This is a genomic window from Kitasatospora sp. NPDC086009 (genome assembly GCF_044540385.1).
Lineage (GTDB): Bacteria > Actinomycetota > Actinomycetes > Streptomycetales > Streptomycetaceae > Kitasatospora.
The window spans coordinates 492,926-549,615 of the sequence record NZ_JBITSA010000004.1 but is presented as its reverse complement, the minus strand read 5'-3'; the positions used below and the strand labels follow the sequence as shown (position 1 = coordinate 549,615).

The window sequence follows — 56,690 nt, the reverse complement described above, 5'->3', positions numbered from 1 at the left end:
GGCTGCGACTGGAGGGCCTGACCGGCCCCGGTGCGCTGGTCACCGATGCCGACGCCGCCGCCGCCCGGGAACTGAGGGATGCCCTGGTCCTCGTCCTTCTCGCGCACGCGGGCGAGGAGGACGACGAGGGCCGGGCGAGAGCCGAGGAGTACCTGCGCCGCAGTGCACGGCTGTATCCCCTGGCGCCCGTCGTCACCGCTTCCGGCGTCCAGCTCCTGCCCACCGGGGACGGCGTCCCGGGCGCACTCGCACATGTGCTTGCCGCGGCGTCCGACGTCGCTCTGCGAGGCGCCTGGATGAGGCTCAAGGCCTGCCGGAACCCCCCGTGTCACCTCGGGTTCTATGACCGCTCGCGCAACTCCTCGGCGGCGTACTGCAGCCCGAACCGCTGCGGGGCGCAGGTCGCCATGCGTACCTACCGCACCCGCAAGGCGCAGGAGGAGTGACCTTCCCCCGCTGAACTCGACAAAACAGCCGAGGCCGAGGCCGCGAACCTGTTCTTCCAACGGCGGGTAGGGCCCATGGAGTTCGACCAGCTCGTACGGCGAGTTCTCAGAAGGACCGGAAGATGCCGGAGGGGTCGCACCGAGCGGCTTCGACGACGTCCGCGAAGGCGAGATTGGCGATCGACAGGTTCGCGTGGATGTCACCGATGCCAGCAGGTACGGTCCGGACCGTACCGCCGTCCGCGTCGCTCGCGCACTCCTCGCGGATCAGCACAGACACCACCAGCAAGGGGTGCTCGGGGTCTTCCATGGCGACACGGTCTGCCAGGTAGAGGACGCTCAGTTCCGGATCGTCTGAGAGCGCGGCGGTCACGGCATCGGGCGCTGCCTCCGACCAGGCCGGATCGTCCACCACGTGAATGTAGGGGTCGACGTCGTCACTGCCTTCGAACTCCCACGGCTTCACCAGCTCTGCCAGCACGGACCGTCAGGCTCGGTCATCACTGAAGTCGACTCTGATGATCAGTGCGGCAAACTCATCGCGGTCGGCAATGGCGGGCAGCATTGTCGAGCTCCGATCTTCACGTGACGGTACGGGTCGCACACACCGTGCCAGCCACCGCTGACAGCCGATCGATGTCCCCTCTCATCGAACTTTGACGGCGGCTTGCCGAGAATTGACGGTGCGTCGGCACTGTCAGTGCAGGCCTTGCACCGTGTAGAGGATGCCGACCGCGATGGCTAGGGCACCCAGCAGGAGACGCAGCGCGGTCTCGGGCAGTTGTGGTTGGAGGTGGGCGCCGAGGTAGCCGCCCAGCAGGCCGCCGAGTCCGCAGGACAGGCCGAGCAGCCAGTCGGGGGCGATGTCGCCGGTGGTGGTCAGCGCCAGCAGCGCGTAGGTGCCGGCACCCACCAGCGAGGTGACGAACGTCGAGGCCAGTGCGGCGGGTGCCACCGTGGCCACGGGGATGCCGCGACCGACCAGGATCGGGCCGAGGATGGAGCCGCCACCGATGCCGTAGATTCCGCCGATGACGCCGACGGCCAGGGCGAGCGCGGTAGTGATGCGGGCCGTCGGCGCAGCGGCGGTGCGGGGGCCGGCCGGGTGCAGGGTGCGGGCGCACAGCCACACACCGAGCGGCAGGAGCAGGGCGGCGACCAGGAGCTTGAAGACGCGGGGGCCGGGGACGGCGAAGACCCGGATGAGGGCGCCGGTGACGACGCCGGGCACGGTGCCCGCGATCAGCAGCCGGGTGAGCGGCCCGTTCAGGGCTCCAGCCCGGCGGTAGCGCAGCAAGGCACCAGGCCCGGCCACCACGTTGAACAGCAGGTTCGTGGGCGTCACCGCCGGACTCGGCACACTGAGCACGCTGACCTGGACCGGGAGCAGGAAGACTGCCCCGGACACTCCCACCGGCGCGGTCACCGTCGATATCAGCAGCCCGGCCGAGAAGCCGAGCAGACCCGCCAACCAGTCCACCCCAGGCCCCCTCGAAGCTTCGTCGGGCCAGTATCCGGCGAGCCCCCCGAGACCCCGGTCAGCGTCCACGGACCGGACGGTCGAACCCGGCGAGAGACCCGAGCCCCCCGGCTACTCGTCATACTCCGGCTGACCGGCCAGGTGGGAGGCCAGACCTGGCCCCCAGACCCCGCGTCCTCGGGAATGGATCACGCCATTCCGCTGCTGTTCTGCATGGATCGCCATCGAGCAAGGGGTCCTACACCATCCGGCTGCACACAGCAGTTTTGAAGGAGCATCATGACTCTGTCTGTCACACCGGCCGCCGCCGAGCGGGTACGCGTCTCCGCGGAACCCGACTGGTACGAGTCGGCCGGAATATCTCTCGGCATCCGCGTCGGGAATCTGGTCTTCACCTCGGGCCAGGCCCCGATCGACGCCCAGGGGAACACAGTCGGCGCCGGGGACTTCGAGGCTCAGGCCCGCCAAGCGCTCGCGAACCTGTCGACGGTGTTGACGAACGCGGGTTCCAGCCTCGCCGACGTGGTCAAGGCTACCGTGTTCGTCACCGACATCGCACGCCAGGACATCTTCGCCAAGCTGCGCGCGGAACACTTCTCCAGCGAGCCCCACCTCGCGGAGTCATTCGTAGAGGTCTCCTCACTCGCCGACCCCGAGTGGATGATCGAGATCGAAGCCATCGGGCTCGTTCGCCTCCCCCGAGACGATCGACACGCGTAGCCACACACCTCCCCACCATGCGGCCAGTCCCTGTCCCTCCAGGCAGAGCCTTCTGACGCGAGCGAGCTGCCGTCAGGTCGAAGGGATCCGCGAACTCGGTCCCTACGGTCCCTCCCCACCCGGTCCCTCGGCAAGGCGACACAATGACCGGCCAGTCCCTGCCGGCCCCTGGTCGGCCATCAGTCACTTCCGTCACTGAGGTGGTCCGCCCGGCCGGGCCCTCCCTCTCCCCCACCGGGAGGAAGCTGAGATTGGAGACGCAGCGCATGCCCTGCCGAGGACTCACCGCCCCGTCGGCCGCTTCCAGGTACCACTCCAGGGCCTGCTCGGGCCTCCCGGCTTCCCGAAGGAGACCGGCCAGCTCCCGCACGGCCCTCCGGCCGTACGCCTTCACGCGCTGCCGAAGCCAGTCGACGGCAGCCTCCAGGCCCCGGTACTTCCACAGCAGCCACGCCGCCTCCCAGTGCGCGTGCCGTTCCCCCACACCGGCAGCCTGCGTGAACGCGGCGACGGCGCTGTCCACCAGCTCCGATTCGGCGCGCTGCGCACGCGCGTCGTACTGCCCCGCAGGATCAGCCCGATCTGCATGAACGCCGTGCTGGAGCGCCGCGAGCGGCGCGCTCCAACTGCTCCCCAACTGCCCCAGCCCGCCGCCGACCGACCGACCCGCGAGCTGACCGGTTGCCGTCAGAAGCCGAGGTCAGCGCGGCCTGGACAGGCTTTGCCAGTTCTTCCGCCAGTCCCTTCGCCACCTGCGCCGACGCATGCAGTTCCTGCGGTACGACGTTGACGTCAGCCACCGTGATCTCCCCCAGAGTCCACACCGATGCGGTATCGGTGTGTCGCCCCGTCCTGGTGCCGGTGAGGGGATGCGGTCGGCGACGATCGGCCGGTCGGCGTCGAGCCGTTGGTCCTCCCCGCGCAGGCAGGGGGTCAGCCGGGCACCGCGGCGCCCAGGGCGGCCCGGTGCGCTGTGTTCGGCACGCAGCGTCGATAGCGCAGTCCAGGCGGCAGCAGGATGGTCCAGCGCATCCGTTCGCCGGCTACGGGGTACGGGGGCGGAGTACGCCGTGACCAACCAGGCCCGGACCGGCGGGCCGCGACGCCTGCCCGGTTTCCGCCCGTACCCGGCCCTCCGGCAGGGCAGGTCCCGCCACCCGACCTCGCTGTGGTGGCGTAAGCCTAGGTGGCCTGGCCTGCATCGTCGGTCAGAGCAGCCGCGGTCAGGGTGAGGTGCTGGACCAGGACCGCGGCTGCGGTGTCGGCGTCGCGGGCCAGTACCGCCGCCTCCAGCCTGCGGTGTTCTTTGGCGCCGTCCCGGTCGGGGTTGCGGTGCGCCGACCAACGGCGGGCCAGCTCACTGGCGGTCCACAACCGGTCGAAGGTCTCCAGCAGCGCGCGGTTGCCACACCCCTCCAGCAACGTGCGGTGAAAGACGCGGTGAGCCTCGGCCCAGGTGCCGGTGTAGTACTCGCCCTCCTCCGGCACGTACGCCGGAGTGCGCACCAGACGATGGTGGGCGGCCCGCACGCGGGCCTCCCAGTCGAGGTCGCCGCGCTCGATGGACATGCGCAGGACGACCGGTTCGACGGTTCGACGGGCTTCCGCGATCTCCTGCCAGCGCTGGTCGGAGAAGGACGGGACCGCGAAACCGCGGTTGGGCAGCCGGTCGGCGAGCCCCTCGCCGACCACCCGCACGAGCGCCTCGCGCACCACGGCCAGGCTCACGCCCTGCTCCCTGGCAAGATCCTGCGGCTTGAGAGGGGTGCCTGGGGAGTAGTCCCCGCGCATGATCGCGTCCCGCAGGTGTGCGTAGACCTGCTCGGAAAGCATCTGTTTCACCGGCGGGGTCGAGGAGTGCACTGTCTGCGTCATGAGCCCATCCTAGACTGATCCCCTAGATAATCGATTATCCGTGTTACTGTCGATTCATTAGCCGATGAGGACGCCCGTCCGGTAAGGAACGACCACTGTGTTTGCCAACGATCCCTTCGCCCGCCTCCCTGAGGCGGCCTCGTTCACCGTCACCAGCACCACCGTCGCCGACGGCGCCGCGTGGCCGCCCGAGCAGCACTCCTCCGGCTTGCCCGGCGGGAAGGACACCTCCCCGCAGCTGTCCTGGAGCGGTGCCCCGAACGGCACGAAGAGCTATGCCGTCACCGTCTACGACCCCGACGCCCCCACCGGGTCCGGGTTCTGGCACTGGGCGGTCGCCGACATCCCCGCCACGGTCACCGACCTGCCCGAGGGCGCCGGCGACGACACCGGCTCGGGCCTGCCCGAGGGCGCCTACCAGGTGCCCAACGACACCCGCGCGGCCCGCTACATCGGCGCCGCCCCGCCGGCCGGCCACGGCCCGCACCGCTACTTCGTCGTGGTGCACGCCCTCGACATCCCCACGGCAGGCGTCCCGGCCGACGCCACCCCGGCCGTCCTCGGCTTCACCATCGCCGGCCACACCCTCGGACGCGCAGTGCTGATCGCCACTGCCGAAACACCCGCCTGACAGCGCTACCCGACTCCCGGAGACACCACCGCCATGCACCTCGACGCCTTTCCCCACTCCGCCCGTACCGGCGCCGGCCCGATGGACCTGAACGCCGTCCGCGACGTCAGCCGCGCCGTCAGCGCCGCCCACCTGTTCATCTACCTTGCCCCCGAGACCGCCGAGGAGGCGGCCGAGCTCGGCGTGACCGACCGCGGGCCGGCGTATCTGGCCTTCCGATCGGCCGCGATGGGCGCAGTTCCGTGGCAAGTCACGCTCGCGGCCTTCTACAACTTCAGCCCGCGGTCAGTGCGGGCCATGGCGGGCGTGTGGGACGCCGCGCCGCCGGAGCGGTGGCAGGCCGCCCGGCTCCTGGCCGCCAGCCGGGCGATGCGGCGCGCCAACGTACATCTCACGGACGACCACCTTGCCGAGGCACGCCTGCTGATCGACGCGGTCGTCACCCGTGCCGACTATGCCGGCAAGGTACTGGCCGCCGCGAACGCGTCGGTCCCGCTTCCATCCGATTCCCTTGTCGCACTGTGGCAGCGGATCACGGTGGCACGCGAGTGGCGCGGCGACGCCCATCTCGTCGTACTCGCCGACAACGGCCTCGGACCGTGCGACTGCCTCGTCCTGCACACCGCAACCGGCGGCCTCCCCGCAGCTCTCGCCCGAGCGACCCGCCAGTGGGACGACGAGGAGTGGAGCGCGGCGACGGCCCGCCTCGTCGCGCGCGGCTGGCTCGACTCCCACGGCGTTGTCACCGACACCGGCACTGCGGCACGCGAGCGCATCGAAGTGGAGACAGACGAGCACTGCGCCGCGCTATGGGCACCGATCGGCAACACAGGCGCCCGCCGCTTCGCCTCCCTCATCGCGCCGATCACCAACGCGTTCACCGCAGCCGGGACATTCCAGACCGTTCCCGGCCAGTCTGATCTCGCATAAACGGTCCTTCGCACGAGCAACGCGAATCACGATCCGCCGGACCCCGCCGATTCCGGACTCACTCACGGTGTAACTCCCGACCGAGGAAGTAGCACCTGATGACAGACGTGACCGTCTCGGCCGAGGCCGTGGAGGCTATGCGGCCGTCGGCGTTGCGGCCGGATGCTTTGGACGGCCAGTTGATCGTGCAGTTGGTCGCCCGTGCCCGCGCGAGCGGGCTGCAGCTCACCGGCGTCGGCGGCCTGTTCCAGCAGCTCACACCGCGCGGGAGGCCCTGACGCGAACGCGTACGACGACCGAATTCCTCGGCGCTCTTTGCGCCGCCCTCGTCCTCGCCGCCGGCTCCGCCACCTCACCTGGTCGTCGGTCTGCGCGACAGGGGCCGGGGGTGAGCAGGACGGTGCCGTTGCGGCGCAGCCGGGGCGGCGAGTCGGTCGAGGGCCCGCGGCGCCAGGCCGGTGGGGGCCGCGGCGAGGACGACGGGGCAGGCGGCGGCACCGAGGTCCGGTTCGTACGCCCCGAACTGCGCGCTGAGGTCGAGTTCCTCGAACTCACCCCGGCCGTCCGACTACGCCACTCCGTTTGGCGAGGCCTGCGCGAGTAGCACCCGACGCGCCTCCAGTAGGCGGGGGCGGCCCCGTCCGCGTCGACGGGGAACACCCGGTCCACGCCGGTGATCTCCAGGACCCGGGCGGCCGAACGCGAAGGGCGGGCGAGTCGGACCGCGATGCCCCGGCGGTCGGCCTCCGTGCGGGCGAGCAGCGTGTTGAGGCCGGCGGAGTCCGTGAACGTGACAGCACCGAGGTCGACCACGAGCGTCGACGGAGCCGGCTGGACCACGATGGCCCGGTTCAACGCGTGTGCGGCAGGGAGACCTGGTCGACATCGAGCTGCCGCGCGCCCACATCGCCACCGAGGAAGCCGGCCTCGCCCCGTGGCGGATTCGACCGGTGTGCCGTGCTACTTGTCGAGGACGCCGACCGCGTGGGCGATGACGAGCAGCGAGGTCATGAGTGCGGCGATACTCTCGATGGCCATCAGCGCCTTGGCCCGGGGGGACAGCGGCATGGTGTCGGTGGGGCTGAAGGCGGTGGAGTTGGTGACCGAGACGTACAGGTAGTCCATCAGGGTGGGGACCCAGTCGCTGGTCCGGGACGAGCCGTCGGCGACCTCCTCGACGGCGTCGTCGTTCTCGTCCTGGGAGAAGCGGAAGTCCGCCAGCGGCAGTTCGGAGCGCTCGGCCTGAGTGCGCGCCACCGGGCCGCCGCAGTCGAGTTCCCAGAACGCCAGGCCGAAGACGATGATGCCGGTGGCCCAGACCTGGAGCGCGGCGAGCAGTAGGGGGCCGCCCTCCTGGGCCTTGTCGGTGACCATGGCGTGCACGAGCAGGCCGAGCGAGATCAGGTTGCTGATGCCGATCAGTGCGACCAGGGTCAGCGACACGATCCGGGAGAGGCGGTTCTGCCGGGTCATCCGGCGCGGGTTGACCGCGATCAGCGGTATCAAGAGCAGCAGTTCCAGGCCCGGCAGGACGAAGCGCGGGACGAACAGCAGCTGCTCCGGCAGGACGAGGTAGAGCAGCACGGCCGCCAGGGTGGCGAGCACCGCGGGCAGCCGGGCCTCGCCGCGGCGGTCGTGGCGCGGGAAGCGCTGCAGCGCCTTCGCCCGGTGGCCGGGCGTCTTCCTACCTGAGTCCATGGAACGTCTCCCGTGTGCGGCGTGGCTGTCACCAGCGGGTTCCCCGCCGTACGGGGTTCACGCTCCCGGGGGCCGGTAAGGCACAGCGAACCGGTACATCCCGGAGGAACGCCGAGGTGGACGCCGCCCAGGTGGATGGCGGAGCGTCAGCGGATCTCGTGCAGGAGCGCTCGGACAGCTTCCTTCGGCTGAGCCAGTCCCTCTCGCGTACCGGGCCACGCAGGCGCCGACTCGCGGACCGGGCCACGCAGGCGCCGAGGTGAGGTGCCCCCGCTTGCGGCCCGTCAACTCCGGCGCAGCGCGCGACGCGGTGCTTCACCGGCGACGCGACGTCGGCCGGGTTCGCTCCCGCTCGCACATGACCCCGCCCCCGCCACATCCGTGGACGTGACGGGGGCGGCTGAAGGCGTGGTCCGGGTCAGAGGGTGTCGCGGTAACCACCAGAGGCGGTCCCGCGCTTCTCGATGAAGTGCTTGAACCGCTTGAGGTCGCCCTTGACCTGCCGGTCGAGCATGCCGGTCACGTCGGCGGCCTTCTCGGCCACACCGCCGGGCTGGAAGTCCATCTCCATCATCACCCGGGTATGGGTCGCGTCGATCGGCTCGAACCGCACCATCCCCGTCTGCCGCACGTCACCACTGGTGGTACGCCACGCCACGTGGTCGTCCGGGACCTGGTCGACGATCTCGGTGTCGAACTCCCGGGACACACCGGCGATCTTCGTCTTCCAGTGGTTGTGCCGCTCGTCGAGCTGGGTGATCTCCTCGACGCCCTCCATGAACATCGGGAACTGCTCGAACTGCGTCCACTGGTTGTACGCCGTGCTGACCGGCACATCGACGTCGATCTGCTCCTGCACCTTGCTCATCGCTGCTCACTCGCCTTCGCATCGCTTTCACGGTCGGGCAAGCACCTGCCCCGACCGTCGGCCGGTATGCCCGGCCCCTACCGATTCCGTCCCATCCCGGGCGAACCGGTAACAGCCGCCACCCATCCGAGTACGAACGCCTACGGCCGCGGTGCGCCTTACGGCGGTGCCGCGGCCCGGGGCGCCGGATGACGCGCCGCCGGCCTGGAGCCCGGTCGACCCTACGGTTGGGCGGGTCCGCTCTTCTCGCCCTCACCCGCAGGTTCTCACCGCGCGGCGCAGGCGTGGGTGGGCCGTGCTCAGGTTCTCGGCGCCCTGGCCTTCCTGGTGGCCGAAGCCACCACCGCTCCCGCAGGATCCGGTCAGCCAACGATCGACCTGGCCCCCACGAGATCGGCCACCTGGTGAACGCACTAATCCTCGATCAGCGGCGCTCTCCACTGGTCGATCGGGCGGCCGGACGCACCACGGACGAGCCCGCCACAGCCACTACCGGCGCAGACTCGCCACCTGATCACGAAGTGCGGCCGGAGTACCTGCAGCGGTGGTTCCCCGCCGCCCCTGTGCCCCGGGAGGGCCCGCCGCCGTGCGAAGGAGCGGGCCCAGAGGCTGGTCAGCCCTTGCGCGGGTAGGCGACCAGGCCGCCCTCCGAGACCGACGGGACCTTGAAGACGCCCACCCCGGCCAGGTCGGCCACCGGGACGCCGTCCACACCGTCCAGCGCCTGCGCGGTCCCGGTGGCCAGCGACAGCTGGACGGGCGCCTTGGAGCCGTCGATGCCGCCGTCCTTGGTGAGCGAGGTGCCATAGGCCGTTCCGTCGTCGGTGACGGCGGTGAAGGTCAGCGGCTTGCTGCTCTTCGTCTCCTCGAAGCAGTAGCCCTTCTTCGCGGTGAGGTCGAAGGCCAGGTGCTCGGAGACCAGGTAGCGGCCGTTCGGCGAGAGCGCCGAGGCGGGGGCCCCTCCGGTGCCGATCAGCGGCTTGTCACACAGCACCGACGCCTTGACCTGGCCGCTCTCGCCGTCCAGGACGGCCCACACGTTGTGGCTGCCCTGGTCCTTCTCCTGCCAGCGGGCCAGCAGTTGGCCGCCGGCCACCGGCCAGACCGCCGCCTGGGCCGGATCCGCCTCGGGCGGTGCCACCGTGGTGTTGTCCCAGCCCGCCGGCGACCAGAACCTGGTCGCGTCCAGGCTGTTGCTGACCACCGGGCCCTTGCCGGTCATCGCCACGACCGGGCCGTTGCACTGAAGGCAACCCGTGGGCGCGGTGAGCGATTTGGGCTCGACGGTCTGCTGCGCGCCGGTGGCCGCGTCGACCACCGTGACCTTGTCGGTCACCGAGTCCAGCAGCAGCTTGCCGCCACCGCCGTCGAGCACCTCGTGCCGGCCGCCGCTCGGCATCGGGATCTCCAGGTGCTGGGCGGGGACGGCGTCCTGGCCCGAGCCATCGGCGGCGAAGACGTCGATCGAGTAGATCTGCTGGGCCTTGGTCAGCGCGTCCCCGCCGGACTTGCCGGTGGACCAGAGCACCACGAACTCCTTGCCCCCGGCGGACACCACCATCAGCCTGGGCGCGTACGCCTCGCCGAGGCCCTTGACCGGCTTGCTCACCCACCGGACCTTCCCGGCGCCGGCCTCCCGCGCGGTCAGCAGATACGTCTGGTCCGTGCCGGACAGCGTGACCACCAGCCCGGCCTTCGGCAACACCCCGTAGCTCACAGCCTGCTGGGCCGACAGCTGCCAGCGCGCGGTGGTCCCGTACGCCGCCGGGACCTTCATCGCGAGGGTGGGGGCATCCGACGGAGCCGACGGAGCACCGCTCCCGGCCGGCGTCGTCGAGGCCGTTCCCGCAGCCGCCCCCGCACTCGCGCCGTCACCAGTCCCACCACTTCCGCCGCTCCCGCACGCCGTGAGCACCCCCGCCGCCAGTAGGACGCCCGCCACCCTGGTGATCCGCACCCGAAAACCTCCTCCCCCGAAGGGGAACGCGGACCAGCGCGCTCCCCCGGTCAAGCCGTTCTGGTCGCGACACGGTACCAACGCGGCGGACCTTCGGGCCCGGTTTTCCCGCCGCTCCTGTGACAGTCCGTCAACAAAGCGGCCCCGTACTCCGCGGCCGTCCCGGGGCCCGGCGGGTCGCCGCCGCGCCGCACCAGGGTCGCAGCCCGGAGGCTGCGCGGGAGGGGTGCGGTGCGGGGTCGGGTGCGGTGCCGCCGGGGCAGCACCGCACTGGCTATCCGGACGAGGGGAACGGGAGCCGAGGGTGGTTCTCACCGCGGACCCGGCCCCGGGACAGCGACCGCGGTGATGTGGCGATCACCTCGCAGACGCACACCATCCGGTCGACGGCCGGGCAGGTGCCACGTCCGGATCCGGGCCGCCGCCCCGCTCTCCTCGTCAAGGCGGGGGCCAATCCCCCGGGAGTCGGTACGAAGGGGACCGCGCTGCCCGCCGGTCTACCGGCAGAGGGCCGCGTCCACGTCGGCGGCGATGCGCGGCTTGGCCTCGACGGCGGGCACGGTGGTGACCGCGATGTTGGCGGCGCGGCCGTCCTCGGTGACGCCGCCGCGGGTCACATAGCCGGGGAGGGTGCCGCCGTGGCCCCAGTAGACGCCGCCGCACGTCAGCGGGAAGCTGGCCAGACCCAGCCCGTAGCGGGCCCCCTGGCCGAAGGAGTCGTCCACCGGGACGGTCGTGCGCATCTGCGCGAGCAGCTCCGGGGCGAGCAGGCCGCCGCCGATCAGCGTCGTGTAGAACCGGTTCAGATCGGTGTTCGTGGAGACCAGCGCCCCCGCGGCCCATCCCCAGGACATGTCCTGCCGCGTCACGTCGGTGAGCGGGCCGTCGGGTGTCAGCCGGTCGTAGCCCTCGGGGTGCGCCTCGTGGACGGTGGTGTCCCCCGGGACGGGGAAGTAGGTGTGCCGCAGACCGATCCGGTCGATGACGCGGTGGGTGATCTCCTCACCCACCGGCCGGCCTGTGATCCTCTGGATGATCATCCCGGCGACCAGGTACCCGGTGTTGCTGTACTTCCAGCCGTCGCCAGGGGTGAAGTCGGACGGGTGGGCGAGCGCGAGGTCGAGGAGGTCGCGGGGCTCGTGGTAGCGGTCCAGCCGGTCGCCCTCCAGGTATTCCGTGTAGTTGGGCAGGCCAGAGGTGTGCTGGAGGAGCTGACGGACGGTGATGTTCCGTCCGTCGATGCCGTCCCCGCGCAGCAGGCCGGGCAGGTAGGTGTCGACGAAGGCGTCGAGCCCCACCTTGCCCTCGCCGACCAGTTGCAGCACGACCACCGAGGTGAAGGCCTTGGTGTTGCTGCCGACCCGCACCTGGCCGTCCACCGGCACCTTCGCCCCGGTGGTCAGGTCACCGACTCCGGCTGTGTACCGGCGGGTCCGGCCGTCCCGGCCGGTGACGGTGGCCAGCGCGGCCGGAGCCTTGAAGTCCCTCACCAGGGCCTCCAACCCCTGCTGGACTCCGTCCGGCCGACGCGAGCCGGACGCGGCGTCACCGACGGTCGCCGAGTCGGCGGCGAAGGCCGCGGACGCCCCGGAGCCCGGGGACGCCGTGGCGGCCGTGGAAGCCCCGGAGCCCGGAGACGCCGTGGCGGCCGGGGACGCCGTGGCGGAGGTCGGCACGCCGATCGCCAGCGTGCCGAGCGTCAGTGCGCCGGCGATGACGGCCACCGCTGTGCGGGCCCGCCCGCCGGGTCGGAGACGGAGGCGGGACCGGGGCGACACACGCTCGTTCACGAAGGAACTCCTGTCGATGGAGGGGTTCCCGGGGCCTCCCGGGTGGTTTCCAGCGAACCACCCACCGCCCCCGAGGGTCGTCCGCGCACAGGACGAGACCGGCCCCTCGCCGCTGCGCCCCCGGGATGACACCTCCGGGACCCCGGTCCCACCCGCCCGTCCTCCCGGAGCCCGACGCCCCGCCCCGAGCGGCACCCCCCTTCCCTCTGCGTCCGCACCGTTGCGGTGGACCGCTTCGTCGCAGCGCCAGTGCTGTGACCGGGATGGTCCACCGTGATCGGAAGGCGGCTCGCGGGATGAGCGCACGCGCCATGGCTGGTATTACTGGGGGATGCAGGAAGAGACGGCACGCTCCGCGATCGACACGTTCATCTCCGCGTTCAACACCTCGGACGACAGCTATGTGACTGCCCTGCTCTCCCGGGCCCTGACCTCAGACGTGGTCTTCTGGGGACCGTTGGGTCGCAGCGAAGGAATCGCGGCAGTCGAGCGGTTCGTGCTGGACATCCGACGCCACCCGGCGGGGAGCGGCACGATGGTGCGCTGCTCAGCGGTGGACATGCCTGACGAGTGGGCCCGGTACCAGTGGGTCTTCACCACGCCGGATGGAGGCCCCCGTCTGGCGGGAACGGACGTCGTCCATCTACGGCGGGGCCTCATCGACCAGTTCATCGTCTTTGCGGGGGAGATCGAGCCGTCCGCCTCCTGAGTCGTCCTTCTGTCGCTGTCACCCCGGGACGCCGGGGGCTGCGGTTCGCGGTCGCTCAGGCCGCGGTGCTGAGGGGGCGTCCGCCCCGGCGGATGCCCTTCTCAGTGCGGACACGCGCACGCTCGCGGCGCTGGGCGTCAGGGTGCTCGCGGCGCCCTTCCTGCGGCGGTTGACGCCCCAGAGGGTGTCGTCGCCGACGGAGTAGCAGCCGTGGAAGTACCGGACGCCGTGGTGCCCCGAACCCCTGGCCGTCGGCCGCGCGCCGTGAGATCGTCCGCAGGTGACCGACACCGCTGCTGGGGCAATGACCTCGGAAGGCCCGGACGACCGCGTTGCGTCCGCGCTCCGCTTCTCGACGGAACTCGTCGCATGGGTGGCCACCCCCTGGGCGCTGGCCGACTACTCGTGGCTGCTTGCCACCCTCTCCGTCCTGGCCCTGATCGGCCTTCCGACGTTGTTCTCCACCCCGGGGGACAAAGCCAACGTGGTCGTCGCGGTGCCGGGTTGGGCCACGATCCTGCTGGTACTGCTCCAGCTCGCGGCGGCGGTGGTCTCCTCGTGGCTGGCCTGGCCCGCCTGGGTGGCGGCCCTCGTGACCGCACTGGCCGCCGCCACCCTCTTCACGGAGCGTCGACGCTGGCGGTGGCTGGTCTCCGCGCACCGACGCGCAGGCTGAGGCCGCCCTTTGCCCGCTGCGGAGTTGACCCGGCCCGGGGCCGCCGCGGGGTCCGCGACATCCGCGCCGACGCCCCGCTCCCCCGGCCAGCGTGCCGAAACCCTCCGGCCCGGCCCCGGGCGCTCCCAGGTGCGAAGAACGGCAAGCCAGCTCCCCGCCATGACGTCGGCGAGACCAATGAGAGCGAACCCACGCCCAAGCGCGCCTGGCCCGCTCGAGGTCGAAGGTCAAGCTGGGATCGCCTCTCAGCACTGCCCATGGTCCGGTCCAGAACGGCGGTCGGGCTGCCGCCCCCGCGCCGCCGGCGGCACACTCCACGTCACGTCAACGCCACAGCCAGGCTGACCAGTTCGCGGTTCGACCGCTGACCTCCCCCTGATGGCCGCACTCGACCTGTTCGGGCGGCGGTGGAGCCTGCGCATCCTCTGGGAGCTGAGCGGCGGCCCCGTGCGGGCACTGCGCAAGGCGGTGGAGAGGCAGGGCGTTGTCGCGGGGCAGCCACGGCGCGGCGGCGAAACCGTCCGCTCCGCACATACCTCGCCACCGATACCCCGTCATCCCACGACCCCGTTTCCACCCGGCCGGGATCACCTGGGCCGCCCGCGCCGAACAAAGGCGGATGCGCGGCGCGTTCGGGGGTAGCCGGGGTTGTACCGGCCCAACCGCACCTGCGGAGGACTCGGCCGTACATCGGACGCCGACGGGCGGGCCACGCACCCTGCCCTCGCAGACGAAAGGGGACAGCTGTGAAGAACCCGGCACAGGAGACCGTCGCACACGCCGCCGAGGCGGTTCGCGACACGGTCACCAAAACCGCCCGGACCATGCGTGACCACGCCCCGAAGGATGTCCTGGACCGCGCCGGAAACCTGGCGGCCCAGGCCCGTGGTACGGCGGCGCATGCCGGGCGTGTCGCGGCGGACCACACCCCGGCGCAGGTCCGCTCGAAGGCGGGCCGGGCCGTGGGCGCCGCCCGCGCCAACCGGTCGCCGCTGCTGGCAGCCGCCGCGGCAGCCGTCCTCGCGGTGGTCCTGCTCCGCAGCCTGCTCGGACGGCGCCGGTGAAGGCCGCCAAGATCGCCTACAGGCCGGTCGGCCTGCTGCTCGGCGCATCCGCCGGCCTCCTGGCCGGCGCCCTCTTCAAGCAGACCTGGAAGGTCCTGGGCCACGACGACGACGCGCCGAACGCGACCGACGAGCACCGTACCTGGCTGGAGATACTCGTCGCGGCCGCCCTCCAGGGCGCGATCTTCGGCACCGTGAAGGCCGCCGTCGAACGGGGAGGCGCGGCCGCCACCCACCGCCTGACGGGCACCTGGCCCGCCTGAACCACGGCATTTTCGAGCTGGAACAGCGCCCCCGGCTCCGGTTCGCGCCGAGCCCTACGACCCCCGGCGGTCGCCCCGTTCATGCCCGCGCCGGGGGCCGGGCGTGAACGGGGCCTCGACCCCACCGGCCGCACACCGGGCTAACCCGATTCCACTGGTTCCACTGGTTCCACCAGGGAGGGAAGCTCAAGCGGGGTCGTCGAGCACGAGCTGGCACCGGCCGTCCTGCGCTTGCATGCCCGCGGGACGGCACGCGGCGTGTTGTCCCGCGGGGTCGGAAGCCCTCGCCCACCTGACGGTTCACCGCCGACGCCCGGGCCTGGCCCTCCGGCCCGCCCCTGAGCCTGCTGTCCGTCCTGGGCGATGGCCCCGAGGACGGCGCAGGCGTGGGCGCGTGGCCCTGGGTGTCCAGCCAGGGGAGGCGGCGGTCGGAGCAGTCGAGGCCGGCCTTGCTCGGTCATCTCCAGTAGCCGAACCTCAGCCGCCCGCCCGGCTCCCGGCGCCACGGCACCCCGATCGCCGGTCGAACCAGGGTTGGTCCACCCGGTGGTGGGAAGGTGCTCGGTGGTCGGCCGGTACGGTCGGCCACGAGGTGCAGGCAGGTGAACGATGATGACCTATCCCACCAACCCGACGGGCAGCGGTGCGGTGCAGAAACCCGCGACGACGGCCCCCACGCCCCCCGGCGACTACGCGGCCGCAGCAGCCGAGCCCTCGTCGGCGCCCGGTACCGGGCCCGGACGCCCCGGGCCGAAGCGCCCCGGTCCCGTGGCCGCGGTCCGGCAGCAGGACGCCTCGGGGCCGCCCGCCGGCAGAACGACCGTTCTGAAGGGCGCGGTGGCAAGGATCGTGGCCACCGCCGCCTGCGAGGTACCGGGTGTCCACCGGCTGGGCGGCGGACCTTCGCTCACACATGGCAATCACGGGGGCGCTGATCGGAACGACCCCGCTCGCGGGGTGGAGGTGGAGGTCGGCGAACGGCAGGCCGCCGTCGACCTCGATGTCGTGACGGAGTACGGGTTCTCCATCCCGCGCACGGTCGACGCTCTCCGGGCCGCCGTGGTCACCGCAGTGGAGCAGATGACCGGCCTGGAGGTGGTCGAGGTGAACGTCCGCGTCACCGATGTCCACCTGCCGCAGGACGACCTCCCGGCGGCGGGCGAGACACCACGGGTCATCTGACCCGGACCCTCGGGGCCGTCCGGGGGACCCACCCATACGACCTGCCCTGGTGCCCGGTCGACCGGTCCCGGTCGGCCGGATCACCGCAGGTCCGCTCCCGCACTCCACGGGCCGGCTTCGAGCACCGGGTAGCAGGAACGACCGGCCGCCCGCGCAGGCACGGACGGCCCCTGAGCCTCCTCTCCAGCGGCAGGGCACGCGCATGGCCAGGAGGGCGACATCGTGTGGTTGTGCGGCGGGGACGTGGTCGGGGAGGCGTTCGCCGAACGTCCCCAGCGGGTGGCGGGTCAGAGCCGTGGCGCGAGGGCGCGGTCGGGCCAGCCCGCCGGTGCAGAGCAGGAGGGTGGAGCCGGGTCGGCAGCTGGACGGTGACGTCGGCGCGGGTGGCGCCCTCAGCGCAACCTCGGCTGCACCAAGGAGTCGATCACCCGCCGCACGCCCGCTGATCACCCAGCCACGCGCCGCCCCCGCCGGTGTGGCGCAGGGGCGGTTCGGGAGGAACTCAGACCGCCGCCCGCGCGGGGTCGTCGGCCGGGAAGCCGAGTGCCGGGTCGATCCGGTTGTCCGCGCTCAGGAAATCGCCGGTCAGAGGTGATCCGGATGCGCGTCGCAGCGCGCCGACGGCGGGGTCGGAGATGGAGACCGTGAGCCGGTAGGGCGGGTCGCCGATGGTGCTGTTCGACGAGTCGATCGGTGCCACGAGCACCCGCTGGAGCGCGATGCCGTCATACCCCGGGCGCAGCGCCTGCGCGGGGAGCGTGACCCCGCCGATCCGCCGCTGCCCGGCGTGATGCGGCCCGCCCGGCCGGCCCACGGCGACAGGTGGGGGCCGCAGGGCTGCCGGGCGGGCCCGCGGAGGCCGCCCGGAGCGGGGCGCGACCGCGTCGCGCAACCCGGGCGGCCGGTGCCGGGCGGCCGGTGCCGGGCGGTCCTTCAGGGGCGCGCGTCAGGCCCGGCGGCGGGAGAGCGCCACGACAGCGGCGGCGACGAGCATGGCGGCACCGGCGGCGGCCAGTACCGGCCCGGCGTACCGTGCGGACTGGAGCACCACGTCCCGGGCCGGGCCCTCCCCGTCGCGCGCGACCGCCGACCCGGCCGTGTCGGTGAAACCCGCGAAACCCGCCTTCGCCCGCACCGCCCCGGCGCGCAGGCTGTCGGTGGCCCCGCCGAGTCCCTCCTCCACGGCGTGCCGGGCCTGATCCGCGCCGTGGCCGACGAGTTCCCGGGCGTGCTCGGCGGTGTGGCTGACGCGCTCCCGTGCGTCGGCCACCCCGTGGCTGACCCGTTCCCGGGCCTGCTCGGTGCTTCGGAGCACGCGTTCCCGGGCCTGGTCGGCTGCATCGCGCGCCCGGGCTGCGACGTCGCTGCCAGCGTCGCGCTCCGCGCCCGTGTCGGCGAGACGGTCGCGGGCCTCCTCGGCCTGCGAACTCAGCTCCGCCATGGTGCGGGCAGACTCATTGGTGCTGTGGTCGGCGTCCATCGGGGGCACACTCCTCGGTCACGTCGATGTGTCAGTCTCGTCGATGTCGGTCAGGTGGGTGGGGCGGTCAGCTGGACAGGAGTAGGGGCGGCCGTGCGGTTGACGTCAGCGCAGGGCCGGCGGGCAGGCTCTCCCAGACGGACGCGGCCCGGTGGGGCCCGGGCGTGGGAGGTGAACCGCGTCACAGCTCACGCAGGGCGGGGAGCAGGGTGCGCTCGGACCAGTCGAGGAAGACCTCCCTGTGGTCACCGCCGCCTGGACCAGCGCCACCTCGTCGAACCCCGCGTCGGCGTACGCCCGGACCGCTTCGACGAAGCCCTCGACGCGGTCGCCGCAAGGAGCCGCGAGGACTCGACTCGGCGACGTGTCCAGCCACGGAGAGTAGTCGTCGGAGATGGCAGCGAAGTCGTAGCCCGCCTGCTCGGCGTGGACGACGTCCCGCACCAGGTGCCGGGGGCCGGCCCGCCCGCTCATCACCGTGTAGCCGAATCTCACCATGCCCGGACGCCTGCCCGGGTCCCGCAGAACCACACTTCCTTGCCGGTCGATCGGCCCGAGACGGGGCGGCGGGCGCCGCTTCGAGCGACGCCCGCCCGCCTCACGACCGACCGCCTCACGACCGACCGCCGCGCTGGGGCAGCGGACGGCTGGAGCTCCACGCTCCCCGTAGGGGCCCGCGAGATTCGCTTCGGCCGGGGATGGGCACACGCCCGGTCGGACCCACGACGCGGTCGGAGCCGGGAGGACGCACCATGACGACCAAGTCCCACGCCACGGGGAACGGGCGGAAGCGGCTGCGGCGAGGCGACCACGTCTCCTGGCGCAGTCACGGAACCACCGTGACCGGCCGGGTCGAGCGGGAGATCACCTCGCAGGTCGAGGCCGCGGGCCGGACGGTCGACGCCTCACCCGAGGAGCCGCAGTACGAGGTGCGCAGTTCCGCCTCCGGGCGGACGGCCGTACACCGGCCGTCCGCCCTGCGCCGACGGAAGGACTGACCGGACACGGCGGCGCCGGCACGCACCGCTCGCCCTGACGGCGCGTCAGCAAGAGCGGCTTCAGCCGAAGCGGCGTCAGCAAGAGCGTCGGCGGGTCGCCCTCCGAGAGGAACACGAGAACGTCATCAGCCTTGCAGCGTGAGTCGGCGAGGTCGAAGAGGGACCCGAGCGCGGGCCGGCAGGACCGCTCGAAGGCCTCGCGCCCGGCCCAGGTCCGGTATCGGCCCGAGCGGGCCGCCGCCCGGCCGCTCATGGTGGAGCACTGGCCCGCCTACGAGGAGTACCAGGCGAAGAGCGACCGGGAGATCCCGGTGGTCCTGATCGAGCCGACGGCGTTCGGTCGGCCGCCGGGCGGCCCGGCCGGGCGGCCCGGCTCGACGCCGTCGTCCGGCGGGGACTGTCCCCTCCCGGCGGTAGGGTCGTGCCGCCGACGCACCGACCGAGGGGGACCCTGATGACCGACCGCACGACCGACGGCGCCGCGAGCACGCCCAGCGCGGCCCAGGGCGCCGGCAGCGCCGCCGGCGACGACGCCGTACGGACCGCGGGGCGGCTGCGGCGGGTGGCGGAGTCCTCCGAGGGGCTGGTGGTCCTGGACCCGGGGATCAGCGACGAGGAGATGGACGGCTGGCCGGCGCCGGTGCCCGAGGAGATCCGCGCGCTGCTGCGGGTCGTCGGGGGCGTGCGGATCACGGTCTCGCGGTCCGCGGTCAACGGCCACCTGTCGATCGAGCACGTCGACCTGGGTCACCCCTTCAACCGGGGCTGCTACCCGGCCGGTGACAGCAGCTGGTACGTGGAGCACGCCGGCGGCGCCGGCACCCACTGGTTCGTCTACCTCGACCACGGCGACGGCCACACCTACGTGGACGTCGACCGGGTCACGGGGGCGTGGGGCCCGGTCTTCCGTTTCTGGGACGCCACCGACTCCGTGCGCGTGGCGCCGTCGCTGACCGCCTGGCTGGAGCGCCTCGCCGACTGCCTGGAGGAGGCACTCGCCTCGGCCCGGGCCGAGGCCGGACCCGGCACCGCCATCGAGGTCAGGACGTTCGGCCGACACTTCGGCGATCGGTGGCCGGACCCGGAGCGGGAGGCGACGACGGTGGAGCCGGTCACCGCCGCGGCGGCCCGGTTGAGCGGTGACCCCCTGCTGCGCGAGGCCGCAACGGCCCTGCCCGACGACGCCCTGCTCGCCGATCTGCGGTCCGTCACCGGCCCCGCCGCCGTCGACTTCCCGCTGCCGGTGAGCTGCCGCTACGCCCGCTGGTCGGCCGGGGCCCTGCTGTCCGCCACCGCGTGGGACGGCGAATAGCTCCGAGGGGCGGGGCCGTCGGCCCACTTGGCTGAATCTCGCCCCCGGTCGGCGGGCCGACGCCCGTGTGGTCCCGGCCGCGCGGGGAACGCGGGCTCCCGGACGGCGCGGGACACGAGGTCCGGCGCCGCACGGCTGGACGAGAGAGGGCGATCCTCATGATGGCGACAGTGGCGGTGCTGGCTCTGACGATCCTGCTCTTCAGTGCCGGACTCGGTCTCACCGTGGCGGTGGCGGGCCTGGCGAATCGGTTCGGGCGGTCGGCCGCGCGCCGCCGGCGATGACCGGTGGGCGACCGACCCCGCCGGCAGAGGCCGCCAGTGCAGGAGGGAGGAGAGCGCCGCACCGCACCCCGCCAGGAACCAGGCCAGGCGGCCGTGGGTGCGGGCCAGGCCGGTCACCAGAACGGCGAGCGCCTCGCGCCGCCGTTCCAAGCGCCGGGGCTCCACCGCACCCTCCCGGCCGGCCACCCCCGGCAGGCGGCCACCTCGCGGGCCAGCGCCCGGTCCTTCGGTGTCCAGTCCTTCGGTGTGAGGTCCCCACCCTGCTGTCCCGAGCTCCTGACGTCGCTGTGCACCCCTTCCCCCGGTCAGGGCGGGGGTCGCCGATGGCCGCCCGGCTGCGGGCCGCGGACGGGCTCCGGACACCGCGCTTCCTGGCGCTCCCGGTACGGCGCCTGGCGCAGGAGGAGTTCACGGAACCCGGCGCCGGTCTGGTCCTGGCCGTGATCGGCGTCGTCCTCCGGGCGGCGGCCGGCGCCACTACTGGAGGACGCCGGGTGTCCACCCCCTCGGGGCACCGAGGTCCTGGTCAGAGGTCCTGGTCAGGGGTCCTGGTCAGGTCGGGACGCCCGGGTCCACCCGCCGACCCGCCTCGCCCACCCCGGGCGGGCGGGTCATCGCCCACCTGATCCCCCTGGTCACGCCGGCCGCGCCCAGCCGGACCGCCGGCCCCTCCACCACCGGCAGGTAGGGCAGGCGGAGTTCCCGCCGCGCCCACCCCGGCAGCAGCGAGACCGCGCCGGCCGCGAGCAGCCCGTACGGCGGGCGGACCACCCACGGCAGGGGCGGCCGGAGGAGGATGAACCGCGCCGCGTCGAGGGCTGCCCTGGTCCGGTGCAACTCGGCGCGGTACGCCGCGAGGACGCCGGCGAGCTGCCGCTGGTCGCGCGGCGGGTCGACGACACCCAGCGCGGCGGCCACGACGGCGGCGTCGGCCACGTAGCCGTCATAGGCCTCGTCGTCCAACGGCCTTTCCCCGTAAGCCCGGTGGGCGCGGAGGAAGCTGTCGACCTCGGCGGCGTGCACCCAGCCGAGCAGGTGTGGATCACCGGCCCGGTACGCCTCCCCCGAGGCACTGGTGCCGCGGACCCGCTCGTGCACCGCCCGCACGTGGTCGACCGCCCGCTGCGCGTCGGCCGCCGTCCCGAACGTGGTGACCGCGAGGAACGTGCTGGTGCGCTGGAGCCGGCCCCACGGATCGCCCCGGTAGCCGGAGTGCGCCTCGACGGCAGCCATCGCCAGCGGGTGCAGCGACTGCAGCAGGAGCGCCCGGAGTCCGCCGACGAACATCGAGGCGTCCCCGTGGACGACCCGGATGGGCCGGTCCGGGCCGAACCACCGGGGGCCCGGCGTCTCGTGGATCCGGCTCCGGGTCGCCGGGCCCTGCGGCCCGGCCACCCGGGCGAACAGTTCCGCGCCGGCGCGCCGCCGGAGCGCGGCGAGGGCCGGGATGCCGGAGATGCCATCGGTCATACCTGCCACTGTAGTTCCGCGCCGCGCCGACGGGCCGCCACCGACGGGCCGCCGCCCACGGGCCGCGCCCCCGGTCGGACCGGCCGCACGGCGATCCCCGCTACCGGCGGCAGGGATCACGGGCGCGAGTGACGGCCCGTGGAGAGCCGGGCGGGGCCGGCTTGCCGGGGACCGTCGGAGCGGGCGCACCGGCGCCCGGAGCGGCGGCGTACGTGCCGTTCCCGTCGTCGTCGGAGCCGGAGAGGGTACGGACTCAGGGGTCCGCGCCGGGCGCCGCACGCGGCCGACCACGCACCTCACCTGGGAAGACGTGGCCCGGCCTTCGGCTCGGGAATCGCTTCTGATTCCTGGCCCGCGCGCGGACGCGGTCGTGGACGCCCGGAGTACGCGTCAGCCGGCCGGAAGACCCACCGCCAGGGTCAGTTCAAGGACCCGGTACGGCGACGCGAGATCCGGGAACAGCTCCCGCAGCTGCGACATCCGGTACCGGACTGTCTGGGGATGGACGAACAACGCCGCCGCCACCTCGTCCCGCCTGCCCTGGTGCAGCAGCCACGCTCGCAACGTCTCCTCCAGCCGCCGCGCGGTCGCGACGGGCAAGGTCCGCAACGGTGCGAGCGCGCGGGCACGCAGGTCTGAGAACGCGTCCATGTCGGCGCTCAGCACCAGCTCGGGCAGGTGGGCCTCGGTGTCGCGGATGCCCGAGGAGAGGGAGCGCGCGCGCACGGCTCGCGCGTACGAGGCGGACGCACGAGTCCACGGCCGGGCCGGGCCGACCACGGCGGTGCGGTCGGCCAGCTGCCGCAAGAGATGCGATCGGTCGACATCGGGAACGAGCAGCACACCGGTGGCGTCCGGCAGATCATCGAGGACGAGGGTGCCCGGGTCGAGCGCGCGGTAGGCAGGCCGGGCCTGGGCGGCGGGCAGCAGGACCGCGGTGAGCGAAGTCGGAGGCTGCCACCCGGCCCGTTGGACAGAGGCCAGCAGCACGTCCGGGCTCGCGTCGGCGAGGAGGTCGCGGGCCAGGTGTTCCAGGTGGCGCTCGCGGGCCCTGCCCCGAGCCGCCAGTTCGTCGGCGTGGCCCGCGGCGCTCGCGGCGGAGAGCTCGTCGATATAGGCGAAGGTCAGCTCCGCGAACTTGGCGACCTCGGCGGCGGGCAGACCTACGGGTACGGCACCCGCTGCCAGACATCGCCAGGCCACGCGGGCGCCGACGCGGTAGGCGCTGAGCAGGGCGTCCATCGAACGGCCGTCGCGCACCTCGCCGCGGCCCAGCTCGTAGGCTGCGTCACCGGCGTCGCCGCCCGTGGCATTCCCGCTCGCGAGGTCCAGGTAGTGGCCCAGGGCGGTGCGGACGGCTCGGCGGATGGTGCCGCCCATGCGGCCCGAAAGGGCGTTCGCGTAAGGAGGGACCTCGTCGATGATCGCCTGGACGACCTCGTCGGCGGTGGCCCTCAGCGCGGCCCGAAGCGCGGTGACCGTCGTCTCATCCAGGACCAGCTCGCTGGCCCTCCGGATTGCTTGACTCACGCTTCTGTTCCCTGCGAACAATTCGGTCGACCAGATTCACGTCCTACGGTCAGGACTTTACACCCTGAGGCGCAGCAAGCTGGAGTCATGACGAGTGCAGCCCTCCGCAAGAGGGCGTGGAAACTGCTGGAGATGGTCACGACGCCGCTGCTGCCGTCGGACTACCTCGACCTGGTCAGCCCGCTGCGTGCGGGCGCCGACCTGCGCGGGCGCATCGAGGCCGTGCACCCCGAGACGGGTGACGCCGCGACCGTCGTGATCAGGCCGGGACGGGACTGGCGCGGCCACGCGGCCGGTCAGTACGTGCGGATCGGGGTCGACGTCGACGGGAGGCGCCTGTGGCGTGCCTACTCCATCACCTCACCGACAGACCGCCAGGACGGCCGGATCACGATCACCGTGAAGGCGATCCCGGACGGCAAGGTCAGCAACCACCTGGTCCGCAGGGCGACACCGGGCACGCTGGTCCAGCTCGACCAGCCGACCGGTGACTTCGTGCTGCCGCCTGCCAAGCCCGCCAAGGTGCTCTACCTGACGGCCGGCAGCGGCATCACGCCCGTGATGGGCATGCTGCGCGACGTCGAGTTGGATGACGTCGTCATGGTCCACTGTGCGCCGCGGCCCCAAGACGTGATCTTCCGCAACGAGCTGCACGGCCTGGTCGCGGACAAGAAGCTGCGCCTCGTCGAGGTGCACAGCGCCACGGACGGCAAGCTCGACATCGCCCGCCTCGGCGAACTCGTGCCCGACTGGGCCGAGCGCGAGACCTGGGCCTGCGGGCCCGCGGGCCTGCTCGACGCCGCGGAGGAGTACTGGACCGAGCACGGCGTCCGGGAGCGCCTGCGCACCGAACGCTTCCGACCCCGCATCGTCGTCGCCGGCGACGGCGGCGGCGGCGGCGAGGTCACGTTCAGCGCCACCGGCACGACAGTCGACGCGGACGGCGCCACGCCGTTGCTGGACATCGGCGAGGAGGCCGGCGTGCTCATGCCCTCCGGGTGCCGCATGGGCATCTGCTTCGGCTGCGTCACGCCGCTCAAGGCGGGCGCCGTCCGCGACCTGCGCACCGGCGAGATCACCGAGGCCGAGCCGGGCGTCCTCATCCAGACCTGCGTGTCCGCCGCGGCGGGCCCCTGCGACATCGAACGGTAGACGCACCTTGACCGCCATCGACCCCACCGCCCACCTGACCGCGCAGCAGATCGATGAGCTCGGCCGCGAGCTGGACGCGATCCGCGACGAGGTGATCGCCGACCGCGGCGAGAAGGACGCCGCCTACATCCGTAAGGTCATCTCGGCGCAGCGCAAGCTCGAGCTGGCCAGCAGGGGCGTGCTGCTGTTCTCGGTCTTCCCGCCCGCGTGGCTGCTCGGCACCGCCGGCCTGTCCGTGGCGAAGATCATGGACAACATGGAGATCGGCCACAACGTCCTGCACGGCCAGTGGGACTGGATGCGGGACCCGAAGATCCACTCCACCACCTGGGAGTGGGATCACGTCTCGCCGGCCGAGCAGTGGAAGCACTCGCACAACGAGTTGCACCATACGTACACCAACGTGATCGGCAAGGACAACGACCTCGGCTACGGCATCATGCGCGTCGACGAGGACCAGGAGTGGCACCCGGCCCACCTCGGCCAGCCGCTGTGGAACTTCCTCAACGCCTGTTTCTTCGAGTACGGCATCGCGGCGTACGACCTGGAGCTCGGCAAGAACCTGCACAAGCGCCGCCGCAAGGACCCGGAGTTCCGCGCGCGGGCCAAGGCCGTGGGCCGCAAGATCCGCAAGCAGGTGCTCAAGGACTACGTGATCCACCCACTGCTGTCAGGCCCGTCGTTCCTCACCACGCTCGCCGCCACGTTCACCGCGAACCTGGTCCGCAACATCTGGTCACACTCGGTCATCATGTGCGGGCACTTCCCCGAGGGCGTACAGGTCTTCGAGCGCCGGTCGATCAAGGGCGAGACACGCGGCCAGTGGTACCTGCGCCAGATGATGGGCTCGGCGAACATCAGCGGCAGCAGGGCCATGCACTTCATGACCGGCAACCTGTCGCACCAGATCGAGCACCACCTGTTCCCGGACCTGCCGAGCAACCGGTACGCCGAGGTCGCGGTGAAGGTGCGCGCGCTCTTCGAGAAGTACGGGCTGGAGTACGTCACCGGGCCGCTGCCCGAGCAGGTGTTCTCCGCGTGGCACAAGGTCTTCCGGCTCTCGCTGCCCACCAAGAAGCCCAAGGTCATGACCCCGGCCGGGCACGCGATGGTCGTGGTCGAGCACGACTGACACGGTGACGGCCCCGGGATGCTCCCCGGGCCGTCAGCCGACGGACAGCAGGGTCGGGTCCGCCATGATCCGGCGGATCGTGGTCTGCGCCGCGCCCACCACGGGTCCGCAACGCCCCAGGGCGGACGAGCGCAGCGCCTCCGGGGCCCAGGGCCGGACGGTGACCCGGTCGGTGAGTTCGGCACGGACGGACGGCAGCAGCCACGCGGCCAGTTCGGCGTAGGTGCCGCCGAGGACGAGGCCGTCCGGGTCGATGAGGTCGACGGCGGAGGTGAGGGCGAGGCCCAGGGCACGGCCGGCGCGGTCCAGGGCCGCCAGGGTCGGCGGGTGCCCGGCACCGGCCCGCTCGGCCAGCAGGGCGACCGGGTCGCCGGCCTCCGCGGGTCCGCCCGGACCCGGGTCGTGCTGCGCGAGACCGGCCTCTCGCAGCACGGCCGCCTGGCCCGCGTACTGCTCCAGGCAGCCGCGCGCGCCGCAGACGCACCGGAGGCCGTCCGGGTGCACGGGGATGTGCCCGAGTTCGCCGGCGAAGCCGCGGGCGCCGCGGAACACCTGCCCGTCGATGACCAGGGCGGCACCGATCCCGGCGTCCGCGGAGACGTGCACGAAGGTCTCCGCGGCCTGGTCGGCGTTCCAGTACTCGGCCAGAGCCCCGAGGTTGGCCTCGTTCTCCGGCTCGGGCGCGGTGTCCGGATCGGGCCAGTGGTCGGCGACGCGGACGGTGTGCCAGCCGAGATTGGGCGCGCGATCGACCTGTCCGACGGGTTCGTTCGGCACCACCCCGGGCACGGCCAGGACCCGGCCCTCGACGCGGAGGCCGAGGTCGCGGGCCTCGGCCTCCGCGTCGGCGGCCAGCGCGGCGACCTCCGCCAGCACCTGCCCGGCCGGCCGGCCGGCGTTCGACCGTTCGACCCGGCGCCACACCCGGGGTTCTCCGCGCAGGTCCACGACGCACGCGCCGAGGTGCATGACGCCGATCTCCAGACCGAGGCCGGCGGGGCCCCGGTCGCTCACCGACAGCGCGCGTCCGGGGCGGCCGACCCGTCCGTCGGGCGCGGTCTCCGTCTCGGTCAGCGCACCCCGCCCGATCAGTTCGTCGACCAGCGAGGAGACGGCCGCCCTGGTCAGACCGACGCGTGCGGCGACATCCGCGCGGGACAGCGGGCGGCTGAGCGGGTTGTGCGCGGCGACCGTGCCGAGGACCACCGAGAGGTTGCGCCGTCGCATGTCCTGTTGCGAAGCGGGCCCGGAGCCCCGGCTGTGCCCCGTTCTGCCGACCACTCCCACGCGCGGGCCCCTCCTACCGGTCCTCGGCCGGGGCTCCCTGCAAGGCCCCGGCCCGACGCAGGGTACCGCTGATCCGTTCGAGTGCGTCCGCGTCCCGTGCCACGGGCTCCAGCACCGGGCCGTCGGCGGTGCGCCAGCGGCGGGCCACCGCGTCGGCGGGCTCGCCGGTGAGCAGCGCGGCGGCTTGGGCGGCCGCACCGAGTGCGACCAGTTCCCGCGCGGCGGGTACCCGCACGGCCCGGCCCGAGAGCCGCAGGACGGTCCGCTGCCAGGCGCGGCCCCGGGCACCGCCCCCGATCAGCAGCAGCGGCTCGTCGCCCGCCGGCTCCTCGCCGCCCGCGCGCAGCACCTCGTCCAGGGCGGTGAGCAGGGCGTGGGCGGCGCCGTCGTAGGCGGCTTGGAGCACCTCCCCCGGTGTGGTGTCGTGACGGAGTCCGTGGACCAGGCCGGACGCGCCGGGCAGGTCCGGGGTGCGCTCGCCGTCCAGGTAGGGCAGCACCACCACGGTGCCGCCGTCCTCGACCTCCTCGCGCCCGCGTCCGAGGAGGGCGGCGAAGCGGTCGACGGCGAGGGTGCAGTTGAGCGTGCAGGCGAGCGGCAGCCAGCCGCCGAGGGCGTCGGCGAAGCCCGCGACCGTCCCGCTCGGGTCCACCGGTCGTGTCCGGCCGACGGCGTAGACCGTCCCGGAGGTGCCGAGGCTGAGCACGGGCTGCCCGGGCCGCAGTCCCAGCCCGAGGGCCGCCGCCATGTTGTCGCCGGTTCCGGCGGCCACCAGGGCCCCCTCGCGCAGCGCCGTGCCGGGGCGGACCAGGCCGGCCGGTGCGCCCGGCACGAGGACCTGCGGCAGCAGGGCCGGGTCGAGGCCGATGCGGTCGAGGACGTCCTCGTCGTAGCCGTCCGGCCCCCACCAGCCGGTCCCCGACGCGTCGCCGCGGTCGGTCACCGCCTCCCCGGTCAGCCGCTCGGTCAGGAAGTCGTGCGGGAGGCGGACGGCCGCGACGCGGTCGGCGGCGGCGGGCTCGTTGGCGCGCAGCCAGGCCCACTTGGGAGCGGTGAAGGCGGCGGTCGGCAGGCTGCCGGTGCGCCGGACGATCTCCGCCGGGCCGATCCCGGCTCGCAGCGCGGCGGCCTGGGGGGCGGACCGGACGTCGTTCCACAGGAGCGCCGGGCGGACCGGCTCGCCGGCCGCGTCGAGGGTGACCAGGCCGTGCTGCTGGCCGGCGATGGAGACGGCGGACGCGCGTCCGGCCCAGCCCGTCCCCGAGACAGCCTCGTCGAAGGCCCGCCACCACTGCTCGGCATCGCTCTCCCGGCCGGCTCCCTCGCTGACGGTGTGCGGGGCTCGACCCTCGCCCAGGACCGTGCCCGTGTCGACGTCGACGGCGAGGGCCTTGGTGGACTGGGTGGAGCTGTCGACGCCGATCACGACACGCTGCTCAGCCATGCGTTCCTCCGATGGGGGTTCCTTCTGACGCCCCGGCATACTAATTTGTTGAGAGCCCTGACAAACACCCTCCGCACCGATCCGGAGCCGCTCCATGTCCAGCGACCCGCTCGCCCCCACCCCCGCGCACAAGTTCACCTTCGGCCTGTGGACCGTCGGCTGGCAGGGTCGCGACCCCTTCGGCGACGCGACCCGCCCCGCCCTCGACCCGGTCGAGACCGTGCAGCGGCTGGCCGCACTGGGCGCCTACGGCGTCACCTTCCACGACGACGACCTGATCCCCTTCGGCGCGGACGACGCCACCCGTGAGGAGACCGTCAAGCGCTTCCGCGCCGCGCTGGACGCCGCCGGGCTGAAGGTCCCGATGGCGACCACCAATCTGTTCACCCACCCCGTCTTCAAGGACGGCGCCTTCACCGCCAACGACCGCGGCGTGCGGCGCTACGCGCTGCGCAAGACGATCCGCAACATCGACCTGGCCGCGGAGCTCGGCGCCTCGGTCTACGTCGCCTGGGGCGGTCGCGAGGGCGCGGAGTCCGGCGCGGCCAAGGACGTGCGCACCGCGCTCGACCGGCTGAAGGAGGCCTTCGACCTGCTGGGCGAGTACGTCGAGCAGCAGGGCTACGACCTGCGGTTCGCGATCGAGCCCAAGCCCAACGAGCCGCGCGGCGACATCCTGCTGCCCACGGTCGGCCACGCCCTGGCGTTCATCAACGAGTTGGAGCGCCCCGAACGGGTCGGCGTCAACCCGGAGGTCGGCCACGAGCAGATGGCCGGGCTCAACTTCCCGCACGGCATCGCCCAGGCCCTGTGGCACGGCAAGCTGTTCCACATCGACCTCAACGGCCAGTCCGGCATCAAGTACGACCAGGACCTGCGCTTCGGCGCGGGCGACCTCCGGCAGGCCTTCTGGCTGGTCGACCTGCTGGAGTCGGCCGGCTACGACGGCCCGCGCCATTTCGACTTCAAGCCGCCGCGCACCGAGGACTTCGACGGCGTCTGGGCCTCGGCCGCCGGCTGCATGCGCAACTACCTGCTGCTGGCGGAGCGCTCCCGCGCCTTCCGGGCCGACCCGGAGGTGCGGGCCGCGCTCGCCGCATCCCGGTTGCCCGAACTCGCGCTCCCCACCGCCCAGGACGGTCTGGCCGGCCTGCTCGCGGATCGCTCCGCCTTCGAGGAGTTCGACGTCGACGCCGCCGCGCGGCGCGGCATGGCCTTCGAGCAGCTGGACCAGCTCGCCCTCGAACACCTCCTCCGGGCCCGCTGACGCCGGTCACGGCGAAGCCGGGTCGTGCGAGCCGCACGACCCGGCGCCCCCGGTGCTCACCTCGGCCGATGGCCGCGGTCCGGTACCCGCCCCGGCACGGCCGGGGCGGGCCGGCCGGGGCAGCGCGGTGTCCTACCGACGACGGACGGTGTTCAGGCGCTGGAGGACGATGAAGACGAACAGCAGCCCGCCGATCACGATCCTGGTCCACCATGAGCTGAGGGTGCCCTGGAAGTTGATGACGGTCTGGATCAGGCCCAGCACCAGCACACCCAGCACGGTACCCAGCAGGTAGCCGGAGCCGCCGGTGAGCAGGGTGCCGCCGATCACCACGGCGGCGATCGCGTCCAGTTCCAGGCCGACCGCGTGCAGGCCGTACCCGGAGAGCATGTAGAAGGTGAGCAGCACACCGCCGAGCGCCGAGCAGAAGCCGCTGATCGCGTACACGGTGGTCTTGGTCCGCCCCACCGGCAGACCCATCAGCAGGGCGGACTGCTCGCTGCCGCCGAGCGCGTACACGTTCCGCCCGAGCCGGGTGTAGTGCAGCACGACGAACCCGGCCGCCAGCACCAGCAGGGCGATCAGCACGCTCGGCGAGACGAACAGGTCGCCGAGCGGGATCCGGGTCTGCGCCATCGCGGTGTACCACGGATCCGTGATGGAGATCGACTCGATGCTGATCGTGTAGCACAGTCCCCGGGCCAGGAACATGCCCGCCAGCGTCACGATGAAGGGCTGGATCTCGAAGACGTGGATCACCCACCCCATCACCCAGCCGCCGGCCGTGCCCATCAGCAGTACCAGCGGGATGACCACCAGCGGCGGCCAGCCGTGCCGCTCGACCAGCCAGGCGGAGACCATGGTGGACAGCGCCACCACCGCGCCGACCGACAGGTCGATGCCGCCGGTCAGCACGACGAAGGTCATCCCGACCGCGACCACGAGCAGGAAGGCGTTGTCGATCAGCAGGTTGAGCAGAACCTGCCCGGAGAAGAATCCGTCGTACCGCACCGAGCCGACGGTGAACATCGACACCAGCAGCACGGAGGTGACCAGCAGCGGGATCTGCGCGCGAACTCTGGTCAGCAGGGTGTTGGCGTTCACGCGCCGACCTCCCGGTTGGTGATGGTGGCGGCGGGGCCCGGCCGGACGCCGCTGCGGCGGCCGGCGCCGCGCCGGGCGAGCTTGGCACGGAAGTTCGGCGACTGGATCAGACAGACCGTGATCACCACGAAGGCCTTGAAGACCAGCGTGGTCTCCGGCGGGATGCCGATGGTGTAGACGGTGGTGGAGAGGGTCTGGATGATCAGCGCGCCGAGGACGGTGCCGCCGATCGAGAACCGGCCGCCGTTGAGCGAGGTCCCGCCGATCACCACCGCGAGGATGGCGTCGAGTTCGATCCACAGCCCGGCGTTGTTGCCGTCCGCCGCCGAGACGTTGGAGGAGACCATGAGTCCGGCGACCGCCGCGCACAGCGCACTGAACACGTACACCAGACCGACCAGGCGCATCGCCCGGATCCCGACCAGCCGGCTGGCCACCGGATTGCCGCCGACCGACTCCAGCAGCAGGCCGAGCGCGGTGGAGCGGGTGAGCAGTGCGGTGAGCAGCGCGACCAGCGCGCTGAGCAGGATCGCGAACGGCATCGCCAGCCAGTAGCCGCCGCCGATCAGCTTGTACGGCTCGCTGGTGATCGTGATGATCTGGCCGTCGGTGATCAGCTGGGCGACGCCGCGTCCGGCGACCATCAGGATCAGGGTGGCGATGATCGGCTGCACGCCGACCCGGGCCACCAGCACCCCGTTCGCGAGGCCCAGCAGTACCGCCGTGCCGAGTGCTATGCCGACCGCGCCGAGCACCGTGCCGAGGCTCCCCGGGTCGGCGGCCTCGCTGATGTGGAGGCAGGCGAGCGCGCCGGCGATGGCGACCGTGGAGCCGACCGAGAGGTCGATCCCACCGGTGGCGATCACCAGGGTCATGCCGAGCGACACCAGGATCAGCGGCGCGCCGAAGTGCAGGATGTCGACCGTACTGCCGTACAGGTGACCGCCCTTGAGGTGGAGGGCGAAGAAGTCCGAGGTGAAGGCGAGGTTCGCGAGCAGCAGCACGGCCAGCACGGCGGCCGGCCAGAACAGCCGGTGCCGGGTCACCGCCCAGGCCCTCGGGGTGGTCGGCGCCGTGGTCATTGTTCCGCTCCGCTCGCGATGGTGGCCAGGACGCGCTCCGGGGTGAGCTCGCCGTCGTTGTCGAGTTGGGCGACCATCCGGCGGTCGCGCAGCACGCCGACGCGATGGCTGAGCCGCAGCACCTCCTCCAGTTCGGCGGAGATGAACAGCACCGCCATGCCCTTCTCGGCGAGGTTCGCGACCAGCTTCTGGATCTCGGCCTTGGCGCCGATGTCGATGCCGCGGGTGGGCTCGTCCAGGATCAGCAGCTTGGGGTCGGTGATCAGCCAGCGGGCCAGCAGCACCTTCTGCTGGTTCCCGCCGCTGAGGTTGCGGACCAGCGCCTCCGGGTTGGCCGGGCGGATGTCCAGCGCGCGGATCCAGCGCAGTGCCAACTCGTCCTGCGTGGTGCGCGACAGCGGACGGGCCCAGCCGCGGGCCGCCTGTAGCGCCAGCACGATGTTCTCCCGGACGGTCAGCTCGCCGACCAGGCCCTCGGTCTTGCGGTTCTCGGAGCAGAACGCGATGCCGTGGGCGATCGCGTCGCGCGGGCCGCGCAGGGCCGTCTCGGCGCCGTTGATCCGCACGGTGCCGCGGTCCTTGTGGTCGGCACCGAACAGCAGCCGGGCGGCCTCGGTCCGGCCGGACCCCAACAGGCCTGCCAGGCCGACCACTTCACCGGGCCCGATGGCGAGGTCGTACGGCTCGACGGCACCCCGCCGGGCCAGGCCCTCGGCTTCCAGGAACGCCCGGCCGGGGGCCGGCGCGGAGCGCTCGCGCCGTTTGCCGCCGGCGAGCTGGTCGAGTCCGGCGAGCTCGGAGCCGATCATCCGGGAGATGAGGTCGATCTGGTCGAGCTCGCCGGTCAGGTACTCGCCCACCAGCCGGCCGTTGCGCAGCACGGTCATCCGGTCGCAGATCTCGTAGATCTGGTCGAGGAAGTGCGAGACGAACAGGATGGCGACCCCCTGGTCGCGCAACCGCCGTATCACGGTGAAGAGCTGGCGGACTTCGTCGCGGTCCAGGCTGGAGGTCGGCTCGTCCAGGATCAGCACCTTGGCCGAGACGTCCACCGCTCGGACGATGGCCACCAGTTGCTGGACCGCGATGGAGTGGCTGCCCAGCGGTGCGCTGACGTCGATGTCCAGCTCCAGCGTGCGGACCAACCGGGCGGCCCGGCGGCGCGTTTCGGCCCAGTCGATCAGGCCGAGGCGGCGCGGCTCGCGGCCGATGAAGATGTTCTCCGCGACCGACAGGTTCGGGCAGAGGTTCACCTCCTGGTAGACCGTGCTGATGCCCGCCTCCTGGGCCTGCAGCGGACCGGCGATCCGCACCCGCCGCCCGGCCAGCACGACCTCGCCGCCGTCCGCCGGGTGCACCCCGGTCAGCACCTTGATCAGCGTGGACTTGCCGGCGCCGTTCTCCCCCATCAGGGCGTGCACCTCGCCGGGGAAGAGCCGGAAGTCGACCCCGTCCAGCGCCACCACCCCGGGGAACTCCTTGCGGATCCCCCGGACTTCCAGGACCGGTTGCTGACGCACCCCGGTTCTCCTCTCCTCGTGCGAACCCGGTCCGCCCGGGAGCGTTCCGCCGAACGCTCCCGGGCGGGCGGGGGCTTGTCAGTACTGGCGGGTGGGCAGCGCGGCCGCGGCCTGGTCCTGGGTGAAGACACCCTCCTCGGTCTTGATCCGCTTCGGCACCTGCTCACCGGCCTTGACCTTCTTCACCAGGTCCATCAACTGGTCACCGAGGAGCGGGTTGCACTCCACGTCGACGTTGATCTTGCCCTGGCTCATCGCGGTGAAGGCGTCCTTGACCCCGTCGACCGAGATGATCCGGATGTCGGTGCCGGGCTTCTTGCCGGCCTCCTCGATCGCCTGGATCGCACCGAGGGCCATGTCGTCGTTGTGCGCGTACAGCACGTCGATCTTCGGCTGGGCCTTCAGGAAGGCCTGCATGACCTCCTTGCCCTTCGCCCGGGTGAAGTCACCGGTCTGCGAGGCCACCACCTTGAACTTGGCGTCCGCCTTGATCACGTCGCCGAAGCCCGCCTTGCGGTCGTTGGCCGGCGCCGAACCCGTGGTGCCCTGCAGTTCGACGATGTTCACCTCGTCGGGCTTGCCCTGGTACTCCTTCGTCAGCCACTCGCCGGCCTTCTTGCCCTCCTCGACGAAGTCCGAGCCGAGGAAGGAGACATAGAGCGAGTCGTCCTTGGAGTCCACCGCCCGGTCGGTGAGGATCACCGGGATCCTGGCGTCCTTCGCCTCCTTCAGCACGGTGTCCCAACCCGACTCCACCACCGGCGAGAAGGCGATCACGTCCACCTTCTGCTGGATGAACGAGCGGATCGCCTTGATCTGGTTCTCCTGCTTCTGCTGCGCGTCGGAGAACTTCAGCTCGATGCCGGCTTTCTTCGCGGAGTCCTGGACCGACTTGGTGTTCGCGGTGCGCCAGCCGCTCTCCGCGCCGACCTGCGAGAAGCCCACGACGAGCTTGTGGCCGGAACCCTTGTCGGCCGAGCCGCCGCCGGTGCCGGAACCGCACGCGGTGAGGACGGCGACCATCGCACCGGCGACCAGGGCCGCCGCAGCTCTCTTGGACATGGTGGGACTTCCTCTCGGGATCATCGATCGCGCGGACGGCACCGGTCACATGAACCCGAGGTGTCGGCACCGTTTCGCTCGAAACAGATTGTTAACGCTCACAATCGGCAGCGGCAAGACCCTCGCGACCCGTTACCCAATCTTGACCAGCGCCTTGGCTCCGCCCCGAGGAACCATCAACTCGACCGTACTGCGGGGAGTTGAGTCGTCGCGGGCGGCAGAGTCCGACGCGAGCACCGGATCGCACGCGGCCGACGCGGACGCGGGTGCGGCCGGGAACGGTACCCGTCGGGCCGTGCTCCCGCGGGGAGTGTGCGGGGCCCTCACCTGCCCGAAGTGCCGGTTGCCACCAGCCGTCGACGCGGGCGGGCGGTCGGCTGCCACCCGCGGGTCGGCGGGAGCGTCGACAGCGACCCCCGGGGACGCCCGCCCCGGTGCGCGCCGACCGTCGGCACCGAGGGGTGCCGGCCGGAGCGGAGGGGCTGAAGTTCCCTCGACCGTGGTGGAGTCCGGCACGGGCCACGCGCTCCCGCGACCCCGACCGGGGGTCGGTCCTGTCCGCACGGGCTCCATCCGGGCCACGCCGAGGCGCCGTCCGCGCCGTCCGCACCGGCCGCACCGGCCTCGACCGCCGGACGGCACCCGACGGCGCGTCGGACCGGCGGGCACCCGACGGCCCGGTACCGTCCGGACGAGCGCATCCGGCAGCCGCCGGCCCCGAGTCAGCCGCTGCGGGCGGGACCGGCGCTGCGGCGCAGGACCATTTCCGGGGAGATCTGGACGTGGTTGCGGGCGTGAGCGACGCCGGCCAGCTCCTCCAGGAGGAGTTCGAGGGCGCGTCGGCCGAGTTCGCCGAAGTCCTGGCGGACGGTGGTGAGCGGCGGGGTGAAGTACGCGGCCTCGGGGATGTCGTCGAAGCCGATCACGCTGATGTCGCCCGGCATGGCGCGGGCCGCCTCGTGCAGGGCGCGGACCAGGCCGAGGGCCATGTGGTCGTTGGCACAGAAGACGGCGGTGACCTCCGGGTCATGCGCGATCCGACGGCCCGCGTCGTAGCCGGAGCGGGCGCTCCAGTCGCCGCTCTCGACCGGCGGCACCCGGGCGCCGCCGGCCTCCAGCGCCTCCCGCCAGCCGGTCTGGCGGTCGCGGGTCTCCATCCAGCCGGCCGGCCCCGCGAGGTGGTGCACCGTGCGGTGGCCGAGGTCGAGCAGGTGGCGGGTGGCGGCCTCGGCGCCGACCCGGTTGTCGAACGACACCATCGGCACCCGGGACTGGCTTCCGGAGCCGACCGCGACCACCGGCACCGAGCTGGACAGCCGGGCGAGGACGCCGACGGCGGAGATCTGCGGGGCGATCACCACGATGCCTTCCACACCCTGGTCGCGCAGCCGGTCCACGGCCTCCTGAACGGAGCGGCTGTCCAGGGAGCGCAGGCTGGCGACGCTGACGAAGTAGTCGGCGGTGCGGGCGGCGCGCTCGATGCCGTCGAGCATAGAGGCGGGCCCGTACAGCGTGGAGTCGAAGCTGACCACGCCCAGCGTCTTCGAACGGCGGGTGACCAGGGCGCGGGCGGCCGAGTTCGGCCGGTAGTCGAGTTCGCGGATCGCGGCGAGCACCCGCTCCCGGGTGCCGGGGCGTACGTGCGGGGCGCCGTTGAGCACCCGGGACACCGTCTGGTGGGAGACGCCGGCCAGCTTCGCGACATCCGCCATCACCGGCTGTCGCACCTCTGTGCCGACCGCTTCAGATCCCACGCGCAGTCCCCTCCGGTGCCCCGGTCCGACCGTCCGCCACGAGCCGTGCGGCGGCGCCACTGTCTCATGCCTACACCGTGCAGTGTAATGTTAGCGTTAACAGACGACGGAGGGCAGACGCCGGCCACCTCGCGCCACCCGAGGCGGGGGCCTGCGCCGGTAGCGCGACCGCGAACGGGGCAATCGAGGGCCGAACGGCGAAGGGCGCGGGGGCGCCGGTGGCGACGCGATTCCCCTCGGCGGCGGTGACCGGTGATGCTGCTCCCACAGCAGGAGTGGCTGCCGAGGGGAACCGACGGCGCGCCGGTACCGGACCCACGGGCTGTTCCGACGCCGGCCCTCCACCCGTTCGGGTCCGACGGGCGTGAGGCCGACGCCCGGCGAGCTCCGGGTCCGCTCCCCGCCGACCCACACCCCGCACGGACGAGCCGGCGACCTCGGCAGCCCACCGACCGCCCCGGGAGCGTCGCCGGTCGGCACGGCCGGGGTCAGATCGCCCGCCCCGCAGGATCAACGGCCTTTCGCTGCCGGTCTCTTGACGCGGCCATTGCGAAGCTGGCTTGATTGGCGAGTGGGAGCGCTCCCAGCATGTGCTGCCCACCCCCTGCACCCTCCGCACCCGAGGAAGGCCCCACCCGTGCCTCCTGTCACCCCCGCCCGAGGCGTGTCGCGGCGCGCGGCCGCCGTACTCACCGGCCTCGCCCTGGCCGCCGGCGCCCTGACCGCCACCGGGCTCACCGCGCCCTCCGCCCACGCCACCGCGTCCCCCGGGGCCGGCCCTGCGGCCGCGGTGGCCGACTCCCCCGTCCGGGTCAACCAACTCGGCTACCTGCCCGACGGCCCCAAGCGGGCCACCGTCGTCAGCTCCGCCACCACCCCCCTGGCCTGGCAGCTGCGCGACGCCACCGGTGCGCAGGTCGCCTCCGGCACCACCACGGTGCACGGCGCCGACCAGGCCTCCGGCCAGTCGACCCACCTGGTCGACTTCGGCGGCTACCCCGGTACCGGCACCGGCTACACGCTGGTGGTCGGCGGCCAGGCCAGCCACCCGTTCGACATCTCGGCCTCGCTCTACGACGGCCTGCGCGCCGACAGCATGTCGTTCTTCTACCAACAGCGCAGCGGCATCGCGATCGACGCGGCGCTGGCCGGCAGCGCGTACGCCCGCCCCGCCGGGCACCTGGGCGTGGCCCCGAACAAGGGGGACACGAGCGTGCCCTGCCAGGCCGGCGTGTGCGACTACCGCCTGGACGTGCACGGCGGCTGGTACGACGCCGGCGACCAGGGCAAGTACGTGGTCAACGGCGGCATCGCGACCTGGGAGCTCGTCAACTCCTTCGAGCGGGCCCACCGGTCGAACGGCGACGCGGCGCTCGGGGACTCCACGCTGCGCCTGCCCGAGCGCGGCAACGGGGTGCCGGACGTGCTCGACGAGGCCCGCTGGGAGCTGGAGTTCCTGCTGCGGATGCAGGTCCCCGCGGACCGGCCGATGGCCGGGATGGCCTTCCACAAGATGCACGACGCGCAGTGGACCGGCCTGCCGACCCGGCCCGACCTCGACGACCAGCAGCGCGAGCTGCACCGGCCGTCGACCGCCGCGACGCTCAACCTGGCGGCCACCGCCGCCCAGTGCGCCCGGGTGTACGCGCCGTACGACGGCGCCTTCGCCGCCCGCTGCCTGGACGCGGCCCGCCGCGCCTGGGCGGCTGCCAGGGCCAACCCGAACGTGCTCGCCCCGGCGACCGACAACACGGGGGGCGGCGCGTACGAGGACGCGGACGTCTCCGACGAGTTCTACTGGGCAGCGGCCGAACTCCTCGCCACCACCGGCGAGTCGCAGTACCGGGACGCGGTCACCTCCTCCCCGCACCACACCGGGCCGGTGGACGGCTTCTGGTGGGGCGGCACCGCCACGCTCGGGCGGATCACCCTGGCGACCGTCCCCGGCGTGGCCCTGCCCGCCGACGACGTCAACCGGTTGCGCTCCCTGCTGACCGCCGCCGCCGACGCCCACCTGTCCACCATGGCCGGCCAGGGCTACGCGGTGCCGATCCCCGCCGACGCCTACGTCTGGGGCTCCAACAGCTCGGTCGCCAACGACGCGATGGTGATGGCCGTCGCGTACGAGCTGACCGGCCGGCAGGGCTACCGCGCCGGGGCGCTGGAGACGCTGGACTACCTGCTGGGCCGCAACGCCCTGGACCACTCCTACGTGTCCGGCTACGGCGAGCGCGCCTCCGAGAACCAGCACCACCGGTTCTGGGCGCACCAGAACGACGCGACGCTGCCGCACCCGCCGGCCGGCTCCTTCGCGGGCGGCCCGGACGCCGGGCTGGAGGACCCGATCGCCAAGTCCCGGCTGGCGGGCTGCGCGCCGGCGGCGTGCTACGTCGACGACATCGGCTCGTACTCCACCAACGAGGTGGCGATCAACTGGAACGCGTCGCTGGCGTGGCTGGCGGCCTTCGCCGCCGAGCGGCGCAGCACCCCTACGGCGCCCGCGGTGCAGGTGGTCCCGGCCGCGGTGACCGTTCCGGAGGGCGGCTCGGCGACGGTGGGCGTGCGGCTGTCGGCGGTGCCCGCGCAGACCGTCAGGCTGACGGTCTCCCGCTCCTCCGGTGACCAGGACCTGGCGGTGGCGTCCGGCGCCACGCTGGTCTTCACCCCGGCCGACTGGGCGACGGCCCAGCAGGTCTCGCTGACGGCGGCGCAGGACGCGGACGCGCTGGCGGGCGCCGCGGTCTTCCGGGTCGGTGGCACGGGGGTGACCGCGGCGACCTTCACGGCGACCGAGGCGGACGACGACACGGCCCCGCCTACGGCGTCCTGCTCGGTGGCGTACAGGGTGGACAGTTCCTGGGGCAACGGCTTCACCGCGACGGTCACCGTCCGGAACACCGGCACGTCGACGATCTCCGGCTGGACACTGGGGTGGGACTTCACGGGTGACCAGAGGATCACCACCGCGTGGAACGCCACCGTCAGCCAGTCGGGCGGCTCGGTGACCGCCCGGGACGCCGGCTGGAACGGCACCCTGGCGCCCGGCGCCACCGTGGGTCTCGGCTTCCAGGCCGGCTACTCGGCCAGCAACGCCGCTCCGACCGGCTTCACCCTGAACGGCGCGGCCTGCGCCTGACCCCGCTGCGCCACGGCCGGTCGCCGCCGGCCCCGAGGTGGCGGACGCTTCGCACCCGCATGGGTCTCGAAGCGTCCGCCGCCTCGCGCCGTCCCGGCGACCGCGCGGCCGGAAGGCCTCGACGCCTACGTCCTGCCGGCCGGGCCCGCCCGCCGCGCCCGGGTCCGGGCAGCCGTGCGCGCCGGCACCGGAGCCGGGGAACGGTTCCGGTGCCGCCGCGCGCTTCGGCTCGGGAGCGGCCGCGGGACCGCCCCTCACCGGTCCGCGGTCAGTAGCCGTAGATCATCTTGTAGGCGACCTCGGGCAGGAACTGTCCGGCGGTCGATCCCGTGCCGACACCGCAGTTGCCGTCCGACTCGCCGGGCACCTTGATCCACAGGAGCATCTCGGCGCCGCCGCCCCACCCGGTGGGGGTCCCGATCCGGCGTCCCGCCGGGTTGCACCACGCGCCGTCGGACCCGTTGCCGTTGCGGCTGGTGTCGACGACGAACGGCTTGGTGAAGCCCTTCGTCGACTTCAGCGCCGCGTTGACCGCGTTGCCGTACGCCACGTTCTGGGCGGTGGTGAGGTAGTTCGAGACGTTCAGGGAGAAGCCGTGGGCTCCGGCCACCCCGGCCGCGGCCAGGTGCCGGGCCATGGTCTCGGCACTCAGCCAGGCGGGGTTCCCGGCGTCCAGGTAGAGGAGGGTGTTCGGCGCCTTGGCGTTGAACTGCGCGACGGCGCCGCTCAGCAGCGCGTTGCGCTCGGAGATCTGGGCCTGGCTCATGCAGCTCTCGTCGCCGAGCGAGTCGGGTTCGAGGACGACCACCGCCGCCCGGTTGCCGATGCCGGCGGCGAAGGCGGCGATCCACGTCCGGTAGTCGGCGGCGCTGCCCGCCCCGCCGCCGGACTGGCCCGCGCAGATGTCCCGGTCGGGGATGTCGTAGGCGACGAGGACGGGCAGTTTGCCGGCGGCGGCCGCCGCGCGGGTGTAGTCACCGGTGGCCGTTCCGACGGCGCCGCTCCAGTTGCCGAACCAGCGGGCCGACGGCACGTTGGCGATCGACGCCTGGATCGCGGCGGCGCGGCCGTCGCCCCGGTTGGCGTTGACCCACCGCTGTGCGCTGGAGTCGGGGTCGGCGTAGAAGCCGCTGGTCGTGAGGGCGGGTCCGGCCGCGTGGGCGCCGCCGGGGTCGAGCGCGAGAAGGACGGTGGTCAGCGCGGGTGCCATGAGCAGGGACAGCCTGCGGCTCGATCGGCGCACGGTGGTTCCTCCGCTACGGGGTGGGGGTGGGTGGAAGGTCCTGGACGGTGACGGCCGGGTGGAGCCGGCGGGTGTGGTCGAGCGGGCGGACCGGGCCGGTCAGGCGCAGCGGCACGGTGAGGCGGGCGTCGGTGCTGGAGGCGGCGATCCGCAGTTCCAGCGCGCCGGGTTCGACGATCCGGTGGCCGTCGCGGCCGGTGAAGGAGGCCAGGTCGGCGGGGAGCGCCAGCACCACCCGGCAGGCGGCTCCCGCGTCGAGCGGGATCCGCCGGTAGCCGACCAGCCGCTGCACGGGCTGCACCACCGAGGCCACCGGGTCGTGCAGGTAGAGCTGCACGACCTCGGTGCCCGCCCGGGCGCCGGCGTTGCGCAGCTCGAAGGCGAGCCGGAACTCGCCGTCGGTACCGGTCTCGGCCACCTCCACGGTGAGGCCGGCCCAGGTGAACTCGGTGTAGCCGAGACCGTGTCCGAAGCCGTAGGCGGGTGTCGGGTCGGTGCTGGAGACGTCGCCGGCCTGGGCCAGCCGGGCGGCCAGGTAGGTGGAGGGCTGGACGCCGGGGTGTGCGGGCACGGAGACCGGTAGCCGTCCGGTCGGCTCGACCCGCCCGCTGAGCACGCCCGCGAGGGCCCGGGTGCCCTCCTCGCCGGGGAAGAAGCACTGCACGACGGCCGCCGCCTCGGTGACCGCGCGCCCGAGCGCGTACGGCCGCCCGGCCAGCAGGGTCACCACCACCGGCGTGCCGGCGTCCAGCACTTCCTCCAGCAGCTTCCGCTGGCTGCCGGGCAGTTCGAGCGAGGCCGCGTCGCAGCCCTCGCCGCTGGTGCCGCGGCCGAAGAGCCCGGCCCGGTCCCCGAGGGCGAGCACCACCACATCGGCCCGCCGGGCGGCCCGGACCGCCTCGGCGATGCCGCCGGTGTCCTCGCCGTCGACCGTCACCCCGCGCACCGTACGCAACTGGCTGCCGGCGAACTCCGCCTCCAACGCCTGCCGCAGGGTGGGGAGTTCGATGCCGGCCGGGGTCCGCGGGTGCTGCGCGCCGACGTGCACGGGGAAGGAGTAGCAGCCGAGCACGGCGGTGGGTTCGTCGGCGTTCGGCCCGATCAGCGCGATCCGGGCGGGGCCGCGCAGGGGCAGCAGGCCGTCGTTGCGCAGCAGTACCACGGCCTGCTCGGCGAGTTCGGCGGCGAGTGCGCGGTTGGCGGGCCGGTCGAGGTCGACCAGGCCGCGCAACGCCAGGGGTTCGCCCGGGTCGGTGCCGGCGAGGGCGGCGGGCACCGGGTCCCAGTCGGCGTCCAGGAGGCCGAGCTGGGCCTTCTGCACCAGAACGCGGCGCAGCGCCCGGTCGATCAGCGCCTCCGGTACGGCTCCGGCCCCGACCGCGTCCAGCAGGGGCTGTCCGAAGGTCTGCACGGTCGGCAGTTCGACGTCCACTCCGCTGGCCAGGGCCAGTGCGGCGGCGTCGGACCAGTACTCGGCGACGCCGTGCAGCGTCTTGAGGAAGGCGATGCCGAAGTAGTCGGCGACGAGCGTGCCGGTGAAGCCCCAGGTGTCCCGGAGCAGTCCCGTGAGCAGGGCCTCGTCGGCGGCGGAGGGCAGGCCGTCGGTGTCCGTGTAGGCGTGCATGACCGAACGGGGACGGCCTTCGCGGACGGCCATCTCGAAGGGCGCCAGGATGACGTCGGCGCGCTCGCGGGGGCCCATCGAGACGGGGGCGAGGTTGCGTCCGGCACGGGAGGCGGAGTACCCGGCGAAGTGCTTGAGGGTGGCGACGATCCCGGCCGACTCCAGGCCCTGCACGTAGGCGGTGGCGACGGTGCCGACCAGGTACGGGTCCTCACCGATCGTCTCCTCGACCCGCCCCCAGCGGGCGTCGCGAACGACGTCGAGCACCGGGGCGAGGCCCTGGTGCACGCCGACGGCCCGCAGGTCCCGCCCGATGGCCGCGGCCATCGTCCGCACCAGCTCCGGGTTGAAGGTGGCGCCCCAGGACAGCGGCACGGGGTAGGCGGTGGCACCCCAGGCGGCGAAGCCGGCCAGGCACTCCTCGTGGGCCAGTGCGGGGATGCCGAAGCGGTTGGCGGCGGCGATCCGCCGCTGGGTGCGCTGCAGCGAGAGCGCGCCGAGCGCCGGGTCGACCGGCGCGGTGCCGAAGGGCCGGGTCAGCTGGCCCAGCCCGTAGGGCAGGAGGGCGTCGAGGTCGGGCGGTTGCTCCATGTCGTGCTGGTGCGGGGCGACCTCGCCACCCTCGGCGCTGGCGCCCACCCAGACCCCGACCAGTTGGGCGGCCTTCTCGCGCAGGGTCATCTCCCCGATCAGGGCGTCCGCCCTGGCCTCCGGGGAGAGCGTGGTGTCCCGCCAGGCGGGGACGGCTTCGGGGGTGCGGCGGTCGTTCACTTTCCTCCAGCGCCCATCAGGCCCTGGACCAGGGCGCGGCGGGCGAACAGGTAGACGACGAAGACGGGGAGCATGGACAGCACGACGGCGCTGAGCAGGCCGGGCACGTCCACGCCGTGCTCGGTCTGGAACTCGTACAGGCCGAGGGTGACGACCTTGGTGGAGTCGGACTGGGTGAGGATCAGCGGGAAGAGGAAGCCGTTCCAGGCCTGGAGCGCGGCGAAGACGACGATCGAGGACAGCCCGCCCCTGGACAGCGGGAGCACCAGTTGGCGAAAGACGCGCGCCGGGGTCGCGCCGTCCACCGCCATCGCCTCGTACAGCTCGGGGCCGATATCGCGCATCGCGCCGGTCAGCACCAGGGTGCAGACCGGCAGGCAGAAGGCGGCGGTCGGCAGGACGACACCGATCAGCCGGTCGTACAGGCCGGTCTTGCTGATCACGTAGAACATCGGCACGATCACCGCCTGGGCGGGGATCGCCAGGCCCAGCAGGAACAGCCGGAACACCCAGCCGGTGGCCCGGCCGCGGGCGCGCACGATGGCGTAGGCGAGCGGCGGGACGACCAGCAGCACGATCGCGACCACGCCGGCGGTCACGGTCAGGGTGTTGAGGAAGTCCTTGCCGAAGCCGTTCGAGAAGTCGGTCAGGTAGTTCCGCAGGGTCCACCGCACCGGCGGTTTCAGCGGACCCTCGGTGGAGTAGTCGGCGCGGGTTCGGAACGTGGCGATCAGCAGCACGTACAGCGGCAGGCCGACCACCAGCAGCCACACCAGGGAGCCGAACCCGGCCAGGAGGTTGGGGCGCCGGCGCGTCACAGGCCCTCCGCCGTGCCGCGCATCCGGTCGTAGCCGGAGATCCGGACCACCGCGAGCGAGATCAGGGTGGCGACCACCACGAGGACCAGCGCGATGGCCGACCCGGTGCCGAAGTCGAAGCCCTTGAAGGCCTTCTGGTACATGTAGTAGGCGGTGACGGTGGTGTCGGTGCCGGGGCCGCCCTGGGTGAGGATCAGGACCGTGTCGAAGGTGGTCAGGCCGCCGACCACCATGAGGATCACCGAGGTGATGACGGTGTTGCGCAGCTGCGGCAGGGTGATGTGGAAGAACTGGCGCACGGTGCCCGCCCCGTCGACCGCCGCCGCCTGGTAGAGCACCGGCGGGATGGCCCGGGCGCCGCCCTGGTAGAGCAGCGCGTGCAGCGGGGTGAACTGCCAGATGCCGACGAAGGTCAGCACCCCGATCGCGCCGCTCCTGCTGCCGAGCAGGTTGCCGTCGCCGAACAGCCAGGTGAGCTGGGCCGGCACGCCGAAGTTGGGGTCGAGGACGGCCCGCCACACCACCGAGACGGCGGTCGCCGAGAGCAGCAGCGGCACGAAGTAGACGGCCGAGAGGACGGCCCGGTTGCGCTGCGGCCCGGCGGCCCAGACGCCGAGCAGGATGCTGACCGGGGTCTGGGTCACCACCCCGAGGGCGGTGAGCAGCAGGGTGGTCCCGACGGACTGGGCCATCACCGGGTCGTGGACCAGGGCGGCCCAGTTGTCCAGGCCGTTGAAGCGCGGCTCGCCGATGCCGTCCCAGCTGGTGAAGGAGAGCACCACGACCAGCAGCAGCGGCACGATCGCGAACAGCAGGAAGAACACCCCTGCGGGCACCGCCCAGGCGAGGCCCGGGCGGGTCACGCCCGGGCCGGACCTCGCACCGCGCGTCATGAGGTCGGCAAGGCCTGCATGGCCTTGATGAAGGCGTCGGCGTCGGTCCTGCCGGCGAAGAACTGCTGGACGGCGGTGTACATCGGGGTCATGGCGGCCGGCGGGTAGGCCTGGTCCCAGGAGAGCTGGAACGACGGCGCGGCCTTGACCAGCTCGTACTGGGCCCTGGAGTACGCGGGACTGGCCGAGAGGTCGAGGAAGTCGGCGGTGCTGGTGGTGGTCGGCAGGTTCCCGATGGCGAGCTGCGCCTTCACGAACTCGTCGGAGTACATCAGCTTGAGGAAGGCCGCGACGGCCTCCGGGTGCTTCGTCTTCTTGAGCACCGAGTAGAAGTTGTTGGTGTTGCCGACCACGGCGGCCGGGTCGCCCTTCCCCCCGCTCACGGCCGGGAATCCGGTGTAGCCGAGGCCGGACGCGGCGAAGTCGGGGTTGGCGTCCTGCTGGGTGGAGTAGTACCAGGAGCCCATCAGTTCGAAGGCGGCCTTGCCCTTGGCGACCAGCGCCGGGGAGCCGCCGTCGGTGAACTTCACGGAGTCGGCGTTGCTCCCGAAGGCGCCGGCGTCGACGAGCTGTTGGAGGGCGGCCAGCGCCTTGCGGCTGTCCTCGCCCGCCCAGGCCTCGCGGTCGCCGCCCAGCGCCCGCTGGAACAGACCGGGGCCGCCGATCCGGTCGTACAGGTACTCGAACCACATCAGGGTGGGCCACCGGTCGCCGCCGCCGAGCGCGATCGGGGTGACGCCCCTGGCCTTCAGCGCCTTGCTGGTGGCGAGCAGGTCGTCCCACGTCGTCGGCGGGGTGAGCCCGGCGTCCGCCAGCACCTTCTTGTTGTGGAAGAGCAGCACCGGCTGGGTGCCGCGCATCGGCACGCCGTACGGCTTGCCGTCCACCACCGCCGAGTCGAACACCGAGGGGAGGAAGTTGTCCTTCAGGCCCGGGTCCGCTGTGATGAACCCGTCCAGCGGGAGCAGCAGGCCCGCCTTGACGAACGGCTGGATGGATCCGCCACCCCAGTTGAAGAAGACGTCCGGGGCGCGCGAGGTGTTGATCACGGTCTGCAGCTTCTGCTGGTAGTCCGCGCCGGGGACGGTGTCGAGCACCGCCTTGACCTTGGAGGTCCGGTTGAAGGTCTCGACGAGCTGCTTCTCGACCTTGTTGGCGGCGTCCCCGTAGACGAGCACGTGGATCGTCCCGGAGCCCGCGTCGGAGGAGGCCTCGCCGGATCCACAGGCGGCGGTCGTGCCCAGGAGGAGCGCGCTGGCCGCGATGACTGCGGCGAATCTCAATCGCATACCCTGCCTCGATCGAATGTTTCGAGTACATTGCCGAATGTTGTGGGAAACCTAGGACCGTCCTGACCCTCCGTCAAGAGGTCCGGCCGAATCGGATCCGGCCGGTCGACGGGCTAGCATCCGTGCCGTACGGTCACCCACGACGGAGTTCGCCCAGCCGGGGCAGTGCAGGAGGAACCCGTGACCAGAGCGGCGACGCTCGCCGAGATCGCGCTGGAGGCCGGGGTCTCCGCGCCGACAGTTTCGAAAGTCCTGAACGGGCGCGCCGACGTCGCCCCGGCCACCCGGGAGCGGGTGGAGGAACTGCTGCACCGGCACGGCTACCGGCGGCGCGGCGGCCGGCAGGTGAGTCCGCTGCTGGAGCTGGTCTTCCACGAGCTGGAGAGCGCCTGGGCGGTGGAGGTGATCCGCGGCGTGGAGAACGCGGTGCGCGAGGAGGGTCTGAGCATCGTGCTCTCCGAGTCCGCCGGTCGGCTCAGCCCCGGCCAGTCCTGGGTGGACGGGGTGCTCGCCCGCCGCCCGACCGGCGTGGTGCTGGTGCTGTCCGACCTGGACCGCTCCCAGCGGGAGCAGCTGGCCGGCCGGAACATCCCGTTCGTGGTGATGGACCCGGCCGGCGACCCCGGCCAGGACGTACCCGCGGTCGGCACCACCAACTGGGACGGCGGCCTGGCCGCCACCCGGCACCTGCTCGACCTCGGCCACCGCCGGATCGGCCTGATCGGCGGCCCTGCCCGGATGATGTGCAGCCGGGCCCGGGCCGACGGCTACCGGGCGGCGCTCGACATGGCGGGCGTACCGTACGACCCTGAGCTGGTCCGGGCGGGCGACTTCCACCACGAGTCCGGGCGCCGGGTCGGCCTGGAGCTGCTGGCGCTGCCCGACCGGCCGACCGCCGTGTTCGCCGGCAACGACCTCCAGGCGCTCGGGCTCTACGAGGCCGCCAGGGAGCTGGGCCTGCGCATTCCGGAGGACCTCAGCGTGGTCGGCTTCGACGACCTTCCGCTGGCCCGCTGGGTGGGGCCGCCGCTGACCACCGTGCGCCAGCCGCTGACCGAGATGGCCGAGACAGCGACCCGCCTGGTGATCGACCTGGCGCGCGGGGTGCGGCCCGGCACGCGGCGGGTGGACCTGGCCACCAGCCTGGTCGAGCGCAGCAGCACCGCGCCGCCCCGGACCGGTTGACGGAGCGTCGGCCGGATCTGCGGGCACCGCGGGGTCGGTCGGCCGATCGAATGTTTCGAAGGCTTTCCGGCTGCTCGACAGCGGCTCCTTCCCGGCTCCTCGCCGGCCCGGGCGCGCCAGGGGCTCGCCAGGGGCTCGCCGCCCGTTCACCCGAACGGACACCCCGTGAACCGCTCACCCGGCCCCGCTCCGGCGTCGTCGGGCGCGGGCAGATGCCGGAGCGCTTCGAGCACGCGAACCACGAGGCCGGATCAACGGCCTGACCAGCGCGGGATGGGACGCCGACAAGGGGGCGGCGAGCCCCGTCCGGCCCGCCGCCCCCGTTCACCGCTGCGCGGCTTCGCTACGCCGCGGAGAAGCGGTACACCGTCGTCGAGCGGAACTCCTCTCCCGGGCGCAGGACGGTGGAGGGGTACTCGGGACGGTTGGGCGAGTCCGGGAAGTGCTGCGTCTCCAGTGCGATGCCCGCGTACGCCCGGTACGGACGGCCGGAGCGGCCGGTCAGCGACCCGTCGAAGTGGTTGCCGGTGTAGACCTGGAGGCCCGGCTCCGTCGTCAGGCATTCGACCTGCCGGCCGCTGGCCGGGTGGCTCAGCACCGCGACCCGGCGCAAGCCCGTCCCGTCGAGCACCCAGGTGTGGTCGAAGCCCGTTCCGGCCGCGCGGACCTGGGGGTCCTCGACCGCGACGCGCTCGCCGATCACCGCCGCCTCGCGCAGGTCGAAGGGCGTGCCGGCGACGGACTCGACCGGGCCGAGCGGGATCAGGCCCTCGTCCACCGGCAGGTAGCCGGCGGCGTCCACCCGGAGCAGGTGGTCGAGCACCGTCCCGCTGCCCTCGCCCGCCAGGTTGAAGTACGCGTGGTTGGTGAGGTTGACGACGGTCGGGGCGTCCGCGCGCGCCCGGTAGCCGATCCGGAGCTGCCCGGCCGGGTCGAGCAGGTACGTCACCTCCGCGCGGAGCTCCCCCGGGAACCCCTGGTCGCCGTCCGGGCTCCGCAGGCGCAGGCGTACCCCGGCCCGCCGGCCCTCCCGGACCGGCACGCCGTCCCAGAGCCGGGTGGCGAACCCGTCCGGACCGCCGTGCAGGGTGTGGCCGCCCGGCTGGGTCCGCAGCCGGTGGGTCGTACCGCCCACCGGCACCGTGCCGCCCGCGATCCGGTTGGCGTAGCGGCCGACCGTCGCCCCGAGGTAGGCCGCTTCACCGAGCAGGTCCCCGACGCCGTCGCACCCGAGGACGACGTTCGCCCGCCGCCCGTCCCGGTCCGGCACGTCCAGGGCCTGGAGGCGGGCGCCGAGGCTGAGCACCTCCGCGGTGGCCCCCGCCGGGGACCCGATGGTCCAGCGGATGACGCGTCGCCCGTCCGGCAGGCTCGCGGCGACCTCCTGGGACACCGTCAACTCGCTGCGCGAGACGAGTGCTTCTCTCGGCACGGGGTTGCTCCGTTCCATGCGGCTGGGTGGGTGGCGGCCGGACGCCGGACGCACCGGACCGGCGTCCGGCGGCTCGGGACAGACGGCTTCGGGACAGACGGCTTCGGGGCAGACGGGTTCGGGACGGACGGGGTCGGGACGGACGGGGTCAGAAGCCCTGGGCCAGGCGGTGATAGGCCTGGTTCCAGCGCAGTTCTTTGGTGAACCGGCGGATGTTCGTGTCGTCGTCGATGACCAGGAGTTCCACGCCGAGCATCTCGGCGAGGTCGTCGAGTTCCTCCGTGCCCAGCGCGCTGGAGAGCACGGTGTGGTGGGGGGCGCCGGCGGTCAGCCAGGCCTCGGTGGAGGTTCGCAGGTCAGGGCGCGGCTTCCAGACCGCACGGGCGACGGGCAGGTTGGGCAGTGGCGCGGGCGGCTCGACCACGTCTATCTCGTTGGCGACCAGCCTGAAGCGGTCGCCCAGGTCGGCGAGACCGACCACCACCGCGGGACCGGGCTCGGCGTCGAAGACCAACCGGACCGGGTCCTCCCGGCCGCCGATGCCCAGGGGGTGGACCTCGCAGGAAGGCCTGGCGGCAGCGATCGACGGGCACACCTCCAGCATGTGCGCGCCCAGGATCAACTCCCGCCCCGGCTCCAGGTGGTAGGTGTAGTCCTCCATGAACGACGTGCCACCGGGCAGGCCCGCACCGACCACCTTGAGCGTGCGCAGCAGGGTGGAGGTCTTCCAGTCGCCCTCGCCGCCGAAGCCGTAGCCGTCGGCCATCAGCCGCTGGACGGCGAGGCCGGGAAGCTGGCGCAGTGCGCCGAGGTCTTCGAAGTTGGTGGTGAAGGCGTGGAAGCCGCCCTGTTCGAGGAAGTGGCGCAGGCCGGCCTCGATCCGGGCGGCGTAGCGCAGGGCCGCGTGCTCCTCGCCGTCGGCGCGCAGTTCGGGGGCGAGGTGGTAGCTGTCCTGGTACTCCTTGACGAGCCGGGTGACGGTGCTGTCGTCCACGGCGTCGACGGCGGTGACGAGGTCGTTGACGCCGTAGGTGTTGACCGAGACGCCGAACCGCAGTTGGGCTTCGACCTTGTCGCCTTCGGTGACGGCGACGTCGCGCATGTTGTCGCCGAAGCGGGCGAGCCTGAGGGTGCTCAGTTCGGCGCGGCCCGCACCGGCCCGGGCCCAGGCGGCGATCCTGGCGGCGACGGCCGGGTCGCTGACGTGTCCGGCGACGGTCTTGCGGGGGACGCCGAGGCGGGTCTGGACGTGGCCGAACTCGCGGTCGCCGTGGGCGGCCTGGTTCAGGTTCATGAAGTCCATGTCGATGCTCTGCCAGGGCAGTTCGACGTTGGCCTGGGTGTGCAGGTGGAGCAGCGGCTTGCGCAGGGCGTCCAGGCCGGCGATCCACATCTTCGCCGGGGAGAAGGTGTGCATCCAGGCGATCAGGCCGATGCAGTCGTCCGTGGCGTTCGCGTCCAGGCAGATCCGGCGGATCGCGTCGGCGCCGGTGAGGACCGGCTTCCAGACGATCCGCACCGGGACGGCGGCGTCGCCGTCCAGGATGTCGGCGATCCGCCGGGATTGCTCCGCGACCTGGCGCAGCGTCTCCTCACCGTAGAGTGCCTGGCTGCCGGTCAGGAACCAGACCTCGCGGCCTGCGAATGCTTCGGTCATCGGGGTTCGGCTCCTCGGTGGCCGGCGGGCTGCTGGCCGTAGACGTTCTGGTAGCGGTGGTTGAGGCGGTCGATGTCGGCCTGGGCGATCGGCGCCGGTTCACCGAGCTGGCGCGAGAGGTGCACGGTCCGCGCCACGTCCTCGCACATCACGGCGGCCTTCACCGCCGCCTTCGCGTCCTTGCCGATCGTGAACACACCGTGGCTCTTCATCAGCACGGCGGGCGAGCGGTGACCCTCCAGGGTCTCCACGATGCCCCGGCCGATCGAGTCGTCCCCGATCAGGGCGAACGGACCGACCGGGATCTCCGCACCGAACTCGTCCGCCATCGCGGTCAGCACGCACGGCACCGCCTCACCCCGGGCCGCCCAGGCACAGGCATAGGTGGAATGGGTGTGCACCACTCCCCCGACCTCGGGCATGTGCCGGTACACGTAGGCGTGCGCCGCCGTGTCGGAGGACGGCGCGTACCCGCCCTCGACGACGTTCCCGTCCAGGTCACAGACGATCATGTTCTGAGGCGTCAGCTCGTCGTAGGAGACCCCGCTCGGCTTGATGACCAGCAGCTCCTCACCCGGGACCCGGGCCGAGACGTTGCCGGCGGTCCAGACCACCAGGTTGTACCGGACCAGCTCCTGGTGGAGGTCGCTGACCTGGCGGCGGATGAGGTCGATGGACGTTTTCACGGGGCCTCGCTCGGTGTGGTCAGGGCGGCGTTGCGGATGTCGCGCAGGCGGTGCAGGAGCTTGTCGGGCCCGGTGCCGAAGTGGTCGTGCAGGGCGCGGTACTCGGCGAAGAGCAGGTCGTAGACGTCGGCGGCGGCCCGGTCGGGCTGGTACGCCCCGCGCCGCACCCGGCCCATCGCGGCGGCCGCGGCCCGTACGTCGGGGTAGGCCCCGGCGGCGACGGCGGCGTGGATCGCGGAGCCGAGCGCCGGGCCCTGCTCCGACGCGGCGACGGAGACCGGCCGGCGCAGGACGTCCGCGTAGATCCGCATCAGCAGGTTGTTCTTCTTGAGACCGCCCGTGACGATGAACTCGGTGACGGGGACGCCGCCCTGTTCCAGGGCCTCGACGATGACGCGGGTGCCGTAGGCGGTGGCCTCCAGCAGGGCGCGGTAGACCTCCTCGGGCCGGGTGGCCAGGGTGAGGCCGACGATCACCCCCGAGAGGTGGTGGTCGACCAGCGTCGAGCGGTTGCCGTTCATCCAGTCGAGCGCGACCAGGCCGTGGCCGCCGACCGGCTGGTCCGCGATCTTCCGGGTGAGCAGCTGGTGGAGGTCCTCGCCGTTCTCCTCGGCCTCGGCGAGGTAGTCGGCGGGAACGCCCTGGCGCAGCCACCAGGCGAAGATGTCGCCCACCGCGCTCTGGCCGGCCTCGTAGCCGTACGCGCCCTCGACGATGCCGCCCTCGACCACGCCGCAGATCCCGGGGACGTCCGCGAGGGCGGCGCCGTTGATCACGTGACAGGTGGACGTGCCCATGATCGCGAGGAGCTGGCCGTTCTCGACCGCCTGCGCGGCGGGGGCGGCGACGTGCGCGTCGACGTTGCCCGCCGCGACCGCGATGCCTGCGGGCAGGCCGGTCCACTCCGCCGCCAGCGCGGTGAGCGAGCCGACCCGGGAGCCGAGCGGCGCGAGCGGGTGCTCCAGCCGGGTGCGGGCGAAGTCGGCGAAGTCGGGGTGCAGGGCGGCGAGGTAGTCCTCGCCCGGGTAGCCGCCGTCCTGGTGGATGCCCTTGTAGCCGGCGGTGCAGGCGTTGCGGCTCTCGGCGCCGGTGAGCTGCCAGACGATCCAGTCGGCGGCCTCGATCCAGCGCGCGCACGCGTCGTACACGGCCTGGTCCTCCTCAAGGACCTGGAGGGCCTTGGCGTACTGCCACTCGGCGGAGATCTTCCCGCCGTAGCGGAGGATCCACTTCTCGCCCCGGGCGTGGGCCAGCGCGTTGATCCGGTCGGCCTGGCCCTGGGCGGCGTGGTGCTTCCACAGCTTGGGCCAGGCGTGCGGGCGGCCGGACCAGTGCCCGGTCTCGGCGAGCGGGGTGCCGTCGGCGAGCACCGGGAGGACCGTGCAGGCGGTGAAGTCGGTGGCGATGCCGATCACCGCGGCCGGGTCGACGCCGGCGGCGGCGACGGCCGCGGGGACGGCGGTGCGCAGCACCTCGCGCCAGTCCTCGGGGTGCTGGAGCGCCCAGTCGGGCGGCAGGCGGCGGCCGGTGCCGGGCAGGCGGTCCTCGATGACGGCGTGGGGGTAGTCGTGGACGGCGGTACCCAGTTCCTCACCGTCGCGCACGCGGACCACCACGGCGCGGCCGGAGAGCGTTCCGAAGTCGACGCCTACGACGTATCTCTCCGAGTCCTGGGCGGCAGGAGTCACGGTCACTTCCTCATCCTTCGTACGACCGGTGTTGTCACCTGTCGCCGGCGCGGCCCAAATCCGGGGCAGGGCAGGGCGCGCCGACGACAGGATCCGTTCCGCTGCCTCTCCCTCAGGAGGACGGAACGAGTGGCCGCCGGCGGCGCGGGGAAGCGGGGCTTTCAGCGCCTCGCCGGCGGAGTGGGAAGGGCGCTGTTGTTCACGCTCACAGGAATTGTTAGCGCTCACAATCCCGGTGTCAAGGGAAAGTTCACGGCATCGCGCCGGCACCCCGGGCGGTCAGGGGCTCGCGGACCCCCGCCGCTTCAACGCCGGGCGACCGGGCGCACGCTGCGGCGCAGCACCATCTCCGGAGAGATCTTCACCTGGGCCCGCGCGGGTGTGACGCCCTCCAGCTCTCCGACGAGCAGCTCCAGGGCTCTGCGGCCGAGTTCGCCGAAGTCCTGCCGCACGGTGGTCAGCGGCGGGATGAAGTAGGCGGCCTCCGGGATGTCGTCGAAGCCGACCACGCTGATGTCGTCCGGCACCGACCGCCCGGCCTCGTGCAGGGCGCGCAGCAGGCCGAGGGCCATGTGGTCGTTGGCGCAGAAGACGGCGGTGACATCCGCCAGTTCCGCGATCCGCAGGCCGGCCTGGTAGCCGGAGCGGGCGCTCCAGTCGCCGCGTTCGACGGCCGGCACCGGGGCTCCGGCCGCCTGCAGCGCACCGCGCCAGCCCTCCTCGCGGTCCTGGCTCTCCAGCCAGTTCGCCGGCCCTGCCACGTGGTGCACCGTGCGGTGGCCCAGGTCGAGCAGGTACCCGGTGACCTCCCCGGCGCCGGCGCGGTTGCCCACCGACACCATGGGCACCCGGGTCTGGTTGCCCGAGCCGACCGCGACGACCGGCACCGAACTGGAGAGCCGGGCCACCGCGCTGACGCCGGAGGTCTGCGGTGCGATCACCAGGACGCCCTCCACGCCCTGGTCGCGCAGCCGGTCGACGGCCTCCTGGACCGAACGGCCGTCCAGGGATCGCAGACTGGACACGCTCACGAAGTACCCGGCACTGCGCGCGGCCCGCTCGATGCCGTCCAGCATCGAGGCCGGACCGTAGAGGGTCGAGTCGAAGCTGACCACGCCGAGGGTCTGCGAGCGGCGGGTCACCAGCGCCCGGGCGGCGGAGTTGGGCCGGTAGTCCAGCTCCCGGATGGCGGCCAGCACGCGCTCGCGGGTGTCCGGCCGGACGTGCGGGGCGCCGTTGAGCACCCGGGACACCGTCTGGTGGGACACGCCTGCCAGTTTCGCCACATCCGCCATCACGGGCTGGCGCTGTTCCGTCCCGGTGCTGTCGGTTCCCACTCGCAGTCCCCTTCTTCGGCTGCGCACCACAGTACGCGACCGGGCCCCCACCGATGCGTCACCTCCGGGCCGGCGGAGGCGCTCCTCCCCACCGGGCGTCCGGGCGCCGGACCGACAGGCCGCCGGACCCGCTGGCCGCCGCCCCGGCCGCACGGCGGTGGAACGTGAACCAACCGACGGCCGTCGGCAACGGCGTACGGCCCCGGCTCCACGCCCGGCGAGGAGGTTGTCCCGCCCCGGGGATCCAACGATGCACCGGCAACCCTTGACTCTGCCGATGTGAGCGTTAACACTCTTGTCACGCCAGGCCACGGCGACCGTAACCCCGGTGCCCCACAGCACGAGGGCCCCGTCCCCGGCCGGCCCCGCCCGACCGCTCCCAGTCGCCCAGCCAGGGTCGCTCTGTGCCGGTCGCGGAACCATCACTGGAGGAACTGTGCGGAAGATTTCGGCGAGCCTCGTCGCCGCGGGCCTGATCCTGTCGTTGGCGGCCTGCGGCCAGAGCGCCAACGGCGCCGGCGACGGTCCGGCCAAGGGGGACGCGAAGGGCGGCCTCGTCGGCATCGCCATGCCGACCAAGTCGTCGGAGCGCTGGATCGCCGACGGCACCAACATGGTCAAGGAGTTCCAGGCCAAGGGCTACAAGACCGACCTGCAGTACGGGGACAACGTGGTGGAGAACCAGGTCTCCCAGGTGGAGAACATGATCACCAAGGGTGCCAAACTGCTGGTGATCGCCGCCATCGACGGATCCTCGCTCACCAACGTGCTGCAGAAGGCCGCCGACGCGCACATCCCGGTCATCTCCTACGACCGGCTGATCCGCGGCACCGGCAACGTCGACTACTACGCCACCTTCGACAACTACAAGGTGGGCGTGCTCCAGGGCGGCTACATCGTCGACAAGCTCGGACTCAAGGACGGCAAGGGCCCGTTCAACGTCGAGCTGTTCGCGGGCTCGCCGGACGACAACAACGCCAACTTCTTCTTCAACGGCGCGATGAGCGTCCTCAAGCCGTACATCGACGACAAGAAGCTCGTGGTCCAGAGCGGCCAGACCGCCTTCAACCAGGTCGCCACCCTGCGCTGGGACGGCGGTCTCGCCCAGTCCCGGATGGACAACCTGCTGAGCAAGTCGTACACCGCCACCCGCGTCGACGCCGTGCTCTCGCCGTACGACGGCATCTCGATCGGCATCCTCTCCTCCCTCAAGGGTGTCGGCTACGGCGCCGGGAAGTCGCTGCCGGTCGTCACGGGTCAGGACGCGGAACTGGCGTCGGTGAAGTCGATCATCGCGGGCGAGCAGACCCAGACGGTCTACAAGGACACCCGCCAACTCGCCAAGGTGGCCGTCCAGATGGGCGACGCGCTGCTGACCGGCGGCAAGCCCGAGGTCAACGACACCAGCCAGTACGACAACGGCGTCAAGACCGTCCCGGCGCAGCTCCTCCAGCCGGTCAGCGTCGACAAGGACAACTACCAGAAGGTCCTGGTGGACAGCGGCCAGTACACCGCAGACCAGCTCAAGTAACCCCGAGGCCCGGCTGACGGGCCAGGCGTCGACACGGTGGTGCGAGGTGCGGGAGATCCCCCGCACCGCACCACCCCGAACGATACGGATGCACAGCCATGGCCGGACCCGTTCTCGAAATGCGGTCGATCAGCAAGTCGTTCCCCGGCGTCAAGGCGCTCTCCCAGGTCAACCTGACCGTCTCGGCGGGCCAGGTGCACGCCGTCTGCGGTGAGAACGGCGCCGGCAAGTCCACCCTGATGAAGGTGCTCAGCGGGGTCTACCCGCACGGCAGTTACGAGGGCGAGATCCTCTTCGAGGGCGAACCCTGCCGGTTCAAGGACATCCGGGCCAGCGAGCGGCTCGGCATCGCGATCATCCACCAGGAGCTCGCCCTGGTGCCCTACCTGTCCATCGCCGAGAACATCTTCCTCGGCAACGAGCACGCCAGCCGGGGCATCATCAGCTGGCACCGGACCCTCACCCACGCCGCCGAACTGCTCCGGCAGGTCGGCCTCGACGAGAGCCCCCACACCAGGGTCGCCGATCTCGGGGTCGGCAAGCAGCAGTTGGTCGAGATCGCCAAAGCGCTGGCCAAGGAGGTCAAACTGCTCATCCTGGACGAGCCGACCGCCGCGCTGAACGACGAGGACAGCCGCAAGCTGCTCGACCTGATCCTGGAACTCAAGGCGCGCGGCATCTCGTGCATCATCATCTCGCACAAGCTGAACGAGATCGCCCGGGTCGCGGACGCCGTGACCATCCTGCGCGACGGCCGGACCATCGAGACCATCGCGATCGGCTCCGAGGGGATCTCCGAGGAGCGGATCATCCGCGGCATGGTCGGCCGCGACCTGGAACACCGCTACCCCGAGCGCACCCGGGACGTCGGCGAGGTCGCGTTCGAGGTCGAGGACTGGAGCGTCCGGCACCCGATCGACCAGCAGCGCACGGTGGTGGACGGAGCCTCGCTGAACGTGCGGCGCGGAGAGATCGTCGGCATCGCCGGTCTGATGGGCGCCGGCCGCACCGAGCTGGCCATGAGCGTGTTCGGCCGTTCGTACGGCCGGTGGGCCGGCGGCCGGGTGCGGCTGCACGGCCGGGAAATCCGCACCCGTACGGTGCCCGAAGCGATCGGGCACGGCATCGCGTACGTCACCGAGGACCGCAAACAACTCGGTCTCAACCTCATCGACGACATCAGCCGGAACATCTCGCTGAGCGCGCTCGGCAAGGTCACCCGGTTCGGCCGGG

General features: G+C 72.6%; 49 protein-coding genes and 3 pseudogenes (2 of these 52 running past the window's edge). 21 read left to right on the top strand and 31 right to left on the bottom strand.

What is annotated here, in order from left to right; all coding sequences use genetic code 11:
- Positions 1 to 446, top strand: the 3' portion of a protein-coding gene (locus tag ACIF6L_RS14320; RefSeq protein WP_396491086.1) for a CGNR zinc finger domain-containing protein. Its footprint begins 130 nt before the window's first position; 446 of the gene's 576 nt are visible here — the last part of the coding sequence; its start codon lies beyond the left edge, outside the window; the stop codon is at positions 444 to 446.
- A gap of 106 nt (positions 447 to 552) precedes the next feature.
- Here the strand turns inward: ACIF6L_RS14320 and ACIF6L_RS14315 are convergent, their stop codons facing one another.
- Both ACIF6L_RS14315 and ACIF6L_RS14310 read right to left on the bottom strand, forming a co-directional pair.
- Complete coding sequence (locus tag ACIF6L_RS14315) at positions 553 to 927, bottom strand: DUF6924 domain-containing protein (RefSeq protein ID WP_396491085.1); 375 nt, start codon at positions 925 to 927, stop codon at positions 553 to 555.
- A 216-nt stretch (positions 928 to 1,143) separates the two neighbouring features.
- On the bottom strand, positions 1,144 to 1,926 hold the full coding sequence (locus ACIF6L_RS14310) for a sulfite exporter TauE/SafE family protein (RefSeq protein ID WP_396491084.1): 783 nt from the start codon (positions 1,924 to 1,926) through the stop codon (positions 1,144 to 1,146).
- 279 nt (positions 1,927 to 2,205) lie between these two features.
- Between ACIF6L_RS14310 and ACIF6L_RS14305 the strand changes: the two genes are divergently transcribed.
- Positions 2,206 to 2,646, top strand: a complete 441-nt coding sequence (locus ACIF6L_RS14305; protein ID WP_396491083.1) for a RidA family protein — start codon at positions 2,206 to 2,208, stop codon at positions 2,644 to 2,646.
- A 1,182-nt stretch (positions 2,647 to 3,828) separates the two neighbouring features.
- Here the strand turns inward: ACIF6L_RS14305 and ACIF6L_RS14300 are convergent.
- Positions 3,829 to 4,521, bottom strand: a complete 693-nt coding sequence (locus tag ACIF6L_RS14300; RefSeq protein ID WP_396491082.1) for a GntR family transcriptional regulator — start codon at positions 4,519 to 4,521, stop codon at positions 3,829 to 3,831.
- Positions 4,522 to 4,618: 97 nt separating this feature from the next.
- Here ACIF6L_RS14300 and ACIF6L_RS14295 point away from each other — a divergent pair, with 97 nt between their 5' ends.
- The 4 genes from ACIF6L_RS14295 to ACIF6L_RS14280 all read left to right on the top strand — a co-directional run bounded on the left by ACIF6L_RS14295 (position 4,619) and on the right by ACIF6L_RS14280 (position 6,686).
- Positions 4,619 to 5,152 carry a YbhB/YbcL family Raf kinase inhibitor-like protein gene (locus tag ACIF6L_RS14295; RefSeq protein WP_396491081.1) on the top strand — a complete coding sequence of 178 codons (534 nt, stop codon included), beginning with the start codon at positions 4,619 to 4,621 and terminating at the stop codon, positions 5,150 to 5,152.
- A 33-nt stretch (positions 5,153 to 5,185) separates the two neighbouring features.
- On the top strand, positions 5,186 to 6,082 hold the full coding sequence (locus ACIF6L_RS14290) for a hypothetical protein (RefSeq protein ID WP_396491080.1): 897 nt from the start codon (positions 5,186 to 5,188) through the stop codon (positions 6,080 to 6,082).
- A gap of 98 nt (positions 6,083 to 6,180) precedes the next feature.
- Positions 6,181 to 6,360, top strand: a complete 180-nt coding sequence (locus ACIF6L_RS14285) for a transposase (RefSeq protein WP_396491079.1) — start codon at positions 6,181 to 6,183, stop codon at positions 6,358 to 6,360.
- Between the two features lie 110 nt (positions 6,361 to 6,470).
- A complete protein-coding gene (locus tag ACIF6L_RS14280; RefSeq protein WP_396491132.1) occupies positions 6,471 to 6,686 on the top strand; it encodes a hypothetical protein in 216 nt (71 codons plus the stop codon).
- A gap of 53 nt (positions 6,687 to 6,739) precedes the next feature.
- Here the strand turns inward: ACIF6L_RS14280 and ACIF6L_RS14275 are convergent.
- The 5 genes and pseudogenes from ACIF6L_RS14275 to ACIF6L_RS14255 form a co-directional block, all read right to left on the bottom strand.
- Positions 6,740 to 6,937: pseudogene (locus ACIF6L_RS14275) on the bottom strand (STAS domain-containing protein); the annotation flags it as partial.
- Positions 6,938 to 7,042: 105 nt separating this feature from the next.
- Positions 7,043 to 7,780 carry a hypothetical protein gene (locus ACIF6L_RS14270; protein ID WP_396491078.1) on the bottom strand — a complete coding sequence of 246 codons (738 nt, stop codon included), beginning with the start codon at positions 7,778 to 7,780 and terminating at the stop codon, positions 7,043 to 7,045.
- A 418-nt stretch (positions 7,781 to 8,198) separates the two neighbouring features.
- A complete protein-coding gene (locus ACIF6L_RS14265) occupies positions 8,199 to 8,648 on the bottom strand; it encodes an SRPBCC family protein (RefSeq protein ID WP_396491077.1) in 450 nt (149 codons plus the stop codon).
- Positions 8,649 to 9,261: 613 nt separating this feature from the next.
- Positions 9,262 to 10,425 carry a hypothetical protein gene (locus ACIF6L_RS14260; RefSeq protein ID WP_396491076.1) on the bottom strand — a complete coding sequence of 388 codons (1,164 nt, stop codon included), beginning with the start codon at positions 10,423 to 10,425 and terminating at the stop codon, positions 9,262 to 9,264.
- Positions 10,426 to 11,102: 677 nt separating this feature from the next.
- Entirely contained in the window at positions 11,103 to 12,395 is a 1,293-nt protein-coding gene (locus tag ACIF6L_RS14255) for a serine hydrolase domain-containing protein (RefSeq protein ID WP_396491075.1), read from the bottom strand.
- Positions 12,396 to 12,726: 331 nt separating this feature from the next.
- On the opposite strand from ACIF6L_RS14255, the gene ACIF6L_RS14250 reads away from it, so the two are divergent.
- Positions 12,727 to 13,104 (top strand): nuclear transport factor 2 family protein, encoded by a 378-nt coding sequence (locus tag ACIF6L_RS14250; protein ID WP_396491074.1) that lies wholly within the window; start codon positions 12,727 to 12,729, stop codon positions 13,102 to 13,104.
- Between the two features lie 138 nt (positions 13,105 to 13,242).
- Here the strand turns inward: ACIF6L_RS14250 and ACIF6L_RS14245 are convergent.
- Positions 13,243 to 13,338, bottom strand: a pseudogene (locus ACIF6L_RS14245) (IS630 family transposase); the annotation flags it as partial.
- Positions 13,339 to 13,408: 70 nt separating this feature from the next.
- Between ACIF6L_RS14245 and ACIF6L_RS14240 the strand changes: the two are divergent.
- From ACIF6L_RS14240 to ACIF6L_RS14225, 4 genes are all read left to right on the top strand, one after another.
- Positions 13,409 to 13,780, top strand: a complete 372-nt coding sequence (locus ACIF6L_RS14240; protein WP_396491073.1) for a hypothetical protein — start codon at positions 13,409 to 13,411, stop codon at positions 13,778 to 13,780.
- A gap of 746 nt (positions 13,781 to 14,526) precedes the next feature.
- On the top strand, positions 14,527 to 14,844 hold the full coding sequence (locus ACIF6L_RS14235) for a hypothetical protein (protein ID WP_352292540.1): 318 nt from the start codon (positions 14,527 to 14,529) through the stop codon (positions 14,842 to 14,844).
- Positions 14,841 to 15,107, top strand: coding sequence for a DUF4235 domain-containing protein (locus tag ACIF6L_RS14230; protein WP_329485119.1), 267 nt, complete (start codon positions 14,841 to 14,843; stop codon positions 15,105 to 15,107). Before ACIF6L_RS14235 ends, ACIF6L_RS14230 begins: the two co-directional genes overlap by 4 nt.
- A gap of 609 nt (positions 15,108 to 15,716) precedes the next feature.
- On the top strand, positions 15,717 to 16,289 hold the full coding sequence (locus tag ACIF6L_RS14225; RefSeq protein WP_396491072.1) for an Asp23/Gls24 family envelope stress response protein: 573 nt from the start codon (positions 15,717 to 15,719) through the stop codon (positions 16,287 to 16,289).
- Positions 16,290 to 16,791: 502 nt separating this feature from the next.
- On the opposite strand, the gene ACIF6L_RS14220 is transcribed toward ACIF6L_RS14225, so the two are convergent.
- The 3 genes and pseudogenes from ACIF6L_RS14220 to ACIF6L_RS14210 form a co-directional block, all read right to left on the bottom strand.
- A complete protein-coding gene (locus ACIF6L_RS14220) occupies positions 16,792 to 17,103 on the bottom strand; it encodes a hypothetical protein (RefSeq protein WP_396491071.1) in 312 nt (103 codons plus the stop codon).
- A gap of 132 nt (positions 17,104 to 17,235) precedes the next feature.
- A complete protein-coding gene (locus ACIF6L_RS14215; RefSeq protein ID WP_396491070.1) occupies positions 17,236 to 17,769 on the bottom strand; it encodes a hypothetical protein in 534 nt (177 codons plus the stop codon).
- Between the two features lie 181 nt (positions 17,770 to 17,950).
- A pseudogene (locus tag ACIF6L_RS14210) lies at positions 17,951 to 18,114 on the bottom strand (LLM class F420-dependent oxidoreductase); the annotation flags it as partial.
- A gap of 407 nt (positions 18,115 to 18,521) precedes the next feature.
- On the opposite strand from ACIF6L_RS14210, the gene ACIF6L_RS14205 reads away from it, so the two are divergent.
- The 3 genes from ACIF6L_RS14205 to ACIF6L_RS14195 all read left to right on the top strand — a co-directional run bounded on the left by ACIF6L_RS14205 (position 18,522) and on the right by ACIF6L_RS14195 (position 20,079).
- The gene (locus ACIF6L_RS14205) at positions 18,522 to 18,767 is read left to right on the top strand and encodes a DUF2945 domain-containing protein (protein WP_359838276.1); all 246 of its coding nucleotides are present in this window, start codon (positions 18,522 to 18,524) and stop codon (positions 18,765 to 18,767) included.
- A 251-nt stretch (positions 18,768 to 19,018) separates the two neighbouring features.
- Positions 19,019 to 19,222: a hypothetical protein gene (locus tag ACIF6L_RS14200; RefSeq protein WP_396491128.1), complete on the top strand. Its 204-nt coding sequence runs from the start codon at positions 19,019 to 19,021 to the stop codon at positions 19,220 to 19,222.
- The gene (locus ACIF6L_RS14195) at positions 19,222 to 20,079 is read left to right on the top strand and encodes a hypothetical protein (protein ID WP_396491069.1); all 858 of its coding nucleotides are present in this window, start codon (positions 19,222 to 19,224) and stop codon (positions 20,077 to 20,079) included. The genes ACIF6L_RS14200 and ACIF6L_RS14195 overlap by 1 nt, the downstream gene beginning before the upstream one ends.
- Positions 20,080 to 20,915: 836 nt before the next feature.
- Here ACIF6L_RS14195 and ACIF6L_RS14190 read toward each other — a convergent pair.
- Both ACIF6L_RS14190 and ACIF6L_RS14185 read right to left on the bottom strand, forming a co-directional pair.
- A complete protein-coding gene (locus ACIF6L_RS14190) occupies positions 20,916 to 21,833 on the bottom strand; it encodes an oxygenase MpaB family protein (RefSeq protein ID WP_396491068.1) in 918 nt (305 codons plus the stop codon).
- 390 nt (positions 21,834 to 22,223) lie between these two features.
- The gene (locus tag ACIF6L_RS14185) at positions 22,224 to 23,363 is read right to left on the bottom strand and encodes a helix-turn-helix domain-containing protein (protein ID WP_359838270.1); all 1,140 of its coding nucleotides are present in this window, start codon (positions 23,361 to 23,363) and stop codon (positions 22,224 to 22,226) included.
- An 87-nt stretch (positions 23,364 to 23,450) separates the two neighbouring features.
- Between ACIF6L_RS14185 and ACIF6L_RS14180 the strand changes: the two genes are divergently transcribed.
- Together ACIF6L_RS14180 and ACIF6L_RS14175 are read left to right on the top strand one after the other, a co-directional pair.
- Complete coding sequence (locus ACIF6L_RS14180) at positions 23,451 to 24,515, top strand: ferredoxin reductase (protein WP_396491067.1); 1,065 nt, start codon at positions 23,451 to 23,453, stop codon at positions 24,513 to 24,515.
- Between the two features lie 7 nt (positions 24,516 to 24,522).
- Complete coding sequence (locus ACIF6L_RS14175) at positions 24,523 to 25,647, top strand: fatty acid desaturase family protein (protein ID WP_396491066.1); 1,125 nt, start codon at positions 24,523 to 24,525, stop codon at positions 25,645 to 25,647.
- A 33-nt stretch (positions 25,648 to 25,680) separates the two neighbouring features.
- On the opposite strand, the gene ACIF6L_RS14170 is transcribed toward ACIF6L_RS14175, so the two are convergent.
- Together ACIF6L_RS14170 and xylB are read right to left on the bottom strand one after the other, a co-directional pair.
- Positions 25,681 to 26,874 (bottom strand): ROK family protein, encoded by a 1,194-nt coding sequence (locus ACIF6L_RS14170; RefSeq protein WP_396491065.1) that lies wholly within the window; start codon positions 26,872 to 26,874, stop codon positions 25,681 to 25,683.
- A 73-nt stretch (positions 26,875 to 26,947) separates the two neighbouring features.
- Entirely contained in the window at positions 26,948 to 28,378 is a 1,431-nt protein-coding gene (gene xylB / locus ACIF6L_RS14165) for a xylulokinase (RefSeq protein WP_396491064.1), read from the bottom strand.
- 94 nt (positions 28,379 to 28,472) lie between these two features.
- Between xylB and xylA the strand changes: the two genes are divergently transcribed.
- On the top strand, positions 28,473 to 29,645 hold the full coding sequence (gene xylA / locus ACIF6L_RS14160) for a xylose isomerase (protein ID WP_396491063.1): 1,173 nt from the start codon (positions 28,473 to 28,475) through the stop codon (positions 29,643 to 29,645).
- A 132-nt stretch (positions 29,646 to 29,777) separates the two neighbouring features.
- Here xylA and yjfF read toward each other — a convergent pair whose 3' ends face one another.
- The 5 genes from yjfF to ACIF6L_RS14135 form a co-directional block, all read right to left on the bottom strand.
- Positions 29,778 to 30,749, bottom strand: a complete 972-nt coding sequence (yjfF, locus tag ACIF6L_RS14155; protein ID WP_396491062.1) for a galactofuranose ABC transporter, permease protein YjfF — start codon at positions 30,747 to 30,749, stop codon at positions 29,778 to 29,780.
- Positions 30,746 to 31,831: an ABC transporter permease gene (locus ACIF6L_RS14150; RefSeq protein ID WP_359838268.1), complete on the bottom strand. Its 1,086-nt coding sequence runs from the start codon at positions 31,829 to 31,831 to the stop codon at positions 30,746 to 30,748. The genes yjfF and ACIF6L_RS14150 overlap by 4 nt, the downstream gene beginning before the upstream one ends.
- Positions 31,828 to 33,351: a sugar ABC transporter ATP-binding protein gene (locus ACIF6L_RS14145; protein WP_396491061.1), complete on the bottom strand. Its 1,524-nt coding sequence runs from the start codon at positions 33,349 to 33,351 to the stop codon at positions 31,828 to 31,830. Before ACIF6L_RS14145 ends, ACIF6L_RS14150 begins: the two co-directional genes overlap by 4 nt.
- Positions 33,352 to 33,429: 78 nt before the next feature.
- A complete protein-coding gene (locus tag ACIF6L_RS14140) occupies positions 33,430 to 34,413 on the bottom strand; it encodes an ABC transporter substrate-binding protein (protein ID WP_359810371.1) in 984 nt (327 codons plus the stop codon).
- Positions 34,414 to 35,135: 722 nt separating this feature from the next.
- Positions 35,136 to 36,125, bottom strand: coding sequence for a LacI family DNA-binding transcriptional regulator (locus ACIF6L_RS14135; protein ID WP_359810369.1), 990 nt, complete (start codon positions 36,123 to 36,125; stop codon positions 35,136 to 35,138).
- Positions 36,126 to 36,804: 679 nt separating this feature from the next.
- Here ACIF6L_RS14135 and ACIF6L_RS14130 point away from each other — a divergent pair.
- Positions 36,805 to 39,303 (top strand): glycoside hydrolase family 9 protein, encoded by a 2,499-nt coding sequence (locus ACIF6L_RS14130; protein ID WP_396491060.1) that lies wholly within the window; start codon positions 36,805 to 36,807, stop codon positions 39,301 to 39,303.
- A gap of 268 nt (positions 39,304 to 39,571) precedes the next feature.
- On the opposite strand, the gene ACIF6L_RS14125 is transcribed toward ACIF6L_RS14130, so the two are convergent.
- From ACIF6L_RS14125 to ACIF6L_RS14105, 5 genes are all read right to left on the bottom strand, one after another.
- On the bottom strand, positions 39,572 to 40,513 hold the full coding sequence (locus tag ACIF6L_RS14125; RefSeq protein WP_396491127.1) for a glycoside hydrolase family 6 protein: 942 nt from the start codon (positions 40,511 to 40,513) through the stop codon (positions 39,572 to 39,574).
- A 46-nt stretch (positions 40,514 to 40,559) separates the two neighbouring features.
- Positions 40,560 to 42,851 (bottom strand): beta-glucosidase, encoded by a 2,292-nt coding sequence (locus tag ACIF6L_RS14120; protein ID WP_396491126.1) that lies wholly within the window; start codon positions 42,849 to 42,851, stop codon positions 40,560 to 40,562.
- Positions 42,852 to 42,937: 86 nt separating this feature from the next.
- Positions 42,938 to 43,759 carry a carbohydrate ABC transporter permease gene (locus ACIF6L_RS14115; RefSeq protein WP_396491059.1) on the bottom strand — a complete coding sequence of 274 codons (822 nt, stop codon included), beginning with the start codon at positions 43,757 to 43,759 and terminating at the stop codon, positions 42,938 to 42,940.
- Complete coding sequence (locus tag ACIF6L_RS14110; RefSeq protein WP_359810362.1) at positions 43,756 to 44,652, bottom strand: sugar ABC transporter permease; 897 nt, start codon at positions 44,650 to 44,652, stop codon at positions 43,756 to 43,758. The genes ACIF6L_RS14115 and ACIF6L_RS14110 overlap by 4 nt, the downstream gene beginning before the upstream one ends.
- A complete protein-coding gene (locus tag ACIF6L_RS14105) occupies positions 44,649 to 45,941 on the bottom strand; it encodes an ABC transporter substrate-binding protein (protein ID WP_396491058.1) in 1,293 nt (430 codons plus the stop codon). The genes ACIF6L_RS14110 and ACIF6L_RS14105 overlap by 4 nt, the downstream gene beginning before the upstream one ends.
- Before the next feature lie 180 nt (positions 45,942 to 46,121).
- Between ACIF6L_RS14105 and ACIF6L_RS14100 the strand changes: the two genes are divergently transcribed.
- Positions 46,122 to 47,126, top strand: a complete 1,005-nt coding sequence (locus tag ACIF6L_RS14100) for a LacI family DNA-binding transcriptional regulator (RefSeq protein WP_396491057.1) — start codon at positions 46,122 to 46,124, stop codon at positions 47,124 to 47,126.
- Between the two features lie 343 nt (positions 47,127 to 47,469).
- Here ACIF6L_RS14100 and ACIF6L_RS14095 read toward each other — a convergent pair whose 3' ends face one another.
- The 5 genes from ACIF6L_RS14095 to ACIF6L_RS14075 all read right to left on the bottom strand — a co-directional run bounded on the left by ACIF6L_RS14095 (position 47,470) and on the right by ACIF6L_RS14075 (position 53,884).
- A complete protein-coding gene (locus tag ACIF6L_RS14095) occupies positions 47,470 to 48,495 on the bottom strand; it encodes an aldose epimerase family protein (protein WP_396491125.1) in 1,026 nt (341 codons plus the stop codon).
- A 211-nt stretch (positions 48,496 to 48,706) separates the two neighbouring features.
- Positions 48,707 to 50,215 carry an L-arabinose isomerase gene (araA, locus tag ACIF6L_RS14090; RefSeq protein WP_359810349.1) on the bottom strand — a complete coding sequence of 503 codons (1,509 nt, stop codon included), beginning with the start codon at positions 50,213 to 50,215 and terminating at the stop codon, positions 48,707 to 48,709.
- Positions 50,212 to 50,901, bottom strand: coding sequence for an L-ribulose-5-phosphate 4-epimerase (locus tag ACIF6L_RS14085; RefSeq protein ID WP_329485142.1), 690 nt, complete (start codon positions 50,899 to 50,901; stop codon positions 50,212 to 50,214). Before ACIF6L_RS14085 ends, araA begins: the two co-directional genes overlap by 4 nt.
- A complete protein-coding gene (locus tag ACIF6L_RS14080; protein WP_396491056.1) occupies positions 50,898 to 52,595 on the bottom strand; it encodes a ribulokinase in 1,698 nt (565 codons plus the stop codon). The genes ACIF6L_RS14085 and ACIF6L_RS14080 overlap by 4 nt, the downstream gene beginning before the upstream one ends.
- A gap of 299 nt (positions 52,596 to 52,894) precedes the next feature.
- Positions 52,895 to 53,884: a LacI family DNA-binding transcriptional regulator gene (locus tag ACIF6L_RS14075; RefSeq protein ID WP_329491972.1), complete on the bottom strand. Its 990-nt coding sequence runs from the start codon at positions 53,882 to 53,884 to the stop codon at positions 52,895 to 52,897.
- Positions 53,885 to 54,362: 478 nt separating this feature from the next.
- Between ACIF6L_RS14075 and chvE the strand changes: the two genes are divergently transcribed.
- The gene (gene chvE / locus ACIF6L_RS14070) at positions 54,363 to 55,457 is read left to right on the top strand and encodes a multiple monosaccharide ABC transporter substrate-binding protein (protein ID WP_396491055.1); all 1,095 of its coding nucleotides are present in this window, start codon (positions 54,363 to 54,365) and stop codon (positions 55,455 to 55,457) included.
- Positions 55,458 to 55,555: 98 nt separating this feature from the next.
- Positions 55,556 to 56,690 carry the 5' portion of a multiple monosaccharide ABC transporter ATP-binding protein gene (mmsA, locus tag ACIF6L_RS14065; protein ID WP_329485145.1) on the top strand. The gene runs 413 nt beyond the window's last position, so 1,135 of the gene's 1,548 nt are visible here — the first part of the coding sequence; it begins with the start codon at positions 55,556 to 55,558; its stop codon lies beyond the right edge, outside the window.

Bases quoted from the DNA above. Each gene is read 5' to 3' on its own strand.
- ACIF6L_RS14305 (WP_396491083.1), top strand. From the start codon at position 2,206: ATGACTCTGTCTGTCACACCGGCCGCCGCCGAGCGGGTACGCGTCTCC.
- ACIF6L_RS14300 (WP_396491082.1), bottom strand. From the start codon at position 4,521: ATGACGCAGACAGTGCACTCCTCGACCCCGCCGGTGAAACAGATGCTT.
- ACIF6L_RS14290 (WP_396491080.1), top strand. From the start codon at position 5,186: ATGCACCTCGACGCCTTTCCCCACTCCGCCCGTACCGGCGCCGGCCCG.
- ACIF6L_RS14285 (WP_396491079.1), top strand. From the start codon at position 6,181: ATGACAGACGTGACCGTCTCGGCCGAGGCCGTGGAGGCTATGCGGCCG.
- ACIF6L_RS14270 (WP_396491078.1), bottom strand. From the start codon at position 7,780: ATGGACTCAGGTAGGAAGACGCCCGGCCACCGGGCGAAGGCGCTGCAG.
- ACIF6L_RS14265 (WP_396491077.1), bottom strand. From the start codon at position 8,648: ATGAGCAAGGTGCAGGAGCAGATCGACGTCGATGTGCCGGTCAGCACG.
- ACIF6L_RS14260 (WP_396491076.1), bottom strand. From the start codon at position 10,425: ATGAAGGTCCCGGCGGCGTACGGGACCACCGCGCGCTGGCAGCTGTCG.
- ACIF6L_RS14250 (WP_396491074.1), top strand. From the start codon at position 12,727: ATGCAGGAAGAGACGGCACGCTCCGCGATCGACACGTTCATCTCCGCG.
- ACIF6L_RS14240 (WP_396491073.1), top strand. From the start codon at position 13,409: ATGACCTCGGAAGGCCCGGACGACCGCGTTGCGTCCGCGCTCCGCTTC.
- ACIF6L_RS14225 (WP_396491072.1), top strand. From the start codon at position 15,717: ATGATGACCTATCCCACCAACCCGACGGGCAGCGGTGCGGTGCAGAAA.
- ACIF6L_RS14215 (WP_396491070.1), bottom strand. From the start codon at position 17,769: ATGGACGCCGACCACAGCACCAATGAGTCTGCCCGCACCATGGCGGAG.
- ACIF6L_RS14205 (WP_359838276.1), top strand. From the start codon at position 18,522: ATGACGACCAAGTCCCACGCCACGGGGAACGGGCGGAAGCGGCTGCGG.
- ACIF6L_RS14200 (WP_396491128.1), top strand. From the start codon at position 19,019: ATGGTGGAGCACTGGCCCGCCTACGAGGAGTACCAGGCGAAGAGCGAC.
- ACIF6L_RS14195 (WP_396491069.1), top strand. From the start codon at position 19,222: ATGACCGACCGCACGACCGACGGCGCCGCGAGCACGCCCAGCGCGGCC.
- ACIF6L_RS14190 (WP_396491068.1), bottom strand. From the start codon at position 21,833: ATGACCGATGGCATCTCCGGCATCCCGGCCCTCGCCGCGCTCCGGCGG.
- ACIF6L_RS14180 (WP_396491067.1), top strand. From the start codon at position 23,451: ATGACGAGTGCAGCCCTCCGCAAGAGGGCGTGGAAACTGCTGGAGATG.
- ACIF6L_RS14170 (WP_396491065.1), bottom strand. From the start codon at position 26,874: ATGCGACGGCGCAACCTCTCGGTGGTCCTCGGCACGGTCGCCGCGCAC.
- xylB (WP_396491064.1), bottom strand. From the start codon at position 28,378: ATGGCTGAGCAGCGTGTCGTGATCGGCGTCGACAGCTCCACCCAGTCC.
- xylA (WP_396491063.1), top strand. From the start codon at position 28,473: ATGTCCAGCGACCCGCTCGCCCCCACCCCCGCGCACAAGTTCACCTTC.
- ACIF6L_RS14150 (WP_359838268.1), bottom strand. From the start codon at position 31,831: ATGACCACGGCGCCGACCACCCCGAGGGCCTGGGCGGTGACCCGGCAC.
- ACIF6L_RS14140 (WP_359810371.1), bottom strand. From the start codon at position 34,413: ATGTCCAAGAGAGCTGCGGCGGCCCTGGTCGCCGGTGCGATGGTCGCC.
- ACIF6L_RS14135 (WP_359810369.1), bottom strand. From the start codon at position 36,125: ATGGCGGATGTCGCGAAGCTGGCCGGCGTCTCCCACCAGACGGTGTCC.
- ACIF6L_RS14125 (WP_396491127.1), bottom strand. From the start codon at position 40,513: ATGGCACCCGCGCTGACCACCGTCCTTCTCGCGCTCGACCCCGGCGGC.
- ACIF6L_RS14120 (WP_396491126.1), bottom strand. From the start codon at position 42,851: ATGACCCTGCGCGAGAAGGCCGCCCAACTGGTCGGGGTCTGGGTGGGC.
- ACIF6L_RS14110 (WP_359810362.1), bottom strand. From the start codon at position 44,652: ATGACGCGCGGTGCGAGGTCCGGCCCGGGCGTGACCCGCCCGGGCCTC.
- ACIF6L_RS14105 (WP_396491058.1), bottom strand. From the start codon at position 45,941: ATGCGATTGAGATTCGCCGCAGTCATCGCGGCCAGCGCGCTCCTCCTG.
- araA (WP_359810349.1), bottom strand. From the start codon at position 50,215: ATGACCGAAGCATTCGCAGGCCGCGAGGTCTGGTTCCTGACCGGCAGC.
- ACIF6L_RS14075 (WP_329491972.1), bottom strand. From the start codon at position 53,884: ATGGCGGATGTGGCGAAACTGGCAGGCGTGTCCCACCAGACGGTGTCC.